The sequence below is a fragment of the Sphingomonas sp. BE138 genome, assembly GCF_031456125.1.
GTDB lineage: Bacteria > Pseudomonadota > Alphaproteobacteria > Sphingomonadales > Sphingomonadaceae > Sphingomonas.
On the sequence record NZ_JAVDUC010000014.1, the window covers coordinates 1 to 56,869 of the forward strand.

Consider the following 56,869-nt stretch of genomic DNA (forward strand, 5'->3'; position numbering starts at 1 on the left):
ATCGCGGCGGCGGTTTCCTCGAGCGACGCCGCCTGCTGCTCGGTGCGCTGCGACAGGTCGTCGGAGGCCTGGCGGATGTCGCTGGCGCCGTTGGTAATGCCGGTCGCGCTGACTGATACCGCCGTCATCGCCGAGGACACCGCCGCCATCGCGCTGTTGAAATCGGTCTTCAACTGCGCGAACGGCCCGGTCAGCTCGGCGTCGATCCGTGCGGTCAGGTCACCCTCGGCCAGGGCGTGAAGCCCGCGACCGACGCTGTCGACGATCAGCGCGGTCTGCTCCTGCTTGGCGCGCTCGGCGGCGGCCAGCTGATCGCGGAACTGCACCAGCGCATTGGCCAGCCTGCCGACTTCGTCGCGACGCTCGTCGACCTCGACGCGGGCCTGGAGGTCGCCTGCCGCCAGTCGGCTCATCGTCCCGGTCATCGCCGTGATCGGCGCGGCTATCCCGCGGATCAGCGCCACCAGAAGGAACGCGGTGAGCGCGAGCACCGCGACGACCAGCGCAATCGTCAGCATGCGCGAGGTCTGATAGGAGGCGGTCGCCGCCGTCATCTCCTTGTTCATCAAGGCGACCTGGACGTCCTTCAGCCGGACGGCATCGCTGTTCGCCGCGTCGAACGCGGCCTTGCTTTCGCGGAAGCGAAGCGTCGCCGCATCGTTGTCGTTCGCCGCGCCAAGCCGGCGCGTGAGGCGTGACATCTCCACATAGCGCGCCCAATCCCGGCGGAAATCGTTAAAGGCGACCCGCGCCGCCGGTGCCCGCAAATTTTTCTCGAGGAAATCGGAGGCGGTCGCGACGGTTTTCAGCCGCGTCTCGGCGTCCTGCTCGGTCCGCTGGATGTGCTCCGCTTCGACCGACAGGATCGTGGACGCTTCGGCGATACGATAATCGGCGGTCGCCGCGTTGATCTGGGCGATCGCGATCAGCTTGTCGCGCCGCTCGTGGCCGAGCACCTCGGTCGCCCGGTTCAGTCCGGCCTGCGTCCACATCGACATGCCTGCCATCGCCAGCAACCCTAGCGAGACAATCGCGAACGCCAGCAACAGCTTGCGACCGATCGCAAGATTCTTCATCACCGCGGCCTTCACATAGGAGAAATCACGATCCGGATCGTAGGCAAGATTGCTTTCGATCAAGTTAAGGCATATCGCTGCATTTCTACATGACGCGGTACGGTACGACACCGCGCACCTCCGCCTCGACCGCGATCGCGCGGTCGGTCGGCGGAAAAGCGCGCTGGTCGCAATCGTTGCGTGGGCACAGCCGGCAGCTGATGCCGATCGGGGTCGCGGTCCGCAGGTCGACCGCATCGGCATAGACGAACTCGGCGGCATGGATCGCCTCGCAGCCCAGCGCCACCGCATAGCGACGCGGGGCGCGCGCGAACCGCCCCGACGGCTTCACCAGACCCTTTGCCATCGAGACGTAGCGAACGCCGTCGGGTGTCTCGGCATGCTGGACGAGGATGCGGTCGGGGATCGCGACGGCCTCGTGCACATGCCACAGCGGACACGCCCCGCCGAAGCGCGCGAACTGGAGACGGGTGGCGGAATGGCGCTTGGTGATGTTGCCGGCCATGTCGACGCGGCAGAAGTAGAAGGGGATGCCCGCTGCGCCGGGGCGTTGCAGCGTCGACAGCCGGTGGCACGCCTGTTCGAAGCTGGTGCCGAAGCGGCGCGACAGCCGGTCGATGTCGTGACGCACCGCGCGCGCGGTGTCGCGGAACGCCCCGTACGGCATCAGCATCGCGCCTGCCGCATAATTGGCCAGCCCGATCGCCAGCAGCCGCCGTGCCTCGGGATGCGCCAACCCCGAGTCCGCGACGATCGCCGCGATCGGATCGGCAAAGGCGAGCGCGGCGGCGCGGTTGGCGATCAGGAAGCGGCGGCTCTCGGGCGGCAGCGCTGCGTTGAGCCGCAGCGCGCGCCCGTCGAAGCGTGCGAGCGGCGCATCCTCGCGCGTTTCGGCGACGATCGTCACGCCCCGCTCCGCGAGGGCCTCGGCCAGTCGCGCGTCGCTCGCGGCCGGTACGTCGTCGGGCGTGCCGGCCCAATCCTCGGCCGCGCGGTCGAGCGGGTCGAGGTAATTGCCCGCGTCGTGGAACCAGTCTCGCACCGCCTCCCACGGCAGCCGCGCGCCGACCCCGGCGGTCAGCGCTTCCTCGGCCAAAGCCACGCGCTCCTCCGCGGCACGCTTGGCCTGGTGCAGCGCGATCAGCCGGTCGGCGAGCGCCGGGCGTTCCTCGGCCAGCCGCGCGACCTCCTCGGGCGGCAGCGGTGCCACTGCCGGATCGGCGAACGCCTCGCCGAGCGCGACGAGGCGGCGCGCGGGCAAGGCACCCTCGATTTCGGCCAGCGCCGCCGGGAAATGCCGCGCCAGCGCGGCAGTAACCGCTCCGGTCAGCGGTCGTTCGTCACTTTCGAGTTGCGAGAGATAGCTGACCGACAGCCCCAGCCGCGCCGCCATGGCTCGCTGGTTGAGCTGCGCCGCGATGCGTAGCGCCCGCAGTTGCGCCCCGGCGTACAGGCGGGATTTCACGCGCGCCCGCACGGACGTGGGCAGACGTCCATACCGGTCGAGCGGGTGTAGGTGTCTGACACGATCGACTTCCTTCATGTGTCCGCCGGATGGCGCGCCGACACGGCCACCGGCCCCCGCCTTCGCGGGAGCGGCTATCGTTCGCAACCCTTTCCTTCGCAAGTTCGCAACTTCACATTTGCCCCGCCGCGTCCCGGCGGGCACAACGCCACCCGCGCCCGGGAGAGAAGCATGTCATCGACGATCGCCGAACTGGAAAGCCGCCGTGCCGCCGCCCGCGCCGGCGGCGGGCAGAAGCGGATCGACGCGCAGCACGCCAAAGGCAAGCTGACCGCCCGCGAACGGCTCGACGTGCTGCTCGACGAAGGCAGCTTCGAGGAGCTCGACATGTTCGTCGAGCACAATTGCACCGACTTCGGCATGGACGGGCAGGTCGTGCCCGGCGACGGCGTCGTCACCGGATCGGGGACGATCAACGGCCGGCTCGTCTTCGTCTTCAGCCAGGACTTCACCGTCTTCGGCGGGTCGCTTTCCGAACGCCATGCGCAGAAGATCTGCAAGATCATGGACATGGCGCTGAAGGTCGGCGCGCCCGTCGTCGGGCTCAACGATTCGGGCGGCGCGCGCATCCAGGAAGGGGTCGCGTCGCTCGGCGGCTATGCGGAGGTGTTCCAGCGCAACGTGCTGGCCTCCGGCGTCGTGCCGCAGCTCAGCCTCATCATGGGGCCGTGCGCGGGCGGGGCGGTCTATTCGCCGGCAATGACCGACTTCATCTTCATGGTGAAGGATTCCAGCTACATGTTCGTCACCGGACCCGACGTGGTCAAGACGGTGACCAACGAGGTCGTGACGCAGGAGGCGCTCGGCGGCGCGGTGACGCATACCACGAAGACCAGCGTCGCCGACGTCGCGTTCGACAACGACATCGAGGCGCTGCTCGCCGCGCGCGACTTCATCGACTTCCTGCCGTCGTCGAACCGGGAAGGCGTGCCGGAGCGTCCCACCGACGACCCGTGGGACCGCAGCGAGCCCAGCCTCGACACGCTGATCCCCGCCAACGCCAACCAGCCGTATGACATGCACGAGTTGCTCGCGAAGGTCGTCGACGAGGGCGACTTCTTCGAGATCCAGCCCGCGCACGGTGCGAACATCATCTGCGGCTTCGGGCGGATCGAGGGGCGCACGGTCGGCTTCGTGGCGAACCAGCCGATGGTCCTGGCCGGCGTTCTGGACATCAATTCGAGTCGGAAAGCGGCACGCTTCGTGCGATTCTGCGATGCCTTTGAGATACCGATCGTCACCTTCGTCGACGTTCCGGGCTTCCTTCCGGGCACCGCGCAGGAGCACAACGGCATCATCAAGCACGGCGCGAAGCTGCTGTTCGCCTATGCCGAGGCGACCGTGCCCAAGATCACCGTCATCACTCGCAAGGCTTACGGCGGGGCCTATGACGTCATGGCGTCCAAGCACTTGCGCGGCGACCTGAACTACGCGTGGCCGACCGCCGAGATCGCCGTCATGGGCGCGAAGGGCGCGGTCGAAATCATCTTTCGCGGCCGCACGCCCGAGGAAATCGCCGAACGCACCGCCGAATACGAGGCCCGCTTCGCCAACCCCTTCATCGCGGCGAGCAAGGGCTTCATCGACGAGGTGATCCAGCCCCACTCCACCCGCCGCCGCATCGCGCTGGGCTTGCGCAAGCTTCGCCACAAAGCGCTGGAGAACCCGTGGAAGAAGCATGACAATATCCCGCTGTAACGTCCTCCGCCGATGCTTCGCGTCGCTCGCGATGACGGGAGGAGCGTCGTGACGTTGGGGCGCCTCAACCACGTCGGCATCGCGACGCCCTCGATGGCGCGGTCGATCGAGACCTACCGTACCCTGCTCGGCGCCGGTGCGGTCGGCGAACCGTTCGACCTGCCTGCGCAGGGCGTGAAGGTGTGCTTCATCGATGTGCCCAACACGCAGATCGAGCTGATTGAGCCGTACGACGACACCTCGCCTATCGCCGGCTTTCTGAAGAAGAACCCGGCCGGTGGGCAGCATCACGTCTGTTTCGAGGTGTCCGACATCCACGCTGCGGTGGCCGACCTCAAGGACAAGGGCGCGACGATTCTCGGCGAACCGCGCATCGGCGCGCATGGGACCCCGATCGTTTTCGTTCACCCGCGCGACATGGGCGGGGTGCTGGTCGAGCTGATGGAAACGCCGCAGGAGGGCGCGCATTGACGTACGAGACGATCACCTTCGACCTTGTCGACCGCGTCGCGACGCTGGCGATCAACCGACCGACGCGGATGAACGCGCTGACCCCGCGGGTCTTCGCCGAGCTGACCGCCGCGATCGACGCCGCGCTCGAACAGGGCGCGCGCGCGATCGTGCTGACCGGCACCGGCGGCGCCTTCTGCTCGGGCGCCGATCTGGTGGGTGACGCCAAGGACTCCGGGGCAGCGCCGATGCCGCGCGACCTCGGCGAGTCGCTCGACACCAGCTACAACCCGTTCGTCCGCAAGGTCGCTGCGCTCGACGTGCCGTTCCTCACCGCGATCAACGGCCCGGCGGTCGGTGCGGGGCTGGGGCTGGCGCTGCTCGGCGACATCAGCGTGATGGCGCGCTCGGCCTATGTGCTGCTCGCCTTCGTCAACATCGGCCTGGTCCCCGATGCCGGCGCGACCTGGCTGGTCGCGAAGGCCGCGGGGCGCACCAAGGCGCTGGAGATGGCGCTGCTCGGCGAGCGCGTGTCCGCCGACGAGGCGCTGGCGGCCGGGTTGGTCACCCGCGTTGTCGACGATGCGCAGGTACTTGGCCAGACGCAGAAGCTCGCCGCGAAGCTTGCGGCCGGTCCATCGGTGGCGATCGGGATGATCCGCAAGCAGGTCGCCGCCGCGCTCTCGATGGATCTCGAGCAGTCGCTGGCGGTCGAGCGCGCCAACCAGACCCGCGCCGGCTACACGCGCGACTTCGCGGAGGCGGTGCAGGCGTTCGGCGAAAAGCGCAAGCCGGTGTTCGAAGGCCGCTGAGGATGGCCGAAGAGCGCAACCTCGGCGAGGACAGCGGCGCGGCGGCGGCGATCGGCACGCCCGCGCCGACCGGCACCGAAAGTTGGGCCGCCGCGGCTGCGAAGGAGGTGAAGGGCCGCGACCTGACGTGGCACACGCCGGAGGGGATCGCCGTCAAGCCGCTCTACACGCCCGAGGATGTCGAGGGTTGGGACCCCGGCCTTCCCGGTTTCGCGCCGTTCGCGCGCGGGGTGCGCGCCTCGATGTATGCCGGGCGCCCGTGGACAATCCGCCAATATGCCGGCTTCTCGACCGCCGAGGAATCGAACGCTTTCTACCACCGCAACCTCAAGGCGGGACAGAAGGGGCTGTCGGTCGCGTTCGATCTGGCGACGCACCGCGGCTACGACAGCGATCATCCGCGCGTGACCGGCGATGTCGGCAAGGCCGGCGTGGCGATCGACAGCGTCGAGGACATGAAGATCCTGTTCGACGGCATCCCGCTCGATCAGATGAGCGTCAGCATGACGATGAACGGCGCGGTGATTCCGATCCTCGCCTTTTTCATCGTCGCGGGCGAGGAGCAGGGGGTCGAGCGCAAGTTGCTCGACGGGACCATTCAGAACGACATCCTCAAGGAGTTCATGGTCCGCAACACCTATATCTACCCGCCCGAGCCGTCGATGCGGATCATCTCCGACATCTTCGCCTATACCTCGGCGGAAATGCCCAAGTTCAATTCCATCTCGATCTCCGGCTATCACATGCAGGAGGCCGGCGCGACGCAGGTGCAGGAACTGGCCTTCACCATCGCCGACGGCATGGAATACGTCAAATACGGGGTGGCCAGCGGTCTCGATATCGACAAGTTTGCGGGGCGCCTGAGCTTCTTCTTCGCGATCGGCATGAACTTCTTCATGGAGATCGCCAAGCTGCGGGCGGCACGCGTGCTGTGGCACCGCGTCATGACGCAGCTCGGCGCGAAGGACGAACGCAGCAAGATGCTGCGGACGCACTGCCAGACCAGCGGCGTGTCGCTGACCGAGCAGGACCCGTACAACAACGTCATGCGCACCACGATCGAGGCGATGGCGGCGATGCTGGGCGGCACGCAGTCGCTGCACACCAACGCGCTGGACGAGGCGATCGCGCTGCCGACCGACTTCTCCGCCCGGATCGCGCGCAACACGCAGCTGGTGATCCAGGAAGAAACCGGCATGACGAACGTCGTCGATCCGCTCGGCGGCAGTTACTATGTCGAGGCGCTGACGAAGCGGCTGGTCGACGACGCCTGGGCGATCATCGAACGCGTCGAGCGCGAGGGCGGGATGGCGAAGGCGGTCGCGGCGGGCTGGCCCAAGGCGATGATCGAGGAAGCGTCTGCCGCGCGTGCCGCGCGCGTCGATCGCGGCGAGGACGTGATCGTCGGGGTCAACAAATATCGAAAGGACAACGAGGACCCGATCGAGATCCTCGACGTCGACAATCATGCGGTACGCGAGGCGCAGATTCGACGCATCGACGAGGTGAAGGCGGAGCGCGACGCCGACGCCTGCCGCTCGGCGCTCGACGCGTTGCGCGAGGGTGCGCGGGGTGGTGGCAACCTGTTGGCGCTGGCGGTCGACTGCGCGCGCGCGCGGGCGACGCTGGGCGAGATTTCGTCGGCGATGGAGGATGTGTTCGGCCGGTACGGTACGCAACCGACGCCGGTAAAGGGCATCTACGGCGGCGCCTATACCGACGATGCGCGCTGGACGCGGCTGGAGGACGGCGTGGCGGCCACCGAGCGGCGGCTGGGGCGCAAACCGCGGATGCTGGTCGCGAAGATGGGACAGGACGGCCATGACCGCGGTGCCAATCTGGTCAGCAGCATGTTCGGCGACCTCGGCTTCGAGATCGTCGCCGGACCGCTGTTCCAGACTCCCGAGGAAGCCGCCAGGCTCGCGCTGGACCGGCAAGTGGATGTGGTCGGTGCCTCCAGTCTGGCGGCGGGCCACAAGACGCTGATCCCCGAGCTGATCGGTCACCTCCGCGACGCCGGCCGTGCCGACATCAAGGTGATCGCGGGCGGGGTGATCCCCGCGCAGGATTATCAGGCGCTGTTCGACGCCGGCGTGCAGGCGATCTTCGGCCCGGGCACGAACCTCATCACGGCGGCGGAGGAGGTGTTGCGGCTGCTCGGCCACAACATGCCCCCGCAGGGAGAGGCGGCGTGATTAGGTCGTCCGGCCTTCACCTTACCTCCTGGCGTCACCGTCTCTTTCCCCGTCACCCCGGCGAAGGCCGGGGTCCAGTTGCGGGCGGCGCGCGAGATGCCGAACGGTCTCCCTACTGGGCCCCGGCCGCTGCCGGGGCGACGATAATGTTGGGAATGATGGTTGGGCTGGCGTCGTCCATCCCCGCCGCCGCCCAGACGCAAGCCGATATGAACGCGCAGGCCGCCGCCAGCTACAGGACCGCCGACACGGCGATGAACGCGCAATGGCAGCGCACCTACGCCGCGATGAAGCGCCGCGACGTCACCGCCGGAGACGGCTTCGGCTATGCCGCCGCCACGCTCGCCAGCCAGCGCGCCTGGCTCGCGTTCCGCGACAAACAGTGCACGATCGAAGGCGGCGAGTTCGCCGGCGGCTCGCTCCAGCCGATGGCGCGCTTGCAGTGCATGGCGCGGCTGACCAAGGAGCGCACCACGCAATTGAAGGACCTGATGTGGCAACGCTGACCGAGACGACCCGCAACGACTGGACGCGCGAGGAGATCGCGGCGCTGTTCGACCTGTCGTTCGATGAACTGATGTATCGGGCGCAGACCGTCCACCGCGCGCACCATGCCCCGTCGGAGGTGCAGCTCTGCACGCTCCTGTCGATCAAGACCGGCGGCTGTCCGGAGGATTGCGGCTATTGCTCGCAATCCGTGGCGGCGGACAGCGGCGTCAAGGCAAGCAAGCTGATGGACGTGCAGGCCGTGCTGCAACGCGCCGCCGAGGCCAAGGACGCAGGGTCGCAGCGCTTCTGCATGGGCGCGGCATGGCGCAACCCCAAGGACCGCGACATGGACGCGATCGTCCAGATGATCGAGGGCGTGCGCGGGATGGGAATGGAAACCTGCATGACGCTGGGGATGCTGACGCCGCAGCAGGCGCAGCGGCTCGGCGAAGCCGGGCTCGATTACTACAATCACAATATCGACACCTCGCCCGAGCGGTACGGCGACGTCATCACCACGCGCACCTTCGGCGAGCGTCTCGATACGCTCGAGAACGTACGCTCGGCGGGGATCAACGTGTGCTGCGGCGGGATTGTCGGCATGGGGGAGACGCGCGCCGACCGCGTCGGCTTCGTCCATGCGCTGGCCACGCTGCCGCGCCATCCGGAGAGCGTCCCGGTCAATGCGCTGGTGCCGGTCAAGGGCACGGTGCTGGGCGACATGCTCGCCGACACGCCGCTCGCGAAGATCGACGACATCGAGTTCGTCCGCACCGTCGCGGTCGCGCGAATCACGATGCCGATGAGCATGGTGCGCCTGTCGGCCGGCCGCGAGAGCATGTCGGAGGCGACGCAGGCCTTGTGTTTCATGGCGGGCGCGAACTCGATCTTCACCGGCGACAAATTGCTGACCGCCGGCAATCGCGGCGACAGCGCCGATGCGGTGTTGTTCGCCAAGCTCGGCGTACGCCCGATGGAAGCGCCCGAGCCGATGCGGGTGTGCGAGGCGGCGGAGTGAACTGCCGTCGCCCCGGCGCAGGCAGGGGCCCATGTCTGCCCGGGTGAGGCGCGAGGTTTGGCACAGCAGCAACGTCCCTGTGTCAGCCGGTACCGAATGACGGCACAGACATAGGCCCCTGCGGGCGCAGGGGCGACGACGAACGAGAACAGGAGAGGCCGTTGTTCAAAAAGATCCTGGTCGCCAACCGCGGCGAGATCGCGTGCCGGGTGTTTCGCACCGCCAAGAAGATGGGGATCGCTACCGTCGCGGTCTATTCGGACGCCGACGCGCGCAGCCCGCACGTCCTGATGGCGGACGAGGCGGTGCGGCTCGGGCCGGCGCCGGCGGCAGAGAGCTATCTGAAGGCGGAGTTGATCCTGCTCGCCGCGAAGGAAACCGGCGCGGACTGTATCCACCCCGGCTACGGCTTCCTCTCCGAACGTGAGAGTTTCGCGCGCGCATGCGCGGAGGCCGGAATCGCCTTCGTCGGCCCGCCGCCGAACGCGATCGCGGCGATGGGCGACAAGATCGAATCGAAGAAGCTCGCCAAGGCGGCGGGGGTCAATGTCGTCCCCGGCTATCTGGGCGAAATCGCCGACACCGACGAGGCGGTGCGGATCGCCGCCGACATCGGCTTCCCCGTCATGATGAAGGCCAGCGCCGGCGGCGGCGGCAAGGGGATGCGCCTCGCCTGGTCCGAACAGGACGTGCGCGACGGCTTCGAGGCGACCAGGCGCGAGGGGCTGGCGTCGTTCGGCGACGATCGCGTGTTCATCGAAAAATTCATCGAGAGCCCGCGTCATATCGAGATACAGCTGCTCGGCGACCAGCACGGCAACATCGTTTATCTCAACGAGCGCGAATGCTCGATCCAGCGTCGCCACCAGAAGGTGGTCGAGGAAGCGCCGTCGCCGTTCGTGACCCCGCAGATGCGCCGCGCGATGGGCGAGCAGGCGGTCGCGCTCGCCCGCGCGGTCGGCTACTACAGCGCGGGCACGGTCGAATTGATCGTGTCGGGCGCGGACCCGACCGGCGAGAGCTTCTATTTTCTGGAGATGAACACGCGACTGCAGGTCGAGCATCCGGTGACCGAGGAGATCACCGGGCTCGATCTGGTCGAGCAGATGATTCGCATCGCGGCGGGCGAGGCGCTGTCGTTCGGGCAGGACGACGTGCGGCTGGACGGCTGGTCGGTCGAGAACCGCGTCTATGCCGAGGATCCGTATCGCGGCTTCCTGCCGAGCATCGGGCGGCTGGTGCGGTACGCGCCACCGGAAACCACCGACTCGTCACCCCTGCAAGGGCGGGTATCCATAACCCATGTCGTGGATGGAGCCGAAACGCCGGCGGATCTGGATGCTCGCCTTCGCGGGAATGACGGCGCTGGAGAAGGGCAGATCCGCATCCGTGTCGACGACGGCGTCGCCGAGGGCGGCGAGGTCAGCATGTTCTACGACCCCATGATCGCCAAGCTGGTCACCTGGGCGCCGACACGCGAAGCCGCGATCGATGCGCAGGTCGCCGCACTCGACCGCTTCACGATCGAGGGTCCGGGCACCAACCTGCACTTCCTCTCCGCGCTGATGCAGCACCCGCGCTTCCGCTCGGGCCATATCACCACCGGCTTCATCGCCGAGGAATATCCGGACGGGTTCCACGGCGCGCCCGCCACGCCCGATCTGCTGGCAAAGTTGGCCGCGATCGCGGCGGTCGCCGCGCACACGCAGGTCGCCCGCGCGCGGCAGGTGGACGGACAGCTCGGCCACACGCTCTCTGCCCCCGCCGACTGGGTCGCGCGCGTCGATGGGCACGATCATGCCGTGACGATCCGCGATGGAGCCATCACCGTCGACGGCATGGAACTGGCTGGCGCGATCACCTACCCGCCCGGCGCACGCACCGCATATGTCGCCGGCGACGATCCGCTCGCCGTCGCGGTCGCCAAGGGCCGCGACGGCTTCACGCTCGCGGCGCGCGGTGCCTCGCACAAGGTCCGCGTCCTGCCCGCGCACGTCGCGCCGCTGGCCGCGCATCTGATCGAGAAGGTGCCGCCCGACTTGTCGAAGTTCCTGATCGCGCCGATGCCCGGGCTGCTCGTGCGGCTCGACGTCGCAGCGGGCGACCGCGTCGAGGCAGGGCAGGCGCTGGCGATGGTCGAGGCGATGAAGATGGAGAACATCCTGCGCGCCGAAAAGGCCGGCACCGTCGCGTCGGTGCAGGCGAAGGCCGGCGACAGCCTCGCGGTCGATCAGGTCATCCTCGAACTCGAGTAACCCACTCGCGACAGATCGCGACATATTAGCGCTGGACGCGCGCTGCCCGCCTGTTTCATGCAAGCGGCCTATGAGGCGCGTCCTTTCCAGCGCGACGCTCGCGCTCGCGATCGCGGGTTGCACCGTCGGCCCCGATTATCGCCCGCCGGCCCCCGCGGCGCTGGCGGTGCCCGCCGGCTATTCGGTGCCCGGCGCGCCAACCGCCACCGACCTGACGCAATGGTGGCGGCGCTTCGACGATCCGGTGCTCGGGCAATTGGTCGAGCAGGCATCGGCCGCCAACACCGATGTCGCGCAGGCGATCGCACGGCTGCGGCAGGCGCGCGAGGCCCTGGTGCAGAGCCGCGCCGACCTGCTCCCTTCAGTCACCGCCAGTACCGGCTACAGCCGCTCCGAGACGCTGCGCGGCGGCGGGCAGACGATCACGCTTCCCGACGGCACCGTCCAGAACATCGGCGGCGGCGGCGGCGCCAACAACTTCTCGATCGGCGGCAGCGCCTCCTACCAGCTCGGCCTGTTCGGGGAGGTGCGCCGCACCATCGAGGCGAGCCGCGCGCAATATGAGGCGTCGGGCTTCGACTATGCCGCCGCGCTGCTGACCGTGCAGCAGGAGGTCGCGCGCAACTATGTGCTCGCGCGGCTCTACCAGGCGCAACTCGCCAATGCGCGCGCGAGTCTGGCGCTCCAGGAGGACAATCTCGAGATCGCCGGCTTCCGCCTGCAAGCCGGGTTAGTGTCGTCGCTCGACCAGGAACAGGCGCGGCAGCAGCGCGCGCAGACCGCCGCGACGATCCCGACGCTGGAGCAGCAATACAACGCCGCGGTGTCGCGGATCGGCGTGCTGACCGCGCAGGCGCCCGGAGCGCTTAAGCCGCTGCTCGCCCCGCCGCGCCCGATCCCGACCGGCGCGCCCCCGCCCGGCATCGGCATCCCCGCCGACGTGCTGCGCCAGCGACCCGACGTCCGTGCCGCCGAACGCGCGCTGGCCGCGGCAACCGCGCAGATCGGCGTCGCACAGGCCGCACTCTATCCCAATTTCACGTTCAGCGGGAACATCGACGCGCGCGCCAATGCGGTCGGCTCGCTGCTCGACACCGTCACCGGCGGCTTGTTCGCGGGGCTGACGCAGGCGATCTTCAACGGTGGACGGCTGCGCAGCCAGGTGCGCGGGCAGGAAGCCGCCGCCGACGCCGCACTCGCCGCCTACAAGGGCACGGTGCTGACCGCGCTCGAGGATGTCGAGAATGCCGTCGTCGCGCTCGACACCGCGCAGCGGCGCGAGCGCGAACTGACGATCGCCTACGAGGCGGCCGGCAACGCCGCGCTGCTGTCGCGCGAGCAGTATCGCACCGGCCTGTCCGACTTCACGACGCTCAGCCAGCAGGAGGCCGCGCTGCTCACCTCCCGCAACAGTGCGGCGCAGGCGCGCGCCGACGAAGCGACCGCGCTAGTGCAGCTCTTCGCGGCGCTCGGCGGCGGCTGGGACAGCACGACCGTGCCGACCGCCCCGCCGCGCGCCGCCGCCGCCCCGACGCTCGTCCAGCCCGCTCCCACCCCCAGCCCGCTCCCCGAGGTAAATCCCTAATGGCCGATACCCACCTCGACGATTTCCTCGGCGTAAAGCCGCAGCCGGCGTGGCGGCGCTGGGGCAAGTGGGTGCTGGTGCTGGGCGCGGTGGTGCTGGTCGCGCTGTTGCTGTCGCGCTGCGTGTTCGGTGATCCCGACAAGGTCAGCTATGCGACCTCCGCGGTCACGCGCGGGCGGCTCACCGTGTCGGTTTCCGCGACCGGCAAGCTGGCGCCGACCAACCAGGTGACGGTCGGCTCGCAGTTGTCGGGACTGGTGACCAGGGTGGTCGTCGACGTCAACGACCGCGTCACCGCCGGGCAGCCACTGGCGCTGATCGACCCCGAACAGATCGACGACCAGATCAACGCCGCCAAGGCGACGCTCGCCGCCAACGAGGCGCAGGTGGCGCAGGCGCGCGCGACGCTCGCCGAAGCGCAGGCGCAGCTTGCGCGCCTCAACGAAGTCTACCGTTTGTCGAACGGCCGCGTACCGTCGAAGACCGAGCTTCAGACCGGGCAGGCCGACGCGCAGCGCGCCAGGGCGGCGCTCGGCGTCGCGCAGGCGAACGTTACCGCCGCACGCGCGCAATTGTCGCAGCAGCAGACGCAGCGCGCGCGCGCGATCATCCGCTCGCCCGTCAACGGCGTGGTGCTCGCGCGGCAGGTCGATCCCGGACAGACCGTCGCGGCATCGTTCAACACGCCGACGCTGTTCGTGATCGCCGAGGACCTGACGCGCATGAAGCTGGAGGTCGCGATCGACGAGGCCGATGTGGGCGAGGTTCAGGTGGGACAGAAGGCGACCTTCACGGTCGACGCATTCCCCGGCAAGACCTTCCCCGCGACGATCACGCGCGTCGACCTCGGCTCCAACCTGACGGTCAGCAACGCGACCAGCGCGTCGTCGGGGAGCACCAGTACGACCAGCACAACCGGGCAGGTCGTATCCTATGCCGCCGACCTGACCGTCGCCAACCCGACGCTCCAGTTGCGCCCGGGCATGACAGCCACCGCCGATATCGTGACCGCCGACAAGCAGAACGTGCTGCTCGTTCCCAATGCCGCCTTCCGGTTCAAGCCGGCGGCGGGCGGCGACACGCGCGGCGGGATCGCCGGCACGATCCTCGCGGGACCGCCGCGCCGCGGGCGCACCGAACGCAGCGCGACGGTCGGGCGCGGCGCGACCCAGACGCTCTACATCAAGGGCGCGGACGGCACGCCGCAGCCGGTGCAGGTGACCACCGGCGATACCAACGGCACGCTGACCGAAGTGACCGGCGGCGCGCTCCAGCCCGGCCAGCAGGTCATTACCGGGCAATTGGCCGGAGGCGAAACGGCAAGCAGCGGCGGCCGGCCGAAGGGCGGATCGCGTGGCCAGTGACGCGCTCATTTCGCTGCGCAACGTCACCAAGGTCTATGGCCAGGGCGCGACGCAGTTCCAGGCGCTGAAGGGCGTAGACCTCGATATCGCAGGCGGCGATTTCGTCGCGGTAATGGGGCCGTCGGGGTCGGGCAAGTCGACGACGATGAACATCCTCGGCTGTCTCGACGTGCCGTCCGGCGGCACGTTCCTGTTCCGCGGCCACCATGTCGAGATGCTCGATCGCGACCAGCGCGCGCTACTGCGCCGCCGCTACCTCGGCTTCGTCTTCCAGGGGTTCAACCTGCTCAGCCGCACCAGCGCGCTCGAGAATGTCGAACTGCCGCTCCTCTACCGCGGCGACGACAAGCGCGCGCGCCGCGCGACGGCGATGGCGGCGCTGGAGAAGGTCGGGCTAGACCGCTGGTGGGATCATACGCCTGCCGAACTGTCCGGGGGGCAGCAGCAGCGCGTGGCGATCGCTCGCGCGATCGTCACGCGCCCCGACGTGCTGCTCGCCGACGAGCCTACCGGCAACCTCGACTCCGAACGATCGGTGGAGATCATGGAATTGCTCACCGACCTCAATCGCGAGAGCGGGATCACGGTGCTGATGGTCACCCACGAGCCGGATATGGCGGCGTTCGCGCGCACCGTCGTGCACTTCAAGGACGGGCTGGTCGAACGTATCGAGACCCACCACCGGCAAGGGGAGGCGGTGGCGTGAGCCTGGTCGATATCACGACTGCATCTTCCGCTCCGTTCGCCCTGAACCTGTCGAAGGGCGTGTTCCGGGGCACGTGCTTCGACAAGCTCAGCACGAACGGCAAAATGGGCGCGCTTCCGCTGGCAGCGGAGCGCCACTGATGTTCGGCACCACGCTCCTCCTCGCGCTGCGGTCGATCCGGCGCCACCTCCTGCGCTCGTTCCTCACCATTCTGGGCATCGTCATTGGCGTTGGCGCGGTCGTCACGATGGTGACGCTCGGCAAGGCGACCACCGCCGCGGTGCAGTCGCAGATCGCCGCGCTGGGCACCAACATCCTCCAGATCCGCCCCGGCCAGGGCTTCGGTCGCGGCGGGGGCGGTCCGCGCCCTCCCGACTTCACGCCCGAGGACGTGAGCGCGATCGCGACGCAGATCGCCGGCGTCACCGCGGTCGCGCCGCAGGCGCAGGCGAGCGCCACCGCGATCTACGAGGGCGCGAACTGGTCGACGACGATCAACGGCACCACCGCCGCCTATTTTCAGGTCCAGCCATGGCCGCTGGTCGCAGGGCGCTCGTGGACGCCTGCCGAGGAGCAGGCGGGCAAGGCGGTGTGCATCATCGGCAATACCGTGCGCCAGAACCTGTTTCGGGGCGGCGAGGCGGTCGGCCTGCGCTTCCGGCTCGGCGACGTCAGCTGCGACGTCATCGGCGTGCTCAGCACGCGCGGGCAGGCCGGGTTCGGCGGTGACCAGGACGATGTGGTCATCATGCCGATCAAGGCGGTGCAGCGCCGCTTCACCGGCAACCGCGACATCCGCCTGATGCTGGTAGGCGTCGACCAGCGCTACCAGACAGCGGGCGTGCAATCCGCGATCACCGACCTGCTGCGCGAACGCCGCACCATCACCGACGGGCGCGAAGACAATTTCAACATCTTCGACACCAAGCAGATCAGCGACACGCTGACCGGCACCACCACGGCGCTGACGCGAATTGTCGCGGCCGTCGCGGCGATCAGCCTGGTCGTCGGCGGGATCGGCATCATGAACATCATGCTGGTCAGCGTGACCGAGCGCACGCGCGAGATCGGCATCCGACTGGCGATCGGCGCGGTCGCGCACGAGGTGCTGTTGCAGTTCCTGGTCGAGGCGGTGGCGCTGTCATGCCTCGGTGGGCTGATCGGGCTGCTGCTGGCGCAAGGCGTGATCGCCGGGCTGACCCCCCTGCTCGACGTGCCGTGGACCTTCGATCCGCAGATCAACCTCGTCGCCTTCGCGATCTCGGCGGTCATCGGTGTCGTCTTCGGCTATTTCCCCGCACGCCGCGCGGCCGCGCTCAACCCGATCGACGCACTACGGCACGAATAACGCGAGGTGTGGTCAGCGGACGCCGGTGGGCCACGCCGACAACTCCGGCGGATGCACTGCCGCGCGGACCCGCTCCAAATCCTCGCGCGTGTCGACGTCGATCAGTTCGGCGGCATCGACGATCACATGCCGGCCGGCACCGATCAGGTCGCGTGCGCCCCGGTCGCCGCGGATCGCCAGTACATCGGCGAACCGCTCGCGTCCGAGCAGCACCGGCGGGCATGGCGCCACGCCGTCGCTGGATGCGACCACCGCCGCGTCGTCCAGATCGGCGGCGGCATCGAACAGCCGGTAAATGTGCGCGGCGGTGATGCGCGGCATGTCGGCCAGCGCGATCAGGACCGCCGCCGCCCCGCGTGCGCGCGCGCACTCGACCCCTATCCGCACCGACGACGCCATGTCGCGGTCGGAGGCAGCGTTGTGCAGCACGCGGAATCCATGCGCGGCATAATCGACCGCGCCGTCGGCGACGATCGCGATCCGCGCGAGAAACGGCATGTCCTCCAACGTCAGCGCGACGTGCAGCCCCAGCGCGCGCCCCAGGACGGACTGTTCCAGCTTGTTACCCGACCCGAACCGCTCGGACTTGCCCGCCGCGAGCAGGACGAGGACAGTGGTCTCAACCGCGATCATGGAATGCGCGCACCATCGCCGCGGCGATCGACAGCGCGATTTCCGCGGGGCCGATCGCGCCGATGTCGATCCCGACCGGCCCATCGATGCGGTCGAGCAGCGCCGCATCGATCCCTGCCGTGCCCAGCCGTTCGCGCCGTGCGGCATGGCTGCGGCGGCTGCCGAGCGCGCCGACATAGGCCGCCTCGGTATCTAGCGCGGCGATCAACGCCGGGTCGTCGATCTTGATATCATGGCTCAGGGTCACGACCGCCGTCGATCGTCCCGGCTTCCACGCCGCCACCGCTTCGTCGGGCCAGCGGTCGTCGAGCGTCACGCCCGGAAAGCGCTCCTCGGTCAGGAACCGCCCGCGCGGGTCGATCACCACCACCGCGATCCCCAGCGTGGCGGCGAGCGCGGCGAGGCTCTGCGCGATCTGCACCGCGCCGACGATCAGCAGGCGGCGCGGCGGATCGTAGCGGTTGACGAACACCTCGCCGGTTTCCGCCGGGCGCAGATCGGCATGGCCGGTCTCAAGGTCGGTCGTGACGGTCAGCGACCTTCCCGCCGCACGCGCTTCGGCGATGCGATCGAACAATTCGGGATCGAACCCTTCGGCACTGACCGGCTGCACCATCACCGAAATCTCGCCGCCGCACGGCAGCCCGACCTGCCACGCGCTGTCGTCGGCGACGCCATAGGTCTTTACAGCGAACGGCGCGCCCGCAATCACCTGTGCCGCGGTGTCGAGGATGTCGCCCTCGACGCAACCGCCCGACACCGAGCCCTCGAACCGCCCGTCGGCGTGCACCAGCATATGGCTGCCACGTGGTCGCGGCGCCGATCCCCAGGTCGACACGACGGTGGCGAGCGCGAGCGGCTCACCCTTCCAGGCGGCCGCCGCGGCAAGGACGGAATCGTTATCGGCCATGATTGTCTCTACTGTTCGTCACTTCAAGCCAAGCAATCCAGGGCAGCACGCGGCGCCCTGGATTGCTTCGCTCGGTTCGCGATGACGGTTATACCGCCGGCAATTCCGCCAGCAACTTGTCGCAGGTGATCGGATAGTCGCGCACGCGCACGCCGGTCGCATGGTAGATCGCGTTGGCGATTGCCGCCCCCGCGCCGGAGATGCCCAGCTCGCCGATCCCCTTGGCGTGGATCGGATTGGCGTGGACGTCGCGCTCGTCGAGGAACTCGACCTCGATCTGCGGAATGTCGGCGTTCACCGGCACGTGATACTCGGCCAGATCGCGGTTCACGACCTTGCCGTTGCGCGGGTCGTGGACCAATTCCTCGGTCAGCGCGGCACCGATCCCGAACGTCATCCCGCCCAGGCATTGCGAGCGCGCCGTCTTGGCGTTCAGGATCCGCCCGGCCGAGAACACGCCCAGCATCCGCTCGACCCGCACCTCGCCGGTGGTCGCATTCACCTTCACCTCGGCGAAGTGCGCGCCGTAGCTGGCCTGACGATGCAGCTTCTCCTGCTTGCCGGGCGCGATCGTGCCGGTCACGCTGATGCCGTCGCCGACCAGTTCGGTGATCTCGACCGCGCGGTTCTCGGCGATCGCGCGCCCGTCCTTCAGCGTCATCGCGTGCGCGTCGACGCCCATCGCCTTAGCCAGCTTCTCCCGCAGCCCTTCGCAGGCAAGATACACCGACGATCCCGACGATCCTGCGCCCCACGACCCGCCCGATCCGGCCGCGGGGGGCGCCTCGCCGTCGCCCAGATGGACGATCACGCGGTCGAGCGGCAGGCCCAGCGTCTCCGCGGCGATCTGCGCCAGGATCGTATAGGTGCCGGTGCCGATGTCGGTCATGTCGGTCGACACGATCGCGCGCCCGTCCTTCGTCAGCTCGACGCTCGCCGACGACTTCTGAAGCATGTTCGAACGCACAGCGGCAGCGACGCCGACACCGTGCAGCCACTCGCCACGCCGGTCGCTCGCCGGCTCGGGGCTGCGCTCGCTCCATCCGAACAGCTCGGCACCCTTGTCGAAGCACGGGATCAGCAACCGCGTCGAGAAGGGAACGTCGTTTGTCGGGTCGATCGCCGGCTCGTTGCGGCGGCGCAATTCGATGGGATCGATCCCGATCGTATAGGCGAGCTCGTCCATCGCCGCTTCCAGCGCCAGCATGCCGACCGCCTCACCCGGCGCGCGCATCGACCCGGCGAGCAGCCAGTTCATTTCCACTAGCTTATGGTCGATCAGCCGGTTGTCGGCGGCATAGGCGAATTGCGTGCCGATGCCGGCAGGCTCGAAGAACTTCTCACCCGGCAGGTTGCTCGCCAGCGTCTCGTGCCCGAGCCCGGTCAATTTGCCGTGCGCGTCAGCCGCCAGCCGGATGCGCTGTTCCGTGTTCGACCGGCGGACGGTTGCGTCGAACACCTGCTGGCGCGCCATCGCAACCTTCACGGGGCGGCCGATCCGCTTTGCCGCGATCGCGGCCGCCACGCTCTCGGGTGCGATGCCCAGCTTGGAGCCAAACCCACCGCCGACATAGCGGGAGATGATTCGCACCTGATCCTTGCCGACGCCCAGCGCCTGCGCCAGTTGCATCTGGTCGGAGGCGACCATCTGATAGCTGCCGTGCAGCACCAGCGATCCGTCCTTCCACTCGGCGATCGACGCATGCGGCTCCATCGCCGCGGAGTTCTGGCTGGGCGTGGTATAGGTCGCGTCGACCGTGAACGCCGCCTCCGCCATCGCCTTGTCGAGATCGCCCTTGCTCATATGCGGCGGGATCTGGTCGGGCGGCGGGCGGGTCGCCTGGTCGCGGTGCGCGGCGAAGACATAGGCGCCCTCGGCCGGCGTATAGTTGACGGTCACTTGCGCGGCGGCGTCGCGCGCCGCCTCGAACGTCTCGGCGACGACGATCGCGACGATCTCGCCGTGATAGTCGACCTTCTGCACGCCCTGCGTCGGCGCCTTCTTCTCGCCGCCCTGCTGCGGGTTGCGGATGAAGCTGGGATAATCGGTGATGACGTCGATCACGCCCGGCAGCACGCGCGCTCGGTCGGCGACCACGTCGCTGATCTTCCCCGACCCGAACGGCGCGCGCACCAGCACGCCATACGTCAGCCGCTCGGCGGGGTATTCGGCGGCATAGGTCGCCTTGCCCGATACCTTCAACGGTCCCTCGACCCGGTCGAGTGGCTTGCCGATCACCCCTTGCGCGCCTGCATCCAGCCAGCTGTGCGGATGCGGATCGTTCATCGTCAGGCTGCGCGTGTCCTCGCGTCCCAGCACCTTGTCGATCAGCGTCATTGCGTCACCTCTCGGAGGGCAGCGATCAACGTGCGTCGCGCCAGGGGGATCTTGAAATCGTTGGTGCCGAAGCCCCTGGCGCCATCCAGCAGCGCATCGGCGGCGGCGCTGAACGCCTCGTCGGACGGCGCCTTGCCGACCAGCGCCTGCTCGACGGCCGCGTTGCGCCACGGCATGTGCGCGACCCCGCCGAAGGCGAGCGCGGCGGACGCGATCGTCCCGCCGTCGACCTTCACCACCGCCGCGACCGAGAAGAGCGCGAATGCATAGGATGCCCGGTCACGCACCTTGCGATACAGCTGCCGGCCCTCCGGCGGCGCGGGCAACTCGACATGCGTGATCAGTTCGCCGGCCTCCAACACGTTCTCGATCTGCGGCGTATCGCCCGGCAGCCGGTAGAAATCCGCGATCGGGATGCGGCGCTTGTCCCCGTCGGCTCTCGTGGTGACGATCACCGCGTCCAGCGCCCGCATCGCCACCGGCATGTCGCCGGGGTGCGTCGCGATGCACTGCTCGCTCGTGCCCAGGATCGCGTGGATGCGGTTGAACCCGCCGATGGCCTCGCATCCGCTGCCCGGCTCGCGCTTGTTGCAGCCCGCGGCGGTGTCGTAGAAATAATAGCAGCGCGTCCGCTGGAGCAGGTTTCCGCCGGTCGTGGCCTTGTTGCGCAACTGCCCCGACGCACCCGCCAACAGCGCGCGGCTCAGCACCTCGTACTTCGCAATCACGCGCGGATCGGCAGCCAGGTCGCTGTTCGGCACCAGCGCGCCGATCGTCAGCCCGCCGTCGTCGCGCTCCTCGATCGTATTCAGATCGAGCTTGCTGATATCGACCAGTTTCTCGGGCGTCTCGACCTGTAATTTCATCAGGTCGAGCAGGTTGGTGCCCCCGGCGATGAAGCGCCCGCCGGCGCGGGTCGCCTCCGCGACACTGCCGACGCGCGCATAATCGAACGTCTTCATGCGTCCACCTTCGCTTGTCCGTCGGCGACCTCGCGGATCGCGTCGACGATGTTGGGATAGGCGGCGCAGCGGCAGAGGTTGCCGCTCATCCGCTCGCTGATCTCGGCGTCGCTCAACTCGGTCGCGGTCAGGTCAGCGGAGGCATGGCTCGGCCACCCCTTTTTCACCTCGTCCAGCATGCCCACCGCAGAGCAGATCTGCCCGGGCGTGCAGTAACCGCATTGATAGCCGTCGTGCCGCACGAACGCGGATTGCAGCGGGTGGAGGTCCTCGGGCGTGCCCAGCCCCTCGATCGTCACGATCTCGTCGTCCTGGTGCATCACTGCCAGCGTCAGGCAGGAATTGATCCGCCGCCCGTTCACCAGCATCGTGCACGCGCCGCACTGTCCGTGGTCGCAGCCCTTCTTCGAGCCGGTCAGCCCCAGATGCTCGCGGCACAGGTCGAGCAGCGAGGTGCGCACGTCCACCTCCGCCTCGTGCGATTGTCCGTTGATCGTGAAGTGCATGGCGTTCCGCCTATCCGCTGGTGACCGAACAACGTCGGCCGGCGTAGCGGGGTCCGTGCGAACGATTCTCATGGCCTGCATTCACGCTTACGCTGCTATGGCGCGCGCCTCGGGTGGAGTGAACGATATGGGCAAGACGATGGTGGCGGTGCTGGCCTTGCTGGCGACCGGCGGATGCGTGCGCACCGCGTGGAACGTCGCGACACTACCGGTGAAGGCGGTCGGCAAGGGTGCCGACCTGATGACGACCAGCGCCAAGGAGCGCGACGAGAAATACGTTCGCAAGATGCGCAAGGAGCAGGAACGGCGTGACAAGGAATGCCGCAAGAATCCCGAGACGTGCGAGTCGGCGGGGTATCTGGAAGATCCTCGCAATCAACGGTAACAACTTCGGAGGCGTGACTTCGCCTACCCCACACCGTTCGCCCTGAGCCTGTCGAAGGGCGCGTTCTGGGACACGTGCTTCGACAGGCTCAGCACGAACGGGCGCGACGTATCGGGGAGGGTATTCGGCGCCACTATCGTCGCCACCCTCCGACCGTCACTCCGTCGACGGCGCGTTCGGCTGTTCGCCGTCCTTCTCCGCGCCCGCCTGCTTGCCGCCGTGGTAGGCGCGTTCGCTCTGGCCGCCGTCGAAATGACCGCCTTCCTTGCCGGTGTGCGGGTTTGGATAGGCGCCGCCCTGGCTCTCGCCCGAACTGTCGCGGCGGCTCGCCACTTCGCCCGTGCCATCGGGATCGTGCGGCGTGGTGTCGCCGCCATCGGACTGCATCGGTTGCTTGTCGGTCATGGATCCTCCTGCCCGTATCTACGCACCGCCGCGCCAAAAGGCTGCGCGTCAGGCCAGCTTCAGCCCCTCGCGGTGCATCGCGGCGGTGACGTGGCGGTTCTGTGCGTCGGACAATGCCCCACGCAGCTGCGGGAACAGCGTGTCCTCCTCCTCGCGCATATGTTCCTCGATCATCGCGCGGAACGCCTTCACCTTGGGAAGCCATTCGGGGCTGTCCGCCGGCATCTCGCCCAGATCGAAGAAATATTGCTTCACATAGCCGTGGTCGTGGTTGAGGTGATCCGCCGCGGCGGTCAGGTCGTGGTCGCGCATCATCGCATAGACGACGTTCTCTTCCTGGAACGCGTGCTTGGAAATCGCATGTTTCAGCATCGCGAGCAGCGTCTTGCGACGCAGGACGTCGTCCTGCCCGGTGCGCTCGATGCGGTCGAATACCCGCAAGGCGGCGGCATGCTCAGCCGCCAGAACGCTGTCCCATCGGCCCGCCAGCAGGCTGGGGCCTTGCACGGCCGCCTTGCGCAGCCAATGCGCGGCCAGCCCCAGCGCGACCCCCGCCGCCGCAGCGGTCGCGACGCGGGGACCGCGCATCCCGGTTCCGTCAGACCTTGGCATGGCCGCTGCCGCCGGCGGCGTACAGTTCGGCATAGCGCCGCGTGACGACCGGCAGGTGCTCGTCCAGCCAGCGCGCCATCGACTGTTCCTCGTCCAGCGTCTGACGCAGCGGCGTCACCGCCTGCGTGAAACCGCCGTCCTCGGCCAGCACCAGCAGCGATTTGTACGCCGCGATCTCGAAATGTTCGAACGCGAAGTTCGCGAAGCTGTTCTTGACGATCTCGTCGCCGGCAAAGGTGTGCGTGATCGCGGCCATCCCGCCGGTCATGCTCAACGCGGCGTCCTTCAGTACCGACCCGCTGGTCTCGAACGACGCCAGCAACTCGTCGAGCCGCTCGACTTGCCCGTTCGTCTCGTCGATGTGCAACTGCAGACGGTCCGCGACCTCGGGATAATGTTCCAGTCGCGCGACCTGCGGCGACATGATCGACAGCGCCTGCTTCTCGACGGCGTGCGCGTTGCGCAGGCCCGTGACGAACAGCTCGCGCAGCGTGTCCTGGTCGGTCGGCATAATGCGTTCAACTCCCATCGTGGATGCGAAGTGAACCCGTGCCGCGTCGGCGCTGTTCCAAAATTCAGAGTGAAAACAAGCTGATCCAGATCGTGCCCCGCCCCGCGAGCGCCCGGGGGGCGGGGCAGGGGATCACACCAGTTCGGCCAGCGCGCTCGCCTCGAAGCCCTTCAGTTCCGCGGCATCGCCTGCGCGCACCTTGGCCACCCAATCGGCGTCGCTGATCAGCGCGCGCCCGACGGCGATCAGGTCGAACTCGTCGCGCTCCATCCGCGTCACCAGCCGGTCGAGATCGGTGCTGGTCGAACCTTCGCCGCCGAACGCCGCCAGGAATTCGCCCGACAGCCCAACCGATCCCACGCTGATCGTCGCCGCGCCGGTCAGCTTCTTGGCCCAGCCCGCGAAGTTCAGTCCCTCCGCGCCGTCGATCTCCGGGAACTCGGGTTCCCAGAAGCGCCGCTGCGAACAGTGCAGCACGTTCGCGCCCGCCTCGACCAGCGGCAGCAGCCAGTCGGTCATCGCCTCCGGCGTTTCCGCCAGCCGCGCCTTGTAATCCTGCTGCTTCCACTGGCTGACGCGCAGGATGACAGGCATATCGGGGCCGACCGCCGCGCGCACCGCCTTCACCACCTCGCCTGCGAAGCGCGACCGCTCGCGGATCGTCGCGCCACCATAGCGATCGTCGCGCTGGTTGGTGCCGCCCCAGAAGAACTGGTCGATCAGATAGCCGTGCGCGCCATGGATCTCGACCGTGTCGAAACCGAGCGCCTTCGCCTCGGCGGCGGCGCGCGCGAACGCGGCGATCGTGTCGGCGACATCCTCGTCGCTCATCGCCTGCCCGCGCGCCTCGGCCGGCGCGTTATAGCCCGACGGACTCTCGACCGGCTGTGGCGGCGCCCAGTCGCCGGCGGGCGGGCCGTTGGTGGCGCCGGTGTGCCAGATCTGCGGCCCCATCTTGCCGCCTGCGGCGTGCACGGCGTCGATCACGCCCTTCCAGCCCTCCAGCGCCTTGTCGCCGTGGAAGAACGGAATGCCGGGATGGTTGCGCGACGACGGCCGGTCGATCACCGTGCCTTCGGACAGGATCAGCCCCACGCCGCCCTCGGCGCGCCGCCGGTAATAGGCGGCATTCGCCTCGCCCACGACGCCACCGGGCGCCATCGTGCGCGTCATCGGCGCCATGACGATGCGGTTGGGCAGCTCCAGCGAGCCGAGCGAGAACGGACGGAACAGGGTATCGACCGAGGCGGAGGACATGCACGGGCCTTTTCTTGTGATTGCGGCCCTTCAGGTATATATCGGAAACCTGACGTCAATAACGCACCTGCGATCGACTAGGTATATCAATGGAAACCGCCCCCCGCTGTCAGCATTTCTCGGTCGGGTGTCCCAGCCGGACGCTCTTGGACCAGATCGCCGACAAATGGTCGATGATGGTGCTGACCGTGCTCGATGCCGGCCCGATGCGCTTCAACGCCATCCGCCGTCATCTGGAGGGTGTGACGCAGAAGGCGCTGACGCAATGCCTTCGCCGGCTGGAGCGCAACGGGCTGGTCTCGCGCCGCGTGATCCCGGCCTCGCCGGTCGCGGTCGAATATGCCATCACTCCGCTCGGCCGCTCGCTGCACCAGCCGTTCAAGGCGCTGTACCGCTGGACGATCGACAACATGCCGCATGTCGAGGAAGCGCGACGCAGCTTCGACGAGCGCGCGGCGGCATAACTTCCTCTCCCGTCATTGCTTTGCTCCGCTCGCGATGACGATCATCCGGACTAGGTATATGAAAAAGATCGGGTTCCTCTCCTTCGGTCACTGGTCCGACGCGCACGGTTCCGCCACGCGCTCGGCCAGCGACGTGCTGCTCCAGTCGATCGACCTCGCGGTCGCCGCCGAGGAACTCGGGGCGGACGGCGCGTATTTCCGCGTCCACCATTTCGCGCAGCAGCTCGCCTCGCCCTTCCCGCTGCTCGCCGCGGTCGGCGCCAGGACGCGGACGATCGAGATCGGCACCGGCGTCATCGACATGCGCTACGAGAATCCCTTCTACATGACCGAGAATGCGGGTGCGGCGGACCTGATCGCCGGCGGCCGGCTGCAACTCGGGATCAGCCGCGGCTCCCCCGAGCAGGTGATCGAGGGCTGGCGCTATTTCGGCTATGCACCCAAGCCCGGCGAGAGCGACGCCGACATGGGTCGTCGCCACAGCGAACTCTTCCTGCGGCTGCTGAACGGTGACGGGTTCGCCAAGCCGAACCCGCAGCCGATGTTCCCCAACCCGCCCGGCTTGCTCCGGCTGGAGCCGCATGCGGCGGGGCTGCGCGAGCGCATCTGGTGGGGCTCGGCGTCGAACGCCACGGCGGTCTGGGCGGCGCAGCAGGGCATGAACCTGCAAAGCTCGACGCTGAAGGCCGACGAGACCGGTGAGCCCTTCCACGTCCAGCAGGCGCGGCAGATCCGCGCCTACCGCGACGCATGGACGGCGTCGGGGCACACGCGCACCCCGCGCGTGTCGGTCTCGCGCTCGATCTTCGCGCTGACCGATGATCGCGACCGCGCGTATTTCGGGCGCGACGGCGGTGGCGACCAGATCGGCGTCATCGACAACATGCGCGCGGTCTTCGGGCGTTCCTACGCCGCCGAGCCCGACCGCCTGATCGAACAGCTTCGCGCCGACGAGGCGATTGCCGAGGCCGATACGTTGCTGCTGACCGTCCCCAACCAGCTCGGCGTCGATTACAACGCGCACGTCCTCGACAACATCCTGCGCCACGTCGCGCCCGCATTGGGTTGGCGATAAGGCGCACGTTCGTCTCTGCGTCTCACCGTTATACCGGCGCAGGCCGGGATCCAGCCGTGCCGCATGCGCCGAAGTGGCTGTTCTTGCGGCGACATGGACCCCGGCCTGAGCGGGGGGTGACGCAGGGAGTAGGCGCTGTCCTACATCACCGACCCTCGGTTATCAGACGCATATCGGCCCCCTCACATTCACTCCATGCCCCCGCCACTGTCTCAACATTCGCAACATTCGCCCCGCCCGACGAACCCCGCTAAAGCCCCGCCGCCATGATCCGCATCACCGACCTGAAACTGCCTCTCCACCACGCAGACGAGGCGCTTCCCGCCGCCATCGTCCGGCGGCTGCGCATCACCCCGCGCGACCTGATCCGCTTCACGGTGGCGCGCCGCGGCAACGACGCGCGCGAACATGGCAACATCCAGCTGGTCTATACCGTCGATGCCGCGGTGAAGAACGAGGGCACAGTGCTCGCGCGCAACCGCCGCGACCGCGACGTGTCGCTCACCCCCGACACCCGGTACCGCGCGCCGAGCCCCGCCAACATCGGCGCCCCCCGCCCGGTGGTGATCGGTGCCGGCCCATGCGGGCTCTTCGCCGCGCTGATCCTCGCTCAGGCCGGCTACCGCCCGATCATCCTGGAGCGCGGCAAGGTGGTCCGCGAGCGCACCAAGGACACCTGGGGCCTGTGGCGGCGCAGTGTCCTCAACCCCGAGTCCAATGTTCAGTACGGGGAGGGCGGGGCCGGCACCTTTTCGGACGGCAAGCTCTACAGCCGCATCAAGGATCCGCGGCACCTCAACCGCAAGGTATTGACGGAGTTCGTCAAAGCCGGCGCACCCGAGGATATCCTGACCGAGGCGCACCCGCATATCGGCACCTTCCGGCTGGTGACCATGGTCGAGAGCATGCGCGCCACGATCGAGGAACTCGGCGGCGAATACCGCTTCTCGACCCGGGTCAATGATTTCGACATCGAAACGACCGGAGGCCGGCGCCGCATCCGCGGGCTGCACCTGAACGACGGCGGCTATCTCGCCGCCGAGCACGTTGTGATGGCGATCGGACACAGCGCGCGCGACACCTTCGCCAACTTGGTCGCGGCGGGGGTCCATGCCGAGGCCAAGCCCTTCTCGATCGGCGTCCGCATCGAGCATCCGCAAAGCTGGATCGACCGTGCGCGCTTCGGCCCCGACGCGGGTCATCCCATTCTGGGAGCGGCGGAATATCACATCTCGCACCATTGTTCGAACGGGCGGACGGTTTACAGCTTCTGCATGTGCCCGGGCGGCACGGTGGTCGCCGCGACCAGCGAGGAAGGCCGCGTCGCCACCAACGGCATGAGCCAATATTCGCGCAACGAGCGCAACGCCAACTCCGGCTTCGTCGTCGCGATCGACCCCGACCGCGACTTCCCCGGCGACCCGCTCGCCGGTCTCGCCTTGCAACGCCATTGGGAAGCCAAGGCGTTCGTCGCCGGTGGATCGAACTATCACGCTCCGGCGCAGCGCGTCGGTGACTTCCTCGCCGGCCGCCCCTCGACCACCCTCGGCAGCGTCATCCCGTCCTATCGCCCCGGCGTGACCCCGACCGACCTGTCGGAATGCCTGCCCGACTTCGCGATTGAGGCGATGCGGGAGGCGATCCCGGTGTTCGGCCGCCAGATCAAGGGCTACGACCATCCCGACGTCGTGATGACCGGGGTCGAGACGCGCACTTCCTCGCCGGTGCGCTTCACCCGCGGCGACGACATGCAGAGCCTCAATACCCGCGGCCTGTACCCGGCCGGGGAGGGGGCCGGCTATGCCGGCGGCATCCTGTCGGCCGCGGTCGACGGCATCCGCGTCGCGGAAGCGGTGGCGCAGCAGATCGCGCGCGCATGACGCTGATCCTGTTCAACAAGCCCTATGACGTGCTGAGCCAGTTCACGGATCGCGGCGCGCCCACGACCCGCGCGACGCTATCGGATTACATCGACGTGCCCGGCGTCTACCCTGCCGGTCGTCTCGACCGCGACAGCGAGGGGCTGTTGCTGCTCACCGACGACGGCCGGCTACAGGCCCGCATCGCCGATCCGAAGTTCAAGCTGCCCAAGACCTATTGGGTGCAGGTGGAGGGCGTGCCCGACGATGCCGCGCTCGCGGCGCTGCGCACCGGCGTGTTGCTCAAGGACGGCCCGACCCGCCCCGCCGAGGTCGAGCGCCTCGATGCTCCTGCCATCTGGCCGCGCACGCCCCCGATCCGCTACCGCGCCAGCATCCCCGACACGTGGATCGCACTCACGATCCGCGAGGGGCGGAACCGCCAGGTCCGCCGCATGACGGCCGCGGTCGGTCACCCGACGCTGCGGCTGATCCGCCGACGGATCGGCGGCTGGATGCTCGACGACCTCGCACCCGGAGCGTGGCGGCGCGCATGAAGATCTTCTTCGACGGCGGCTATTCGCCGGCGGGCATGGAATATGCGCTGGTCGCCGGCGGCCGCACCTATATGCGCCGCGATCTGGGTGAGGGCACCAGCATGGCGGCGGAGTGGCACGCCCTGATCGCCGCGCTGACGCTCGCCAACGACCTGGGGCTGGCGGAGGCGCTGCTGCTCGGCGATGCCGCGGCGGTGATCGCGCAGGCGCATGGCGCGATCCGCTGCCCGCCGGCTTGCCGCGACCTTTCGGCGCGTTTCCACGCGCTGCCCCGTCCGCCGCAGCTGCGCATCCGCTATATCAAGCGCACGCAGAACCTCGCCGGCATCGCACTGGAAGCGATCCGGCGCTAGCCTACTCCCCGACCGCGCGATCGCGCGTCAGGAACGCGACGAACTGGTTCGTCGACGCGCGCAACGTGCGTGCGCTCGTCGCCAGGTCGCCCGCGCTGGTCCGCACCGTCGCCGACAGAGTCGATGCCTTCCCGATCGTATCGACCAGCGTGCCGACGCCGTCGCCGATCACCTCGGCCATGCGCGTCGCATGGGTTGCGCCGCCATCGACCTCCAGCGCGGTCGCGCGCTGCTCTTCGACCGCGCCGGCGATCCCGCGCGCCGCGCCCGACACTTCCTCGATGGCGTCCGTCACGTTGCGCAACTTGTCGCCGGTGTCCGCTACGCCCTCGCGGATCGCCACGACCAGCGCGCTGATCCGGTCGCTGGCGCGCGTCGTGTCCTGCGACAACGCCTTCACCTCGCCCGCGACCACCGCAAACCCCCGCCCCGCCTCGCCCGAGCGTGCCGCCTCGATCGCGGCGTTTAGCGCGAGCAGGTTGGTCTGCGCGGCGATCCGGCGGATCTCGTCGAGGAAGCCGTCGATCTGCAGGGCTTGCTCCTCCAGCATCGCCGCGGTCTGCACGCTGCGCTGGGCGGCGATGGTGGCATCGTCGCTCAGCGTCGACTGGCGCGCCGCCGCCACCGCGATCGTCTGGATCGATCGCGACAGGTCGCGGATCGAAGCGGCCACCTGCGCGACTCCCGCCGCCGCGTCGCTGGCCCCGCTCGCGGTCGACTGCACCTCGGTCCGCGCGCGGGCGGTACCGTCCTCCAGCGTGATCGCGGCCTGTTCCAGTCGTTCGCTCGCCTGCGCGATCCCGCCGACGATCGACGTGACCGATCGCTCGAACTCGTGCGCCAGCATCGTCAACTCGCCGCGCCGTTCGCGCGCCGCCTTGTCGGCCTGCTCCTGCCGTCGCCGCCGTTCGAGCGCGGCCTCCTGTTCCGCGACATGCGCCTGCTCCAGCGCGCGCTGCGTGCTGCGACGTTCGTCCTCGGCGATCGCGGTCAGATCGTGTGCACGCGCAAGCGCCGCCGCTTGCGCCGCGAACAGCCGCTCCAGCATGATCGTCACGACGGTCAGCACGCCGAACTGCAATCCCACCGCCACCACATGAAAGCCGACGCGCCCCAGATTGCCGTTGCCGGTGAACACCCATTCCGGCACGAACCACTGCAGCAGCAGGTGATGGACCGCGGTCAGCGCCGTTGCCAGCGCGATCGGTCGCCAGTCGGCGAGCACCAGCAGTGCGGCCATCGCGACGAAGAAATACATATGCGCGTCCATCTGCCACGCATGGCCGTGCAGCAGGAAGACGAGCAGCGCCGGGACCACCGTGGCAGGTACGCCCATCAGCGTGCGTGCGGTGGCGTCGTAGCGCCCGGCCAGCGCGACGACGGTCGGGCCGAGGTTGCCGATGATGCCGATCACCAGCAGCACCGGCGCGGCCCCGCGACCGAGCAGCAGGTCGCCGATCAGCAGCACCGCGAGCGAAATCCACCCGCCCCATGCCCAGCTGCGTACGCCGTTGCGGCGCATCCGGTCGAGCGGTGCGATCGGCGCGCTCATGCCGCCACCGCGCCGGCATCGCCGCTGCACCCCGCCGGCGGCGCAGCGACCAGCAGCATGTCCCAGCCGTCGACCCGCGCAGCGATGCGGGCGCGCTCGCCGACGACCACCCACGATCCGGGGAACGGTCCACGCCCCAGCAGCGCGGCACCGGCAGACAGGGCCACGCGCGCGGCCGCATCGGCGTGCCGATCGGCAAGCGGGACGAGCAGAATGCGTCCTTGCGCCGGTGGATACATCCCCATCGCCGCCAGCGCGGCAAAGCCCAACGCGACCTGCGCGGTCAGCAGCATGCGGTTGGAAAGGTTCGCCATTCCGAACGCTTGTAAGAAGCGGTACTTAAGGCTTCGTAACAAGCGTCCGGGATGATCGCCGCGATCAGCCGCTCGGCGAGTCGCTCGACAGCCGCGCGAAGGCGCGCGCATGGCGCGCCGCCCCGCGCGCGCCGCACGGCATCAACCCACCTTGCAACGGCAATGCCATCAGCTGGTCGCCGGCATAAGGTGAGGCGAACTGCCGGGCGTAATCGGCATGGAACCCGAACCGGGTGTAATAGGCCGGCTCGCCGAGCACGAAGCACAGCACCACCCGCTCGGCCTCCAGCCGTTCGATCCCGGCCTGGATCAACGCCTCGGCGACGCCCTGCCGACGATAGCGCAACGCGACCGCGACCGGCGCCAGCGCGACCGACACGATCGACCTGGCGGCGATATCGACCTCCATCCGGCTGAACGCGACCATCCCGGCCAGCGCGCCGCTGTCCTCATCGACCGCAACCATCACCAGCACCATGTCGCCATCGACGCACAGGAGGCGGACCAGATCGGCCTCGTCGGCGCGCGGGAACACGTCGCGCAGCAAGCCGTCGATCGCCGCCACATCCTGCCCCTGCGCCGGCCGGATCGCGATCGTCATGCGGCCGTCCTCTCCGCTCGTCGTGCCGACGCCGCTCACGCCAAGGCGATGTCCGGCGCGTCCTCGGCCTTCATGCCGATCACGTTATAGCCTGCGTCGACATGGTGGATCTCGCCGGTCACCCCGCTCGCCAGGTCGGACAGCATGTACAGCCCGGCGCCTCCGACATCCTCGATCGTGACTGTGCGGCGCAGCGGCGCGTTCAGCTCGTTCCACTTCAGGATGTAGTTGAAGTCGCCGATGCCCCGCGCCGCCAGCGTCTGGATCGGCCCGGCCGAGATCGCATTGATGCGGATGTTGTCGGGGCCGAGATCGACCGCGAGATACTTCACGCTCGTCTCCAGCGCCGCCTTCGCCACGCCCATCACGTTGTAGTGCGGGATGACCTTTTCCGCACCGTAATACGTCAGCGTCAGGATCGCGCCGCCGTCCGGCATCATCGCGCGCGCGCGCTGCGCCACCGCCACCAGCGAATAGGCGGAGATGTTCATCGTCATCAGGAAATTGTCGAGCGTGGTGTCGTAATAGCGCCCGCGCAGCTGCGACTTGTCGGAAAAGCCGATCGCATGGACGACGAAGTCGATCGTCGGCCATTCCTGCGCCAGCGCCGCGAAGGTCGCGTCGAGTGCCGCCATGTCGGACACGTCGCAGTCGAACAGCCGCGCGACGCCGAGTTGCTCGGCCAGCGGGCGCACGCGCTTCTCCATCGCCGCGCCCTGGTAGGAGAAGGCCAGCTCCGCGCCCGCCTCGCTCAGCTTCTTGGCGATGCCCCAGGCCAGCGACTTGTCGTTGGCCAGCCCCATGATGAGCCCGCGCTTGCCCGCCATCAGTTCGTTCACGCGATGTCCTGTTCTCTTCTATTCGGTCGATCCGGTCCCCTCTACAACCGCTTCGGGCGGCTCCGCCAGTGCTGCGTTGAGATGGGCGCCGAAGACGAGCCCCAGCCCGATGAGATAGAAGAAAAGCAGCATCACGACCACACCCGCCAGGCTTCCGTAGGTCAGGTCGTAACCGCCGAGCTGCGACAGCGCCCAGGGCAGCCCCGCCGTCATCCCCACCCACCAGCAGGTTGTGAACAGCGCGCCGGGCCATTTGCGCGCGTCGCTGCGCCGGTACTTCCCCGGCGTCACCGAGTAAAAGAGCATGTACAGCGCGCCGAACATGATCGCCGCCGGCACCAGCCGCGCGATGTTCAGCCATTCCGCGACATGCTGCGCGACGGGCAGTAGCCGATAGATGAACTGCTCCGCCGCGATCAGGATGCCTTGTACCAGGAACGCGAGCAGCGCGATCACGACCGATGCGATGATCGCCAGGCTAAGCCCCAGGCGCGCCCGCCACAGCGACTGGGACGAGCGCGTGCCATAGGCGCGCCGGAAGATGTCGCGGATCGTCTCGGCGAAGCTGCCGACCGTCCACAATCCGACCAGCGCCCCGAACCACAGCAGCGGCCCCGTGCGCGCCTCCAAAACGTTGCCGATCGGGGTGCGCAGTACCTCCGCCACGTCGCGCGGCAGCACCGACAGGAACCCGGCCAGCCCGTGCTGCACCTCGTCGCTCTGTCCGAAGATCGAGGCGACCGCCGCGGCGACGATGAAGAAGGGAAACACCGTCATCAGCGCGAGATAGGCGAGGTTCCCGGCGTGGATGAATCCGTCGGTCCACACACCCAGCGCCGCACGCTTGAACACTTCCCAGCCATAAGCGAGCGGGCGATGGCGGGCGAGCTGGCGATCGAAGCGCCGGCGTGCGGCGCCGTGGTGACGACCGCGATCTTCAGGTGTCAGCGATAGCGGCGCGTCGGTCACGCACGATCAGACGCCCATCGCCGCGCGCGGGTTCCCGCCGCCGTTCCAGTCGGCGACGAACGCCTTCAGCGCCGCGTCGTCGGCGGGAACGTCGACCACCAGCGTCACCAACTGGTCGCCACGCTCGCCGCCTTTGCGGTGGAAGCCTTTTCCCTTCAAACGCAATGTCTTGCCGGAAGTTGCGCCGGCCGGCACCGCGATCATCACCGGCTTGTCGACGGTCGGGCACTTCACCTTCCCGCCTTCGACCGCTTCCTTGAGCGTGATCGGCAGGTCGAGCCGCACGTCGTCGCCGTCGCGCGTGAAGAAGCGGTGCGGCTGCACCTCGATCGTCACGATGGCGTCGCCAGGACCGCCGGGACCGTCATCGCCCTTGCCCGCCAGCCGCATCTGGGTGCCGGTCTCGACGCCGGCCGGCAGCTTGAGGTCGAGCGTGCTGCCGCTCGCCAGCGTCACGCGCTGCGGCGCCAGAGTCGCGGCGTCGGTGAACGGCACGCGCAGCGCATAGGCGACGTTTCCGCCCTTGGGCGGGGGCTGCCGCCGCCCGAACCCGCTCGAAAAACCGCCCGCCGCGCCGCCGCCACCGCGCGTGCGCCCGCCGAATAGTCCCTCGAAGATGTCGCTCATGTCCGGGCCGCCGGCGCCGCCACCCATCCCGCCCATATCGAAGCCCTCGGAGCGGAACCCGCCGCTGCCGGCCTGTCCGCGCTGCCCGGCGCCGAACCCGAACGGTGCGGTCGGGTTGCCGTCGCCGTCGATCTCGCCGCGATCGAACCGCGCGCGCTTGTCCTTGTCGGTCAGGAGGTCGTATGCGCCCGTGACCTGTCCGAAGCGCTCGGCGGCCTTGGGATTGTCGCGGTTGCGGTCGGGATGCAGCTCCTTGGCGAGCTTGCGATACGCTTTCTTGATGTCCGCCTCGCTGGCGCCGCGCGCCACGCCCAGCGTCGCATATGGATCGGCCATGTGTTCCCCGGTTGGTGTGTTACTGGCCTATGTGGGGCAGGAGCCTTCGCAGCGCAATCGTCATGCGGGTTCCACGATCGGCGCCACGTCGACGCTGACCTCCATCGCCTGCGCGCCCGAGCCGAGCACCACGCCGTCGACCGGCGCGATCTCGGCATAGTCGCGCCCGACCGCGACGATGATGTGGTCCTCCGCCATCCAGATGCCGTTGGTGGGATCGACCCCCACCCAGCCGCGCGCCGGCCCGCACCAGATCAGCACCCAGGCATGGGTGGCGTCCGCACCCACCAGCCGCTCCTGCCCGGGCGGCGGGATCGTGCGGATATAGCCCGAGGCGTAGGCTGCGGGCAGCCCGGCGGCCCGCAGCCCCGTCAGCATGATCTGCGCGAAGTCCTGGCACACGCCGCGACGCTTGGCGAACGCCTCGTGCGGGGGTGTGTCGACCAGCGTCGCGGCCGGATCGAAAGCGAGGTCGCGCTGGATCCGCTGCGCCAGCGCGATCCCGGCCTCCAGCACATTGCGCCCTGGGGACAGGTCGGGCGCGCAATAGTCGGCGATCGCACGATCGAGCGGGATCAGCGGCGAGGGGTAGAGATACGCCGCCGGTCCCGCCGCCGACACGTCGTTCGACGCGCGCGCCAGTGCCGAAACCTCGGCGATCGTCGGATCGGCGGCGTCCGGCACCGGCACCAGCCGGTCGACCGTCAGCCGCGCGACGCTCTCGATCGTCAGCTTCCGCACCCGCTCGTCGACCACCAGCCGCGTGACGTGCGCCAGCCCCGCTTCGGCATGCGCCGGCGTCGTGCGCCCCGATGGGGCGACGTGCAGCGCATAGTCCTCCAGCCGCTGTCCCGGCCAGTCGATCGGTTTTAACCGTAGGTTACAGCGCGCGAACTTGACCGCATTGCCATAGTCGAAACGGGTGATGTGACGAATGTGATAGCGCATGGTTCAGGCCGTCCCGCTCACCGAAACCGCTCCTGCTGAGCTGGCGGCGAGCCTGTCGAAATGTCGTCTCGACGCACGGTGGAAACGAGCACCCCACGAGATGAGGCGTCGACGTGGCTCAGCCTTTCGGCAGGGCGAACGGAGGTGATATTACCGAAGGAAAAGCTCACGCCAGCGTCAACCCGCTCGCCCGCAACGGTTCGGCCCCTTGCAGGAAATACCGCCGCGCGACCGCCTCCGACAGGCGGAACAGCCGGTTCTCGACCTCCAGCAACGTCTCCGGATCGAGCAGCGCCGCCTGCGCTGGCGCGACCAGCGCGTACAACTCGGTCGCCTCGATCTGCTGCGGCTCGGCCATGCCGTCGTCGCCCAGCACGGGCAGCGCGGCGAGGTGCTCGCGGATCCGCTCGACCTGATAGGCGAGCGCGCGCGGATTGCCGGGGTCGAGTACCGTCAGGTCGACCACCGGCACGCGTGCGATGCCGGTCAGGTAGCGCTGGCGATAACTGATCTGGCTGTCGGCGAGGTCGAGCAGCGTCGACAGATCGGCGGTTGACGCGCCCGACATGCCGAACACCCGCGCTGCGCGCGTGATCGCCCGCGCACGTTCGACCCGTCGCCCCAGATCGTGGAAACGCCACGCCGCTGTCCGCCCCATATGCTCGGCGGACAGCCCCGCGATCGCGGCATAGCGACGCTGGAGCGAGCCCGCGCGGTCGAGCATCCCCCGGTGCGTGGGGAATGGCGCATCGAGCAGCCGCACCATATCCACCGACAGCCGGTCGCGCGATCCGCCCGCGATCCGTTGCGCCTGCGCGTTGATCGCGGCGACCGATTGCCAGCCGCCCTGCGTCTCCATCGCCGCGCGGGCGAACGCGGTCAGGTCGGCGCGGCGCAGGCTGGCGGGGGCGGGCGCCGCACCGGCGTCGACGATCTCGCCGACCAGCCGCGCGATCGTCGCCTCGTCCGGCGCGGCTCCGGTGTCGGCGTCGATCGAATGGCCGAGCATGACCCGGATCGATGCCAGCAACGCCTCGCCCCGCTCCAGATAGCGGCCGAGCCAGAAGAAATTGTCCGCCACGCGGCTCGGAAGGGTGCCGGGATTGCGCCGGATGTGCAGCGAATCGGGGGCGGGGAGCAGCGACATGGGGGCGACCGGCTCCGCACCATGCACGCACACGTCCGCCGACCACGTACCCTCGCCCAACACCGCGGCCCGCGGGTCGGCATGTTCGCCGATCCGCGCGAACCCGCCGGGCAGTACCTGCCAGTGGCCGTGCGCATCGCGCGCCGCGAACACGCGCAGCGTGAACGGGCGCGGCTCCATCCGGTCGCCGATCACGACCGGCATCGTCGACAGACGGACGACCTCCTGCCCGACATAATCCTGCGGGCGGCGCGCCAAATCGTCGACGAACGCGTCGCGCTGCGCGGGCGTTAGGTCGGCGCCCGCGATGTTGCCCTCTCCCGGCAGCCCCAGAGTCCGCGCGCCGAAGGCGGAGCATAGCAGCATCGAATCGAGCTCGGCCGCGACATGTGCTGCCTCGCGCGGCTGCCCGCACCACCAGGTCGCGATATTGGGGAGGATCAGGTCGGCGCCGGTCAGCCGCGTGGCGAGTTGCGGCAGGAAGGCGCCGAACGCCGTGCTCTCCAGCACGCCCGCGCCCGGCGCATTGGCGAGCACGACGTTCCCCTGCGCCCAGACGTCGATCAGCCCCGGGACCCCGATCCGCGAGTGCGAATCGAAGGCGAGCGGATCGAGCAGCCGCGGATCGAGCCGCCGCCACAGCGCGTCGATGCGCTTCAGCCCGCCGATCGTGCGGACGTACAGCCGATCCTCGAGCGCGGCGAGATCGTCGCCCTCGACCAGCAGCAGCCCCAGGTAACGCGCCAGATGCGCCTGTTCGGGGTAGCTCGGATTGTAGCGGCCGGGCGTCAGCAGCCCGATCCGCGGATCGCTGCGCCGACAGGCGGCAGCCAGCCCCTCGCGGAACGCCGCGAAGAACGGCGCATGGCGGCGGACGTTCAGCCGCGCCTGCAACCCGCCCAGCGTGCGGCTGACCGCCAGCCGGTTCTCCAGCGCATAGCCCGCCCCGGTCGGCGCGCGCAGGTGATCGGCGAGCACCCGCCACTCGCCCGACGGGCTGCGGCCAAGGTCTACCGCGACGAAATGAAGGTGGTGCCCGCCCGGCGGTTCTAGTCCGACCAGCGGGCGCAGGAAGAAGGGGCTGCCGGTGACCAGCGCGGCGGGGAAATGCCCGCGTTCCGCCAGCTTCGACGCGCCGTACAGGTCCTTCAGGATCGTCTCGAACAGGTCGGCGCGCTGGACGATGCCGCGCTCGATCGTCGCCCATTCTTCGGCCTCGATCAGCAGCGGGACCGGGCTGACCGGCCACGGCCGCTCGGAGTCCTCGCCGATGATGCGGAAGCCGGTGCCGATGTCGACGGCATGGCGCTGCACGCGCTCGCGCGCATGGCCCAGGTCGTCGCCGGCGACCGCTGACAATTCCTCCAGTACCGCGATCCACGCGTCTGCGGCACCGGCCCGCATCGTGTCCGACGGAGCGCCCGTGTAGTCGTCGAAGCGGCGGCGCGCGTGCGGGCGCGTGTCAAAGGCGGGCTGCGTGGCCAGTTGCTTTCCCTCGTCGCAAGGCTCGCAGACCGTAGTGGACCACCTGCGGTAAGGAAACGGAATTGTGGCGGTGCCGTTCCGTCATTCCCGTCCGTGCGGAGACGGCGTTTCTGGATGCGGCCGAACCTCAGAAATCCGGCAACACCTGCTCCGCCACGCCCCAGCCCGCCAGTGCCCGCCCGTTCGCGCGTGCGATCAGCTCCTCGGCATCGCCGACATGCCAGCGCGCGGCCGTTTCCAGGTCACGCAACTCGGTCCACGACACCGGCGCCGCGACCGGCGCGCCGGCGCGGGCTCGCGCCGAATAAGGCATGATCGCAGTCGCACCGCGCTGGTTGCGCAGATAGTCGATGAAGATCCGCCCCTTTCGCTTGGCCTTGCTCATCACCGCCACGAAGCGATCCGGATCGGCCTGCGCCAGCGCGCGCGCGAAGCGGTCGGCGAAGTCCTTCACCTGCGGCCATGCCGCCTGCGGGGTCAGCGGCACGACCACGTGCACGCCCTTGCCGCCCGACAGCAGCGGGAAGCTCGCCAGTCCCAGTTCGGCCAGCTGCTCCTTCAGGTGCACCGCGGCGCGTTTCGTTTCCTCGAACCCGAGTCCTTCGTCGGGGTCGAGGTCGAACACCAGCCGGTCGGGCGTTTCCAGCGCATCGACCCGCGCGCCCCAGCCGTGGAACTCGATCGTTCCCATCTGCACGCACGCCACCAACCCGTCGGCATCGTCGACCCACAGGTAATCCTCGGTGGTGCCGTCCTTCTCGCGGATCGGCACCTGATGCACCGCGTCCCCGAACGACCCGGCGTCATGCTTCTGGAAGAAGCACGCGCGCGCGCGCCCTTGCGGGCAGCGCACCAGACTGACCGGGCGGTGCCCGGCCCAGGGCAGCATGATCCCCGCGACCGCCGCATAATGATCGGCGAGATCGCCCTTCGTGACCGCGCTTTCGGGGAAGATCACCCGGTCGCGGTTGCTGATCTTGATGCGGCTCTTGGCGGGCGGCGGCGGGGGAGCGGGACGCTCCGCGACCACCTCCTGCGCGGGCTTGTCGCCGCGCAGCCCGATGAAGCTCGAATGGCGAAGCACCCCGTCCGGCGTCGTCTCGGCAAAGGCGACCTCCGCGACCAATTCGGGCTTCACCCAATGCGCGCCCTTCACCGCCGTGCGCGGCGCCTCGACCGTCGCGGTCTTGCGCGCCAGCGTCTCCAGCCGTGTCCGCAGGTCATCCATGGTCGCGGCATCGAACCCGGTCCCGACCTTGCCGGCATAGCGCAGCGTGTCCCCGTCGTGCACGCCCAGCAGCAGCGAGCGCAGCCCGCGCGTCTTGGTCGACGGCAGCCAGCCGACGATCAAGAATTCCTGCCGCTGGATGCACTTGGTCTTCAGCCACGCCTGCGTCCGCCGCCCGCGATAGGGCGCATCGGCCTTCTTCGAGACGACGCCCTCGTATTTCTCGCGGCACATCGCCTCGAACAGCTGCTCGCCCGCGCCGTGGACATGCTCGGCGAAGCGCAGCCGCTCCTCGCCCTCACCGACCAGCGCGCGCAGCCGCTCCTTGCGCGCGACATTCGGCCGGTCGCGCAGATCCTCGCCGTCGATCTCCAGCAGGTCGAACGCGAACAAGGTCATCGCCCCGCCCGCGCCGATCGCTTCCTTCAGCGTCGAGAAGTCGGGCCGCCCGTCCTTGAACGCGACGATCTCGCCGTCGATCAGCGCGGTGGTGCAGGGCAGCGCCGCTGCCGCCTCCGCGACTCCCGCGAACTTGTCGGTCCAGTCGAGTCCGCTGCGCGTGTAGACCGTCGCCGACCCACCCCCGACCGCGACCAGCGCGCGGTAGCCGTCGTACTTGACCTCATGGATCCAGTCGCTGCCGGTCGGGACATGATCGACCAGCGTGCAAAGCTGCGGCGGCTCGAACGCGGGCGGGGGAACCTTCTTCCCGCGCTTCTTCCTGCTCGTCGGCGCGGCAGCCCGCTTCCCCTCGGCGATCTCCTGCATCGTGCGCCCCGTCGCGACGCTCGTCAGCGCGGTTTCGACCAGCGTGTCGGTTCCGCCCGCCTCCGCGTCGTCGATCTTGCGCAGCAGCCAGTTCTCGCGCTTCTCCTTGCCGCGCGGCCGCAACCGGATCAGCAGCCACTCGCCCTTCATCCGCTCGCCGTCGAGCACGAAGTGCAGGTGTCCCTTTTCGATATCGGCCGCGCTCTTGCCCTTCACCGGCGACCAGGTGCCGCGGTCCCACAGCATCACCGTGCCGCCGCCATATTCGCCGGCCGGGATCGTCCCCTCGAACGTCGCATAGGACAAGGGATGGTCCTCGGTGCGCACCGCCAGCCGCTTCTCGTCCGGATCGAGGCTGGGGCCCCGCGTCACCGCCCAGCTTTTCAGGACGCCGTCCACCTCCAGCCGGAAGTCCCAGTGTAGCCGTGTCGCATCGTGCTTCTGGACGATAAAACCGTTGCCGTTGCCCGGCGCAAGCGTCCCCGCCGGCTCGGCGGTTTTCGAGAAGTCGCGCTTTGCGTTATAGGCGCCGAGCGGATCAGGCACGTTTCTTCGCCGCCGTCGTCTTGGTCGTCGATGCCTTCGCCGGCGCGGCCTTGGCAGGCGTCGCCTTGGCCGCGGGCTTACGCGTCTTGCGCTCGGGCGTCTTCGCCGCCGGTGCCGCGCCGCCTTTGCCCTCCATCGATTTCTTCAGCGCCGCCATCAGGTCGACGACGTTCGATCCCGATCGCGCGCCGTCATCGCCCTTGTCCTCGATGATCTTGCGCCCCTTCGCCTTCTTCTTCCGCTCGATCAGGTCCTTCAGCGCATCGACGTAGCGGTCGTGGAATTCGGCCGGATCGAACTTCGCCGCCTTCTTCTCGATCAACGCCTCCGCCAGGTCGAGCAGCTCGGCATCGGGCTGGTCGTCGGGGATGTCGCGAAAATAGCCCTGCGCGCGGTGCACCTCGTCGGCATAGCGCAGCGTCTCCAGGATCAGCCCGCGCCCGCACGGCTTCAGGCTGACGACATATTCGCGCCCGCGCATCGCCAGTTGCCCCAGCCCGACCTTGCGCGTCCGGCGCAGCGCCTCGCGCAGCACGATGAACGCTTCCTCCGCCAGGTCGTCGGCGGGGACGACGAAATACGGCTTCTCGTAATACAGCACGTCGATCTCGTGCGCGTCGACGAACTGCGTCAGCTCCAGGGTCTTCTTCGATTCGAGCTTCACCGCGTCGATCTCGTCCTGTTCGAGCAGCACATATTCGCCCTTCTCGATCTCGAACCCCTTCATGATCTCGTCGGGATCGACCGGGCCGACGCCGGGCGCGACCTTTTCGTACTTGATCCGCTGCCCGCTCGGTTCGTGGATCTGATGGAAGCTGATCTGCGCGCCGGACTTGGTCGCGGAATAGATTTCGACCGGGATCGACACCAGCGCTAGCCGGATCTGCCCCTGCCAATATGCGCGCGCCGCCATCGGAATCGAACCTCTCGTTGCGAGGGCGATTCAATCGCTGGGCGGTGACGGGAGTTCCCGGAGACTAACGCGCGTCTAGCATGGAAGCAGATCACGTGCGCCGAGGCCCACGACAATGATGACGAACCGGCCTGATCGCGGTAAGGACGCGGGCATGTCCGACGACCCCTTCGCCCTGTTCGACCGCTGGTTCGCGGAAGCGCGTGACAGCGAGCCGAACGATCCGAACGCGATGGCGCTCGCCACCGCCGATGCCGCCGGTCGGCCGTCGGTTCGGATGGTGCTGCTCAAGGGCCACGGGCCGGAGGGCTTCGTCTTCTATACCAACCGCGGCAGTCGCAAGGCGCGGGATCTCGCTGTCAATGCGCAGGCAGGGCTGCTCTTCCACTGGAAGTCGCTTCGCCGCCAGATCCGGATCGAGGGGGCGGTCACCCATGCCGGCGATGCGGAAAGCGACGCCTATTTCGCGACGCGCGGCCGCGATTCGCAACTCGGCGCCTGGGCGTCGGACCAGTCGCAGCCGCTGGACGAACGCGCCACCTTCGAGGCACGCTTCGAGGAGATGAAGGCGCGCTTCGACGGGCAGGACGTGCCGCGCCCACCGAATTGGGGCGGCTACCGCGTCACGCCCGACCAATTCGAATTCTGGCACGACCGTGCGCACCGCCTGCACGAACGCCGCGTCTTCACGCGTGGTGACGACGGCGATTGGCGCGAAGGATTGCTGTTCCCATGACCCGCGACGAACGCCGCCGCGTCGTTCCGTTGGCGATGCGCGCCGCGCTTGCCAGCGTGGCGATGGCGTGCACGCTGCTGCTCGTGAAGGGCTATGCCGCCTGGCACACCGGCTCGGTCGCGATGCTCGGCAGCCTCGCCGATACCGGGCTCGACCTGCTCGCCAGCCTCGTCACCCTCTACGGCGTGAAGCTCGCCGCGGAGCCCGCCGATCACGATCACCGCTTCGGTCACGGCAAGGCGGAGGCGCTGGCGGCGCTGTTTCAGGTCGTGCTCATCACCGCCTCGGCGATCGGTATCGCGGTGCAGGCGATCCGGCGCTTCTCCGACCCGGTCGCCAACGAGGATGCGGGGCTGGGCATCGGCGTGTCGATCGCGGCGATCGTCGCCACCTTTGCGCTGCTCGCCTACCAGCGCAGCATCATCCGCCAGACCGGCTCGGTCGCGATCATGGCCGACAACGTCCACTATCAATCGGACATGCTGCTCAACGTCGCGGTCATCGCCGCCCTGGTGCTCGACCAGTATGTCGGCATTTCGGGCGCGGACCCGGTGTTCGGCATCGCGATCGCGGCCTGGCTGGCATTCGGCGCCTTCCAGGCGTCCAGCCAGGCGATCGACATGCTGATGGACAAGGAATGGCCGGAAGCGCAGCGTGGCGCCTTCATGGAGGTCGCCGCGCGCCAGCCCGGGATCCGCGGCATCCACGATTTCCGCACCCGCCGCGCCGGCAGCCACGATTTCGCGCAATTCCATATGGAGGTCGATCCAGACCTGTCGGTGCGCGACGCCCACGACATCGTCGAGCGTGTCGAGCGTGCGTTGCGCGACACGTTCCCGCGCGTCGAGACGCTGATCCACCTCGATCCCGAAGGCCATGTCGACACCGACAATCCGCTGGTCGAGGCCGACGTGACGCCGCACTGGTTCTCGAAGCGGCTGTAAGGACCGGCCGGCATGCGCATCCCGTTCACCCAGGTCGATGCCTTTGCCGACCACACGTTCGCCGGCAATCCGGCGGCGGTCATGCCGCTGGCGGCGTGGCTCGACGATGCGGTGCTGCTGAGCATCGCGCAGGAGAACAACCTGTCCGAAACCGCCTTTCTGGTCCCTGATGGCAGCGGCGCGGCGGACTACGAATTGCGGTGGTTCACCCCCGCTTCGGAGATCGCGCTCTGCGGCCATGCGACGCTCGCCAGCGGCCATGTCGTGCTCGCCTCCGATCCCGACCGCGCGCGCGTCCGCTTCGCCACCCGTCAGGCGGGCGTGCTCGAGGTGGCGCGCGATGGTGCGGGCTATGCGCTGGCGCTCCCCGCGCTTGCGCCGGAACCGCGCAATCTGCCCGGCATCGTCGCGGCGCTCGGGGTCGAGCCGGTCGAGACGCTGTGGCACGACGGCGGCTATGCGGTCGCGGTGCTCGCCGGCGAAGCCGCGGTTCGCGCCTGCACCCCCGACCAGCGCGCGCTGGCGCAGGAGGGTCGGCTGCTCGTGATCGTCACCGCTCCCGGCGACCGGACGGACATCGTCAGCCGCGCCTTCACCCCCGCCTTCGGCATCCCGGAAGATCCGGTCACCGGCAGCGCGCATGCGGTGATTGCGCCTTATTGGGCGAAACGGCTCGGGCGCGACAGCTTTTCCGCCTGGCAGGCCAGCGCGCGCGGCGGCCGGCTCGGCTGCCGGCTCGACGGCGACCGCGTCGTGTTGCGCGGCACGTGCGTCACCACGATCGAGGGCACGTTCCTGCTGCCCTGAGCAAATATTCCCCTACCGCCCGTGCGGAGCGTGTCGAAGGACGTCCGCCTTGGCGCGCCACTCCGATTACCGCCTTACATCAACCCCTTGGCGCGCAGGCTCACCTGCCCGTTCAGCCCGACGATCAGGTGATCGTGGACCGCGATGTTCAGCGGCTTGCCCGCCGCGACGATCGCGCGCGTGATGTCGATGTCGGCGCGGCTAAGCGAGGGGTCGCCGGACGGATGGTTGTGGACCAGGATCAACGCCGCCGATCCCAGGTCGAGCGCGCGCTTGATGACCTCGCGGACGTGCACCGCCGCCTCGTCGATCGTGCCGCGCGCCATCACTTCGTCGCGCACCAGCATGTTGCGGGTATTCAGGTGCAGGACGCGGAACCGTTCGACCATGTCATGCGCCATGTCGGCATGAAGGTAATCGGCCGGCGCCTGCCAGTTCGACAGCACCGGTGCCTCGCGCGTGCGGGTGCGGACCAGCCGGATCGCGGCGGCATGCACGATCCGGATCGCCGCTGCGCTCGTCTCCCCCATCCCGGGCACCCGCGCCAGCGTGGCGGGATCGGCGGCGAGCAATCCCGGCAGCCCGCCGAACTCGCGCAGCAGCGCCTTGGCGAGCGGCTTGGTATCCTGTCGCGGGATTGCGAGCGCGAGCAGATATTCGACCAGTTCGTGGTCGAGCAGTCCCTCGGGATCGGCCAGCAACCGCGCCCGCAGCCGCGCGCGGTGCCCCTTTGCATCCAGCGCGCGCGTTTCGTCGTCGGCCATGCGTGCCGGGGTAGGTCGGTTCGGGTCCCGGCGCAATTGCGCGGGCGCGTCGCGCTGCCCTATGGTCGTCCGCGCATGAGCGCCACGGCACAGCAGCGGACTCGATGGCGTTGAGCAACGCCGGGCGGCGCATCGTCGTGGCGGTGTCGGTTCTGGCGCTGGCTGCGGGCGGCGGGCTGTGGCTGTCGCGCGTGCCGATCTCGACCGGCGTGATCGACCGCGAACTCGCCGCGAAGGGCGTCACCGCCCGTTATCGGATCGCCGACCTGGGGCTTGGGCGGCAACGGCTCACGAACGTCGTCATCGGCGACCCCGCGCGTCCCGATCTTGTCGCGGATTGGGTCGAAACGCGCACCGACGTTGGTATTTTCGGGGCGAAGCTGGTCTCCGTGCGCGCCGGGCACGTGCGGATCGCGGCACGGTTGCGCGACGGACGCGTGTCGCTGGGTGCGATCGACCGGCTGTTGCCACCCCCGTCCGGCGCCCCGTTCGCACTGCCCGCGCTCGACGTGGACGTCGCCGATGCCCGCATCGCGCTCGACACGCCTTATGGCCCGGTCGCGCTCCGCGTCAGCGGGCGCGGGCAACTCGACGACGGCTTCCGCGGGCAGCTGGCGGCACGGGCTCCCAGCCTATCGATAAAAGGTTGCGATATAAGGGACTTGCGGGGCAGCGTCGCCCTGCGCGTCACCGCCACCGCCCCGCGTGTCGACGGCCCGGTGCGGGCAGCGGCGCTGGCCTGCAACGGCGTCGTGGCGCAGGGTGTGGTCGCCGACCTCGACCTCGGTCTCTCGCCTGCGCTCGACCGCTGGTTCGGCCGAACGCAGGTCGCCGCGAACCGCATCGCCACGCGCGCCGCACGGCTCGACAACGTTCGCGTAACTAGCGGATTTCGCGGCGATATCGACCGCACCACCGGTATGGCGACGGCGACCGTCACGCGCGCGCAGGCAGCGGCAGGGCGCAGCGGGGCCGCTGTTTGGGAAGGGCAATGGCGGGTCGGAACGGCAGGCGCGACGCTGGCGGGACGCCTCGATGCACAGCACGTCGCCGTGGCACTCCCGCTCCGTAACCGCCTAAAACAGCTGGGTAATTCCGCGGACGGGTCGCCGCTGGGCCCGCTCGTCGCCGGTGCGGCGCGCGATGTGGGGCGGGCGGTGGGGGATGTGCGGGTCGATGCCGATGTGGCGGTGGCGACCGGAGACCCGACGTTGGTGACGGTCGAGCGTGCGGTGGTGACCGCGGCGACCGGCGCGCGCGCCACGCTGGCGAGCGGGGCGATCACCGTCGGGCACCCGGCGGGCGTTCAGATCGCGGGGCGCATGACCCTGGGCGGTGGTGGGCTGCCGAGCGCGATTGTGCAATTGAATCAAGCCGCTCCAGGCGCCCCGCTGTCGGGCGTGGCGGTCGTCCGGCCGTATGCGCGCGATGGCGCGGCGCTGGCGTTGACGCCGGTGCGGTTCACGACGGGAGGCGGGGGCGAGACGCGGATCGCGACCGTCGCGACGGTGACCGGGCCGCTACCCGGCGGGCGGGTCGAGGCGCTGCGGGTGCCGATCGGTGCGCTGTGGGGGCGGGGCGGTGCGCTGACCATCAATCCCGGGTGCACGTCCATCACCTATAATAGCATCGTGTTTTCAAGTTTGTCGCTGACCGGGAACGCGGTGCGGCTGTGTGCGACCGGCGCGGCGCTCGTCGGTGTCGCAAACCGGAGGATCACCGGCGGCGCGCGGCTGGGAACGACGCGGCTGGCCGGCACGCTCGGCGGATCGCCGTTCGCGCTGACCACCGCCGGCGCGACGATCGGGCTGGCCGGGCGCGACATCGCGCTGACCGATGTTGCCACGCGGATCGGCACGACGCGGATCGATGCGACGCGGCTGGCGGGGCGGGTGACCGCGCGCGGGGCGGAAGGAACGTTCGCGGGCGGCGGCGGGCAGGTCGGCACGGTACCGCTGGTGATGAGCGCGGGCGAGGGCGGGTGGACGTTCGACGGGCGGCGGCTGGCGCTGACCGGCCAGTTGCGCGTCGCCGACGCCGCCGCCAGCCCGCGCTTCCAGCCGATGACCGCGCGCGACGTCACCTTCGCGCTGGAAGGCGATCGGATCCGCGCGAGCGGGCAACTGGCCGAGCCGACCACCGGCACCAAGGTCGCCGACGTGACGATCGCCCACGGACTGGCGAGCGGCGCGGGCACGGCGCGGCTGGACGTGCCGGGCATCACCTTCACCAAGGACTTCCAGCCCGAGTTGTTGACGCGGCTGACCTTCGGGGTGATCGCCGACGTGCAGGGCACGATGCGCGGCAGCGGCGACATCCGCTGGGACGCGACGGGCGTCGCGAGCACCGGCACCTTCGCGACCGACACGATGGACCTGGCGGCCGCGTTCGGCCCGGTGCAGGGGCTGGCGGGCACGATCCGCTTCACCGACCTGCTCGGGCTGGTGAGCGCGCCCGACCAGATCGCGACCGTCGCGTCCATCAACCCCGGCATCGCGGTGACCGACGGGCGGATCGTCTATCGACTGCTTCCCGACCTGAAGGTGCAGGTCGACACGGCGCGCTGGCCGTTCGCGGGCGGCACGCTGACGCTCGACCCGACCACGCTGGATTTCGACTCGGCCGCCGCGCGGCGCATGACCTTCCGGGTCGAGGCGATGGACGCGGGCAAGTTCCTGCAACAGTTCGACTTCGAGAATCTGAACGCGACCGGCACGTTCGACGGCGTGCTGCCGATGATCTTCGACCAGAGCGGCGGGCGGATCGCGGGCGGGCGGCTGGTGGCGCGCCCCGGCGGCGGGTCGATCGCGTATCTGGGCGAGCTGACCGAGCGCGACCTGGGCTTCTGGGGCAATCTGGCGTTCCAGTCGCTGCGCTCGCTGACCTATCGCAGCCTGGACGTGCAGATGGACGGGCCGTTGGCGGGCGAGATGGTGACGGGGGTGCGCTTCACCGGCATCAAGCAGGGCGAGGGCGCGCAGAGCAACTTCCTGCTGCGCCGGCTGACGCGGCTGCCGATCCAGTTCAACATCACCATTCGCGCGCCGTTCCGCGGGCTGATCGATTCGGCGGCCAGCTTCTACGATCCGCAGCGGCTGGTGAAGCGCAACCTGCAAGCCTTGATCGACGAGCAGAACCGGAAGACGGGCGTTCAGCCGCCCGCAAGCGAGAAGAAGCCATGATGCCGACAGGATTGACGAACGCGATGCGCCCCACGACCTATAGGATGATGGCGATACTGACTCCGATCGGGCTGTTGGGAGCCGGCGGACTTGGCGGGTGCGTGAACATTTCCGCCCTCGACAAGCCGATCCAGATCAACCTCAACATCAACGTGACGCAGGAAGTGGTGTATCGCCTCGACAACGAGGCCAAGTCGCTGATCCAGCAGAATCCGGGGATTTTCTAAGCCATGCGTATGAAGAGCCTTGCCGTGATCGCCGCGATCGCCGTTGTCGCGATCCCCGTGGCCGCCTGGGCGCAGCGCGACCCGGCCTATGCCGCCGCGCGCGCCGCGGGGGAGGTCGGCGAGCAGCCCGACGGCTATCTGGGCGTGGTGGGGAGCGGATCGGCGTCGCTGCGCGCGCTGGTGAGCAACATCAACATCCAGCGCAAGGCGGCCTATACGCAAAAGGCGCAGGCGTCGGGCGCGACCGTCGAGCAGCTGGCGTTCACCAGCGGGTGCAACCTGATCGCGCAGACGAAGCCGGGCGAGAAGTATCGCGCGCCCGACGGGTCGTGGGAGACGCGCGGGAGCGGCGCGCCGCAGCGCGATCCGCGGTGTGTGTGAGGATCGAAGCCCTCGCTCCGGCGAAAGCCGGAGCCTCTGCGGGTTCGAGCGCGATGTTTGCTGCGGCGGTGCGGGCCATCGCTTGAGACCCCGGCGTTCGCCGGGGTGACGTGAGTGGATAGGGGGCGCCGCGCCCCCCGTATCGCTCGCAACGGTTGACACCCCCCGACCCCCCGTCTAACCGGACCGGGCCTTGGCGGGGCTGCTCGCCGACCGCGCGCGTCCTTTCCCTGGCGGCAACGACAACAGGGTGAGGGTGGCTGCGTGGCGGAGAACGGTTCCGGACGGGATTTCCACGACGCGGACGACCCGCGCCTGACCCAGCTCGATCGTCGACTGGAACAGGCGCGCCGGGACGAAGCGATTCGGCAGGGAACGGTACGCCCCGATGCGGATGCAGGGTATTCGCTCGGCAATCGCGTGCTCGCCGCCCTGATCGGAAGTCTCGTCGGATCGGCGCTGATCGGCTGGCTCTTCGACCGCTGGTTCGGCACCGCGCCCTGGGGGCTGATCGTCATGCTGTTCCTGGGGATCGGCGTGGCCTTCAGGCAGATCATTCGGTTGACGAGCAAGCGTCCGGACGAGCCGGACGTTTGACGTATGTGAGAAGCGGGAACCCGGCAGTGGCGGCAGAAGGCGGCAAGATCGATCCGATGCACCAGTTCCTGATCGAGCCCGTGCTCGGTCGGCCCTGGATCGTGGGCGGTTACGACCTGTCGTTCACCAATTCGGCGCTGTGGATGGTCATCACGCTGGTGACCCTGTGGCTGTTCATGCTGGGCGGGATGAAGCGCGAGCTGGTTCCCGGCCGCTGGCAGGCGGCGGTGGAGGGCTTCACCGGCTTCGTCCAGAACATGCTGACCTTGAACGTCGGGCCGGAGGGCAAGCGCTTCGTCCCGTACGTCTTCTCGCTGTTCATGTTCATCCTGTTCGCCAACGTCCTGGGGCTGATGCCGGTCGGCATCGTGCCGGGCTGGCACCCGTTCACGATCACCAGCCACCTGACCGTCACCGGCGTGCTGGCGATCATCAGCTTCTCGATCGTGCTGATCGTCGGGTTCGGCAAGCACGGCTTCCACTTCTTCAGCCTGTTCGTGCCGCACGGCACGCCGCTGCCGATGATCCCGCTGATCTTCGTCGTCGAGCTGCTGAGCTTCCTGGTGCGCCCGTTCTCGCTGGGGCTGCGACTGTTCGTCGCGATGACCGCGGGGCACATCCTGCTGAAGGTGCTGGCGGCGTTCGTCATCAACGGCATCAACATGGGGCCGGGCTATATCGCGATCGTGTCGCTGCCCAGCTTCGTGCTGATGATCGGCATCACGCTGCTGGAGCTGCTGGTCGCGGCGATCCAGGCGTACGTCTTCGCGCTCCTGACCAGCGTCTACCTGAACGACGCGGTCAACCTGCACTGAGTTTCCTTTTCCACCACTGATTACTGAACGGGAGTTATTACCATGGACGCAAACGCCGCCAAGCTGCTCGGCGCCGGTCTCGCCGCGATCGGCATGGGCATCGCCGCGCTGGGCGTGGGCAACGTGTTCGCCGCCTTCCTCGAAGGCGCGCTGCGCAACCCGGGTGCCGCCGACGGCCAGCAGGGCCGCCTCTTCATCGGCTTCGCCGGTGCCGAGCTTCTGGGCCTGCTCGCCTTCGTGACGATGATCATCCTGGTGTTCGTCGCGTAACATTCACCGTGCCCGGCGCGTGTCCGCACGCGCCGGGTCAGTGATACGACGACCAGCCAAGGGACCGGCATGCCGCAAATCAGTCAGATCGCCGCCACCTACGCCTCGCAGCTCTTCTGGCTGCTCATCACCTTCGGCATCCTGTATTTCGGGATCGGCAAGATGATGGTGCCCAGGGTGCAGGGCGTGATGGAGCTGCGCGAGTCCAGGATCGCGCAGGACCTCGCCACCGCCGAGGCGGCGCGGGTCGAGGCCGACCGGACCGAGGCGGCCTGGAATGCCGAGATGGACGCGGCACGTGCGACGGCGCAGGCCGAGGTCGCCGCGGCGAAGTCGCGTGCGGCCGCCGCGACCGAAGCGCAGCTGCGCAGCGCCGACGCCGATCTGGCGGAGCGTATCGCGCATCACGACGTCGCCATCGGCAATGCCAAGGCCGCGGCGATGGTGAACGTACAGACGATCGCGGCGGACGCGGCGCAGGAGCTGGTGCAGCGCCTGTCCGGAGTCGCGATTCCCCCCGAGGCCGCCAACGAGGCGGTCAGCAGGCAGCTGAACCATGGCTAACGCCACCCCCACGCTGGCGCAGGATATCGAGGCGCAGCCGCTCGAGCACCAGGACATGGCGAACGGCAGCGGCATCCACGCCGGCACCAGCGCCGGCGACGGCGAGTCGCATGCCGCGCCGACCGCGCTCGGCTTCAACGACACCGGCTGGGTCGGCATCGCGGCACTGGTCGTGCTGGTCGGCATGGTCGTGTGGAAGGTGCCGGCGGCGATCGGCGCGATGCTCGACAAGCGCATCGCCGAGATCCGGCACCAGCTGGACGAGGCCGCCGCGCTCCGCAAGGAAGCCGAGGCGCTGCGCGACGAATATGCCGCGCGCGCGCGTGGGGCAGAGGCGGACGCCGCCAAGATGCGCGACCTGGCGAGCCATGAGGCGGCCGAGATCGTCGCCAAGGCCAAGCGCGATACCGAGGTACTGATGGAGCGCCGGACGCGCATGGCCGAGGACAAGATCGCCGCCGCCGAACGCGCGGCGATCGCGGAGGTGCGCGCGCGCACTGCGCAGGCGGCGACTGCCGCCGCCGCGACGCTGATCGCCGAGCGCCACGGTGCCGATGCCGACCGCGCGCTGATCGACCGCGCGATCGCGGGCGTGGGGCGCCTCAACTGACCTGAACCGCGCTGGCCGGGGCGGGCGCGACCGGCGCCTGTCGCCGTGCCGCCCGACCTCCGTTCACCGGCCGTCGGCACCGTGCTTCCCCGCTGCCGGCCAGCAAGGAAGCCCGACCATGCGTTTCTCGATCACCGCCGCCGTGCTGCTCGCCTCCGTCGCGGCATCGACGCTGGCGCAGGCCCCCGCCGCCCCGGTCAGCACCGCGCCGAGCGCCGATGTGCGGCTGCGGCAGCTGTTCCACGACAGCGACGAGGGCAGTCTGCGTCGCAATCCGGTGCAGGCGCTGTTCCGCGGCGACATGCGCTATGCCGACCAGCTCGGCGACTTCTTCTCCGACGCGCATCTCGCCGCCGAGCGCGCGGCGACGGAACGCGACCTGGCGACGCTGGCGACGATCGATCGCGCGGCGCTGACCCCGGTCGTTCGGATCGCCTATGACGTCTTCAAGCAGCAGGCCGAGGTCAATCTGCGCGGCTTCGCGCCCGACCTGCTGGCGCTGCAGATCGTCCGCCCGCTCGACCATTTCTTCGGGCTGCACACCTTCTACCCCGAGCTGGCGTCGGGACAGGGCGCGGCGCCGTTCAAGACGGTCGCGGATTACGACAATAATTTGAAGCGCAACGCGCAATATGCGGTGCAGCTGGACGCGGCGATCGCGCGCTTCCGCGAAGGCATGAAGAGCGGCGTCGTCCAGCCCAAGCTGGTGGTGCGCAACATGATCGCGCAGCTCGACAATCTGCTGGCCGGCGGGGTCGAGGCGTCGCCGTTCTACGGGCCGGTCAAGACCTTCCCGGCGGCGGTGCCGGCCGCCGAGCAGGCGCGGTTGCGCGCCGCCTATGCGCGGCAGATCGCCGAGGTGCTGAACCCGGCGCAGACGCGACTGCGCGACTTCCTGAAGAACGATTACCTGCCGGTCGCGCGCGACAGCGTCGGGCTGTCGGCGATGCCGGGCGGGGCCAGGCTCTACGATTACCTGATCGAGTCGAACACCACGCTGCCGCTGAAGGCCGACGCGGTGCATCAGCTCGGGCTGTCGGAGGTCGCGCGGATCACGCGGGCGATGGAGGCGCAGAAGGCCAAGGTCGGGTTCCAGGGGACGTTGCCTGCGTTCTTCGAATTCCTGCGCACCGACAAAAGGTTCCAGCCGGCCTCGGCGGCGCAGCTGCGCGAAGGATATGAGGCGATCGGGCGGCGCGTCGACGCGCGGGTACGCGAGCAATTCTCGCTGACCCCGAAGACGCGGCTGGAGATCCGCCCGGTGCCGGCGTTCAAGGAGAAGACCGACGCCGGCGGCTCCTACCAGTCGGGCACCCCCGACGGGTCGCGGCCGGGCGTGTTCTATTACAACACCTACGACCTGCCGACGCGCTACATGTGGGAGATGGAGACGCTGTACCTGCACGAAGCGGTGCCGGGGCATCATTTCCAGATCAGCCTGGCGCAGGAGAATGCGGCGCTGCCGGCGTTCATGCGCTTCGGCGGGAACACCGCCTATGTCGAGGGCTGGGCGCTGTACGCCGAAACCTTGTGGCCGCAGCTGGGCATGGAGACCGATCCGTATCAGCGGATGGGCGGGCTGAACGACGAGATGCTGCGCGCGATGCGGCTGGTGGTCGACACCGGCATCCATGCCAAGGGTTGGACGCGCGACCAGGCGATCGACTACATGCTCGCCAACTCGCCGATGTCGCGGACGGACGCGACCGCCGAGGTCGAGCGCTATATCGCGATCCCGGGGCAGGCGCTGGCGTACAAGATCGGGCAGCTGACGATCTCGCGCGTGAAGGCGGATGCGGAGAAGACGCTGGGCGCGCGCTTCGATCCGCGCACGTTCCACGCGCAGGTGCTGGATACCGGCGCGCTGCCGATGCCGGTGCTGGAGACGAAGATCGCCGATTGGGTGAAGGGCGGGGGGCGGTAAGGACCGGTCGCCCCTGCGGAGGCAGGGGTCTATCGCTGCATCGTGCTTTGGGGCGCCTGACACATCAGCGTTGCTCCTTGTGTCAGATCGTTGGATCCATTCGACAGACATGGGCCCCTGCCTCCGCCGGGGCGACGGCTGGTTGCCCCACCCCCGCGCACTTCCTAGATCGCGGGGGATGACAGGCAGCTACGGTCCCCCCGACCGCTTCAACGAGGAAAAGGCCACCTACGCGATCCGCGGAGCCGACGCGCCCGATCTGGAGGCCGGGGTGGCGGCGATCCGCAACGTGTTGAAGACGCTGCCGCTGAAGCCCGGCGTGTACCGGATGCACGACGCCAAGGGCGACGTGCTGTACGTCGGCAAGGCGCGCGCGCTGAAGAACCGCGTCGGCAATTACGTGCAGGTCGAGCGGCTGTCGAAGCGGCTCCAGCGGATGGTGGCGCAGACGCGGTCGATGACGATCGTGACCACCAACAACGAGGCCGAGGCGCTGCTGCTCGAGGCGCAGCTGATCAAGCGCTATCGGCCGGCGTACAACGTGCTGCTGCGCGACGACAAGAGCTTCCCGTTCATCCTGCTGCGCGCCGACCACGACTTTCCGCGCATCCAGAAGCACCGCGGCGCTAGGCGCGCGAAGGGCGATTACTACGGGCCGTTCGCCAGCGCCGGAAGCGTCAACAACACGCTGAACGCGCTCCAGAAGCTGTTCCTGCTGCGCAGCTGTACCGACGGCTTCTTCAAGACCCGCGACCGGCCGTGCCTGCTCTATCAGATCAAGCGCTGCTCCGCGCCGTGCGTCGGGCGGATCGACGAGGCCGGCTATGCCGAGCTGGTCGGGGACGCGAAGAAGTTCCTCGCCGGCAAGGCGACCGACGTGCAGGCCAAGCTGGGCGCGCAGATGCAGGCGGCGGCCGAGAACATGGATTTCGAGCTGGCCGCGATCCTGCGCGACCGGCTGAAGGCGCTGACCTTCATCCAGGGCACGCAGTTCATCAATGCCGAAGGGGTGGGCGACGCCGACATCTTCGCACTGGCGTGCCACGAGGGGCTGATCGGGATCGAGGCGTTCTTCATCCGCGGCGGGCAGAATTGGGGGCACCGCAGCTTCTTCCCCGCGCACACCGCCGACGTGCCCGAGGACGAGGTGCTGACGCAGTTCATGGCGCAATTCTACGAGGAGGTGCCGCCCGCGCGCACGATCCTGATCGACCGCGTGCTGCCCGAGGCGGAGGTGCTGGTGCAGGCGCTGTCCGAACAGGCCGGGCGCAAGGTGGAGATGACGGTGCCGCAGCGCGGGGTGCGCAAGCGGCTGCTCGATCAGGCGACGCGTAATGCCAAGGAAGCGCTGGAACGGCGGCTGGCGGAAAGCACGACGCAGGCGCGGCTGCACCGCGAACTGGCCGATCTGTTCGAACTGGGCGAGCCACCCGACCGCATCGAGGTGTACGACAACAGCCATATCCAGGGCACCAACGCGCTGGGCGCGATGGTCGTCGCCGGGCCGGAAGGGTTCCGCAAGGGCCAGTATCGCAAGTTCAACATCAAGCAGGCTGCGACCGACGACGATTATGCGATGATGCGCGAGGTGCTGACGCGCCGCTTCTCGCGCGCGCTGGAGGAGGACCCGGATCGCGACGGCGAGACGTGGCCCGACCTGGTGCTGCTGGACGGCGGGCGCGGGCAGCTGAACGCGGCGAAAGCCGTGCTGGAAGACCTCGGCATCGAGGACGTCTGTCTGGTCGGGGTCGCGAAGGGACCGCACCACGGGCGCGAGGGGCGCGAGGTGTTCCACTTGATGGACGGGCGCGAACTGACGCTGCCGGTGAATGCGCCGCTGCTGTTCTACTTGCAGCGGCTGCGCGACGAGGTGCACCGGTTTGCGATCGGCGCGCACCGTGCGAAGCGCGCGAAGGCGATCGGCGCGAGCCCGCTGGACGAGGTGCCGGGGATCGGGCCGGCGCGGAAGAAGGCGCTGTTGATGCATTTCGGCACGGGCCGTGCGGTGCGCAATGCGTCGCTGGAGGATCTGCGCAAGGCGCCCGGGGTGAGCGCGGCCGTCGCGCAGCAGGTGTACGATTTCTATCATGCGCGGTGAGGGGTGAGGCTTGCGGCTACCGTCGCCGGTAACGCAGGCGCCTTTGCCGATGCGTGTGCGGAATGGTGGAGCCCGGCCTCTGCACCCACCTCGTCATTCCCGCGTAGGCGGGAATCCAGACGCGCAGGACTGGCGATAGAGCCGCCGCTTCAGAGGTTCTGGATTCCCGCCTTCGCGGGAATGACGGAAGGGCGCGGGAATGACGGGATAGGCGCGGGATGCACCTGACCGCTGACGCGATCCTGCTCTCCGTGCGCGCGCATGGCGAGCATGGGGCGGTGGCGCGGGCGTTGACGCGGGTCGATGGCGTGCGGCCGGGCTATGTGCGGGGCGGTCATTCGCGCGGGTTGCGGCCGGTGTTGCAGCCGGGAAACGTCATCCGCGGCGAATGGCGCGCGCGGACCGCGGAGCAATTGGCGGCGTTGACCGTCGAACTCGTGCACAGCCGCGCCGCGCTCCATGCCGCGCCGTTGCCCGCCGCGGCGCTGGAATGGCTGACCGCGCTGACCGCCGCCGCCTTGCCGGAGGCACAGCCGTATCCGCACCTGCATGACGCCTTGTCGGGCGTGCTCGACGCGATCGAAGCGGCGCCGAGTGCGCGCGGTTGGGCGGCGGCGATGGCGCGATACGAATTGCTGGTGCTGGCGGAGCTGGGGTTCGGGCTCGACCTGTCCGCGTGCGTCGCGACCGGGGCGACCGACGATCTCGCGTTCGTCAGCCCGAAGAGCGGCGGAGCCGTGAGCCGGGCCGCTGCCGCGGGTTACGAGGCGCGGCTGTTCGCCTTGCCGCGATTCCTGAGCGCGGGCGGGGCGGCGGACTGGGACGAGGTGCTGGCGGCGTTGGCGATCACCGGGCATTTCCTGGCGCGCGACGTGCTGGTCGACCGGCGGCGCGACCCGCTGGCGGCGCGGGCGCGGCTGCTCGAGCGATTGCAGAGGGCGGTTGCGTGACGCGCCGGCCCGCGCCATGCGGTGCGGCCATGACATACGGCAAGCTCATCGCGATTCTGCCCGGCGACGGGATCGGCCCCGAAGTGACCGCGGAGGCGCGACGCGTGCTCGACGCGCTCGACCTGGGGCTGGCGTTCGAGGAAGCGCCGGTCGGCGGCGCGGGCTATCGCGCGAGCGGGCATCCGCTGCCCGAGGCGACGATGGCGCTGGCGAAGCGCGCGGATGCGGTGCTGTTCGGTGCGGTCGGGGATCCCGAGTTCGATTCGCTGGAGCGGGCGCTGCGCCCCGAGCAGGCGATTTTGGGCCTGCGCAAGCATCTGACGACCTTCGCCAACCTGCGGCCGGCGAAGATGTTCGCGGGGCTGGAGGATGCCTCGAC

55 protein-coding genes (1 of these 55 cut by a window edge) are annotated in these 56,869 nt (G+C 68.9%); 33 read left to right on the plus strand and 22 right to left on the minus strand.

Translation table 11 applies throughout. From position 1 onward, the window contains the following. Together J2Y58_RS15515 and J2Y58_RS15520 are read right to left on the minus strand one after the other, a co-directional pair. Positions 1-1,076, minus strand: a 1,076-nt coding sequence (locus J2Y58_RS15515) for a HAMP domain-containing protein (protein WP_310104913.1), incomplete at its 3' end; no start/stop codon positions are given. An 85-nt stretch (positions 1,077-1,161) separates the two neighbouring features. After that, on the minus strand, positions 1,162-2,541 hold the full coding sequence (locus J2Y58_RS15520) for a short-chain fatty acyl-CoA regulator family protein (protein ID WP_310104916.1): 1,380 nt from the start codon (positions 2,539-2,541) through the stop codon (positions 1,162-1,164). Positions 2,542-2,772: 231 nt separating this feature from the next. On the opposite strand from J2Y58_RS15520, the gene J2Y58_RS15525 reads away from it, so the two are divergent. The 12 genes from J2Y58_RS15525 (at position 2,773) to J2Y58_RS15580 (ending at position 16,521) form a co-directional block, all read left to right on the plus strand. Further along, entirely contained in the window at positions 2,773-4,299 is a 1,527-nt protein-coding gene (locus J2Y58_RS15525) for an acyl-CoA carboxylase subunit beta (RefSeq protein ID WP_310104919.1), read from the plus strand. Between the two features lie 48 nt (positions 4,300-4,347). Further along, the gene (gene mce / locus J2Y58_RS15530; protein ID WP_310104922.1) at positions 4,348-4,770 is read left to right on the plus strand and encodes a methylmalonyl-CoA epimerase; all 423 of its coding nucleotides are present in this window, start codon (positions 4,348-4,350) and stop codon (positions 4,768-4,770) included. Beyond that, complete coding sequence (locus J2Y58_RS15535; RefSeq protein ID WP_310104926.1) at positions 4,767-5,561, plus strand: enoyl-CoA hydratase-related protein; 795 nt, start codon at positions 4,767-4,769, stop codon at positions 5,559-5,561. The genes mce and J2Y58_RS15535 overlap by 4 nt, the downstream gene beginning before the upstream one ends. Before the next feature lie 2 nt (positions 5,562-5,563). Continuing rightward, complete coding sequence (scpA, locus tag J2Y58_RS15540) at positions 5,564-7,756, plus strand: methylmalonyl-CoA mutase (RefSeq protein WP_310104929.1); 2,193 nt, start codon at positions 5,564-5,566, stop codon at positions 7,754-7,756. A gap of 146 nt (positions 7,757-7,902) precedes the next feature. After that, entirely contained in the window at positions 7,903-8,262 is a 360-nt protein-coding gene (locus J2Y58_RS15545) for a lysozyme inhibitor LprI family protein (RefSeq protein WP_310104931.1), read from the plus strand. Then, positions 8,259-9,263, plus strand: coding sequence for a biotin synthase BioB (gene bioB, locus J2Y58_RS15550; protein ID WP_310105080.1), 1,005 nt, complete (start codon positions 8,259-8,261; stop codon positions 9,261-9,263). The genes J2Y58_RS15545 and bioB overlap by 4 nt, the downstream gene beginning before the upstream one ends. Before the next feature lie 161 nt (positions 9,264-9,424). Next, the gene (locus tag J2Y58_RS15555; protein ID WP_310104933.1) at positions 9,425-11,518 is read left to right on the plus strand and encodes an acetyl/propionyl/methylcrotonyl-CoA carboxylase subunit alpha; all 2,094 of its coding nucleotides are present in this window, start codon (positions 9,425-9,427) and stop codon (positions 11,516-11,518) included. Positions 11,519-11,588: 70 nt separating this feature from the next. After that, complete coding sequence (locus J2Y58_RS15560) at positions 11,589-13,103, plus strand: efflux transporter outer membrane subunit (protein WP_310104936.1); 1,515 nt, start codon at positions 11,589-11,591, stop codon at positions 13,101-13,103. Beyond that, on the plus strand, positions 13,103-14,467 hold the full coding sequence (locus J2Y58_RS15565; protein ID WP_310104939.1) for an efflux RND transporter periplasmic adaptor subunit: 1,365 nt from the start codon (positions 13,103-13,105) through the stop codon (positions 14,465-14,467). The genes J2Y58_RS15560 and J2Y58_RS15565 overlap by 1 nt, the downstream gene beginning before the upstream one ends. Next, positions 14,457-15,173: an ABC transporter ATP-binding protein gene (locus J2Y58_RS15570; RefSeq protein ID WP_310104943.1), complete on the plus strand. Its 717-nt coding sequence runs from the start codon at positions 14,457-14,459 to the stop codon at positions 15,171-15,173. Before J2Y58_RS15565 ends, J2Y58_RS15570 begins: the two co-directional genes overlap by 11 nt. Then, complete coding sequence (locus tag J2Y58_RS15575) at positions 15,170-15,313, plus strand: hypothetical protein (protein WP_310104946.1); 144 nt, start codon at positions 15,170-15,172, stop codon at positions 15,311-15,313. Before J2Y58_RS15570 ends, J2Y58_RS15575 begins: the two co-directional genes overlap by 4 nt. Next, positions 15,313-16,521 (plus strand): ABC transporter permease, encoded by a 1,209-nt coding sequence (locus J2Y58_RS15580; protein WP_310104949.1) that lies wholly within the window; start codon positions 15,313-15,315, stop codon positions 16,519-16,521. The genes J2Y58_RS15575 and J2Y58_RS15580 overlap by 1 nt, the downstream gene beginning before the upstream one ends. A 12-nt stretch (positions 16,522-16,533) precedes the next feature. On the opposite strand, the gene J2Y58_RS15585 is transcribed toward J2Y58_RS15580, so the two are convergent. The 5 genes from J2Y58_RS15585 to J2Y58_RS15605 all read right to left on the minus strand — a co-directional run bounded on the left by J2Y58_RS15585 (position 16,534) and on the right by J2Y58_RS15605 (position 21,870). After that, complete coding sequence (locus tag J2Y58_RS15585) at positions 16,534-17,154, minus strand: NTP transferase domain-containing protein (RefSeq protein ID WP_310104951.1); 621 nt, start codon at positions 17,152-17,154, stop codon at positions 16,534-16,536. After that, on the minus strand, positions 17,141-18,064 hold the full coding sequence (locus J2Y58_RS15590) for an XdhC family protein (RefSeq protein WP_310104953.1): 924 nt from the start codon (positions 18,062-18,064) through the stop codon (positions 17,141-17,143). The genes J2Y58_RS15585 and J2Y58_RS15590 overlap by 14 nt, the downstream gene beginning before the upstream one ends. A gap of 88 nt (positions 18,065-18,152) precedes the next feature. After that, positions 18,153-20,402, minus strand: a complete 2,250-nt coding sequence (locus J2Y58_RS15595) for a xanthine dehydrogenase family protein molybdopterin-binding subunit (RefSeq protein ID WP_310104955.1) — start codon at positions 20,400-20,402, stop codon at positions 18,153-18,155. Next, positions 20,399-21,364 (minus strand): xanthine dehydrogenase family protein subunit M, encoded by a 966-nt coding sequence (locus tag J2Y58_RS15600; protein ID WP_310104958.1) that lies wholly within the window; start codon positions 21,362-21,364, stop codon positions 20,399-20,401. The genes J2Y58_RS15595 and J2Y58_RS15600 overlap by 4 nt, the downstream gene beginning before the upstream one ends. Beyond that, on the minus strand, positions 21,361-21,870 hold the full coding sequence (locus J2Y58_RS15605; protein WP_310104960.1) for a 2Fe-2S iron-sulfur cluster-binding protein: 510 nt from the start codon (positions 21,868-21,870) through the stop codon (positions 21,361-21,363). Before J2Y58_RS15605 ends, J2Y58_RS15600 begins: the two co-directional genes overlap by 4 nt. 127 nt (positions 21,871-21,997) lie before the next feature. Between J2Y58_RS15605 and J2Y58_RS15610 the strand changes: the two genes are divergently transcribed. Next, positions 21,998-22,255, plus strand: a complete 258-nt coding sequence (locus J2Y58_RS15610) for a hypothetical protein (RefSeq protein ID WP_310104961.1) — start codon at positions 21,998-22,000, stop codon at positions 22,253-22,255. Positions 22,256-22,411: 156 nt separating this feature from the next. Here the strand turns inward: J2Y58_RS15610 and J2Y58_RS15615 are convergent, their stop codons facing one another. From J2Y58_RS15615 to J2Y58_RS15630, 4 genes are all read right to left on the minus strand, one after another. Beyond that, positions 22,412-22,660: a hypothetical protein gene (locus tag J2Y58_RS15615; RefSeq protein WP_310104963.1), complete on the minus strand. Its 249-nt coding sequence runs from the start codon at positions 22,658-22,660 to the stop codon at positions 22,412-22,414. A 48-nt stretch (positions 22,661-22,708) separates the two neighbouring features. Next, positions 22,709-23,248 (minus strand): hemerythrin domain-containing protein, encoded by a 540-nt coding sequence (locus tag J2Y58_RS15620; RefSeq protein WP_310104966.1) that lies wholly within the window; start codon positions 23,246-23,248, stop codon positions 22,709-22,711. Positions 23,249-23,258: 10 nt separating this feature from the next. Next, positions 23,259-23,783: a ferritin-like domain-containing protein gene (locus J2Y58_RS15625; protein WP_310104971.1), complete on the minus strand. Its 525-nt coding sequence runs from the start codon at positions 23,781-23,783 to the stop codon at positions 23,259-23,261. Positions 23,784-23,915: 132 nt separating this feature from the next. Continuing rightward, positions 23,916-25,040, minus strand: a complete 1,125-nt coding sequence (locus J2Y58_RS15630; RefSeq protein ID WP_310104973.1) for an NADH:flavin oxidoreductase — start codon at positions 25,038-25,040, stop codon at positions 23,916-23,918. An 89-nt stretch (positions 25,041-25,129) separates the two neighbouring features. Between J2Y58_RS15630 and J2Y58_RS15635 the strand changes: the two genes are divergently transcribed. From J2Y58_RS15635 to J2Y58_RS15655, 5 genes are all read left to right on the plus strand, one after another. Next, positions 25,130-25,504: a winged helix-turn-helix transcriptional regulator gene (locus J2Y58_RS15635; RefSeq protein WP_405053115.1), complete on the plus strand. Its 375-nt coding sequence runs from the start codon at positions 25,130-25,132 to the stop codon at positions 25,502-25,504. Positions 25,505-25,562: 58 nt separating this feature from the next. Beyond that, positions 25,563-26,579: an LLM class flavin-dependent oxidoreductase gene (locus J2Y58_RS15640; RefSeq protein WP_310104977.1), complete on the plus strand. Its 1,017-nt coding sequence runs from the start codon at positions 25,563-25,565 to the stop codon at positions 26,577-26,579. A gap of 266 nt (positions 26,580-26,845) precedes the next feature. Then, a complete protein-coding gene (locus J2Y58_RS15645) occupies positions 26,846-28,459 on the plus strand; it encodes an NAD(P)/FAD-dependent oxidoreductase (protein ID WP_310104981.1) in 1,614 nt (537 codons plus the stop codon). Beyond that, entirely contained in the window at positions 28,456-28,995 is a 540-nt protein-coding gene (locus J2Y58_RS15650) for a pseudouridine synthase (protein ID WP_310104984.1), read from the plus strand. Before J2Y58_RS15645 ends, J2Y58_RS15650 begins: the two co-directional genes overlap by 4 nt. After that, positions 28,992-29,348: a reverse transcriptase-like protein gene (locus J2Y58_RS15655; RefSeq protein ID WP_310104985.1), complete on the plus strand. Its 357-nt coding sequence runs from the start codon at positions 28,992-28,994 to the stop codon at positions 29,346-29,348. Before J2Y58_RS15650 ends, J2Y58_RS15655 begins: the two co-directional genes overlap by 4 nt. A gap of 1 nt (position 29,349) precedes the next feature. On the opposite strand, the gene J2Y58_RS15660 is transcribed toward J2Y58_RS15655, so the two are convergent. The 10 genes from J2Y58_RS15660 to J2Y58_RS15705 form a co-directional block, all read right to left on the minus strand. Next, positions 29,350-30,900: a methyl-accepting chemotaxis protein gene (locus J2Y58_RS15660; protein ID WP_310104988.1), complete on the minus strand. Its 1,551-nt coding sequence runs from the start codon at positions 30,898-30,900 to the stop codon at positions 29,350-29,352. Next, positions 30,897-31,214, minus strand: coding sequence for a hypothetical protein (locus tag J2Y58_RS15665; RefSeq protein WP_310104991.1), 318 nt, complete (start codon positions 31,212-31,214; stop codon positions 30,897-30,899). The genes J2Y58_RS15660 and J2Y58_RS15665 overlap by 4 nt, the downstream gene beginning before the upstream one ends. Before the next feature lie 64 nt (positions 31,215-31,278). Then, complete coding sequence (locus J2Y58_RS15670; protein ID WP_310104993.1) at positions 31,279-31,815, minus strand: N-acetyltransferase; 537 nt, start codon at positions 31,813-31,815, stop codon at positions 31,279-31,281. A gap of 35 nt (positions 31,816-31,850) precedes the next feature. Further along, a complete protein-coding gene (fabI, locus tag J2Y58_RS15675) occupies positions 31,851-32,642 on the minus strand; it encodes an enoyl-ACP reductase FabI (protein ID WP_310105082.1) in 792 nt (263 codons plus the stop codon). A gap of 30 nt (positions 32,643-32,672) precedes the next feature. Beyond that, positions 32,673-33,623, minus strand: a complete 951-nt coding sequence (locus J2Y58_RS15680) for a YihY/virulence factor BrkB family protein (RefSeq protein ID WP_310104995.1) — start codon at positions 33,621-33,623, stop codon at positions 32,673-32,675. A 6-nt stretch (positions 33,624-33,629) separates the two neighbouring features. Beyond that, positions 33,630-34,586: a DnaJ C-terminal domain-containing protein gene (locus tag J2Y58_RS15685; RefSeq protein WP_310104998.1), complete on the minus strand. Its 957-nt coding sequence runs from the start codon at positions 34,584-34,586 to the stop codon at positions 33,630-33,632. Positions 34,587-34,646: 60 nt separating this feature from the next. Continuing rightward, complete coding sequence (locus tag J2Y58_RS15690) at positions 34,647-35,534, minus strand: transglutaminase family protein (RefSeq protein WP_310105002.1); 888 nt, start codon at positions 35,532-35,534, stop codon at positions 34,647-34,649. 166 nt (positions 35,535-35,700) lie between these two features. Further along, entirely contained in the window at positions 35,701-38,085 is a 2,385-nt protein-coding gene (locus J2Y58_RS15695) for a circularly permuted type 2 ATP-grasp protein (RefSeq protein WP_310105004.1), read from the minus strand. A gap of 208 nt (positions 38,086-38,293) precedes the next feature. Further along, positions 38,294-40,708 (minus strand): DNA ligase D, encoded by a 2,415-nt coding sequence (gene ligD / locus J2Y58_RS15700; RefSeq protein ID WP_310105006.1) that lies wholly within the window; start codon positions 40,706-40,708, stop codon positions 38,294-38,296. Continuing rightward, positions 40,701-41,621, minus strand: coding sequence for a Ku protein (locus tag J2Y58_RS15705; RefSeq protein WP_310105008.1), 921 nt, complete (start codon positions 41,619-41,621; stop codon positions 40,701-40,703). Before J2Y58_RS15705 ends, ligD begins: the two co-directional genes overlap by 8 nt. Before the next feature lie 154 nt (positions 41,622-41,775). On the opposite strand from J2Y58_RS15705, the gene pdxH reads away from it, so the two are divergent. The 3 genes from pdxH to J2Y58_RS15720 are packed head-to-tail and all read left to right on the plus strand — an operon-like array spanning position 41,776 to position 44,108. After that, complete coding sequence (gene pdxH / locus J2Y58_RS15710; protein WP_310105011.1) at positions 41,776-42,357, plus strand: pyridoxamine 5'-phosphate oxidase; 582 nt, start codon at positions 41,776-41,778, stop codon at positions 42,355-42,357. Next, positions 42,354-43,301, plus strand: coding sequence for a cation diffusion facilitator family transporter (locus J2Y58_RS15715; protein ID WP_310105015.1), 948 nt, complete (start codon positions 42,354-42,356; stop codon positions 43,299-43,301). The genes pdxH and J2Y58_RS15715 overlap by 4 nt, the downstream gene beginning before the upstream one ends. Before the next feature lie 12 nt (positions 43,302-43,313). Beyond that, a complete protein-coding gene (locus tag J2Y58_RS15720) occupies positions 43,314-44,108 on the plus strand; it encodes a PhzF family phenazine biosynthesis protein (RefSeq protein WP_310105018.1) in 795 nt (264 codons plus the stop codon). 74 nt (positions 44,109-44,182) lie between these two features. Here J2Y58_RS15720 and radC read toward each other — a convergent pair whose 3' ends face one another. Continuing rightward, positions 44,183-44,872, minus strand: a complete 690-nt coding sequence (gene radC / locus J2Y58_RS15725) for a DNA repair protein RadC (RefSeq protein WP_310105021.1) — start codon at positions 44,870-44,872, stop codon at positions 44,183-44,185. 104 nt (positions 44,873-44,976) lie between these two features. On the opposite strand from radC, the gene J2Y58_RS15730 reads away from it, so the two are divergent. The 12 genes from J2Y58_RS15730 to leuB form a co-directional block, all read left to right on the plus strand. Then, the gene (locus tag J2Y58_RS15730; RefSeq protein WP_310105024.1) at positions 44,977-48,054 is read left to right on the plus strand and encodes a YdbH domain-containing protein; all 3,078 of its coding nucleotides are present in this window, start codon (positions 44,977-44,979) and stop codon (positions 48,052-48,054) included. 47 nt (positions 48,055-48,101) lie between these two features. Further along, complete coding sequence (locus tag J2Y58_RS15735; RefSeq protein ID WP_310105026.1) at positions 48,102-48,281, plus strand: YnbE family lipoprotein; 180 nt, start codon at positions 48,102-48,104, stop codon at positions 48,279-48,281. 3 nt (positions 48,282-48,284) lie between these two features. Next, positions 48,285-48,662, plus strand: coding sequence for a YdbL family protein (locus J2Y58_RS15740; protein ID WP_310105030.1), 378 nt, complete (start codon positions 48,285-48,287; stop codon positions 48,660-48,662). A gap of 264 nt (positions 48,663-48,926) precedes the next feature. Beyond that, entirely contained in the window at positions 48,927-49,259 is a 333-nt protein-coding gene (locus tag J2Y58_RS15745; protein ID WP_310105033.1) for an AtpZ/AtpI family protein, read from the plus strand. A gap of 26 nt (positions 49,260-49,285) precedes the next feature. Further along, on the plus strand, positions 49,286-50,074 hold the full coding sequence (locus J2Y58_RS15750; RefSeq protein WP_310105036.1) for a F0F1 ATP synthase subunit A: 789 nt from the start codon (positions 49,286-49,288) through the stop codon (positions 50,072-50,074). A 42-nt stretch (positions 50,075-50,116) separates the two neighbouring features. Beyond that, positions 50,117-50,344, plus strand: a complete 228-nt coding sequence (locus J2Y58_RS15755) for a F0F1 ATP synthase subunit C (RefSeq protein ID WP_019515901.1) — start codon at positions 50,117-50,119, stop codon at positions 50,342-50,344. Between the two features lie 69 nt (positions 50,345-50,413). Next, the gene (locus tag J2Y58_RS15760) at positions 50,414-50,908 is read left to right on the plus strand and encodes an ATPase (protein WP_310105042.1); all 495 of its coding nucleotides are present in this window, start codon (positions 50,414-50,416) and stop codon (positions 50,906-50,908) included. Beyond that, on the plus strand, positions 50,901-51,518 hold the full coding sequence (locus J2Y58_RS15765; RefSeq protein ID WP_310105044.1) for a hypothetical protein: 618 nt from the start codon (positions 50,901-50,903) through the stop codon (positions 51,516-51,518). The genes J2Y58_RS15760 and J2Y58_RS15765 overlap by 8 nt, the downstream gene beginning before the upstream one ends. A 118-nt stretch (positions 51,519-51,636) precedes the next feature. Continuing rightward, a complete protein-coding gene (locus J2Y58_RS15770) occupies positions 51,637-53,442 on the plus strand; it encodes a DUF885 domain-containing protein (RefSeq protein ID WP_310105046.1) in 1,806 nt (601 codons plus the stop codon). Positions 53,443-53,620: 178 nt separating this feature from the next. Beyond that, the gene (uvrC, locus tag J2Y58_RS15775; protein ID WP_310105049.1) at positions 53,621-55,540 is read left to right on the plus strand and encodes an excinuclease ABC subunit UvrC; all 1,920 of its coding nucleotides are present in this window, start codon (positions 53,621-53,623) and stop codon (positions 55,538-55,540) included. A gap of 218 nt (positions 55,541-55,758) precedes the next feature. Then, complete coding sequence (recO, locus tag J2Y58_RS15780; RefSeq protein ID WP_310105052.1) at positions 55,759-56,490, plus strand: DNA repair protein RecO; 732 nt, start codon at positions 55,759-55,761, stop codon at positions 56,488-56,490. Positions 56,491-56,519: 29 nt separating this feature from the next. After that, positions 56,520-56,869, plus strand: the 5' end (the start) of a protein-coding gene (gene leuB, locus J2Y58_RS15785; RefSeq protein WP_310105054.1) for a 3-isopropylmalate dehydrogenase. Its footprint extends 703 nt past the window's final position; 350 of the gene's 1,053 nt are visible here — the first part of the coding sequence; it begins with the start codon at positions 56,520-56,522; its stop codon lies off the right edge, out of view.

Coding starts and splice junctions, on each gene's coding strand:
- J2Y58_RS15760 (WP_310105042.1), top strand. CDS start 50,414: ATGCCGCAAATCAGTCAGATCGCCGCCACCTACGCCTCGCAGCTCTTC.
- uvrC (WP_310105049.1), top strand. CDS start 53,621: ATGACAGGCAGCTACGGTCCCCCCGACCGCTTCAACGAGGAAAAGGCC.
- J2Y58_RS15580 (WP_310104949.1), top strand. CDS start 15,313: ATGTTCGGCACCACGCTCCTCCTCGCGCTGCGGTCGATCCGGCGCCAC.
- J2Y58_RS15770 (WP_310105046.1), top strand. CDS start 51,637: ATGCGTTTCTCGATCACCGCCGCCGTGCTGCTCGCCTCCGTCGCGGCA.
- J2Y58_RS15615 (WP_310104963.1), bottom strand. CDS start 22,660: ATGACCGACAAGCAACCGATGCAGTCCGATGGCGGCGACACCACGCCG.
- J2Y58_RS15585 (WP_310104951.1), bottom strand. CDS start 17,154: ATGATCGCGGTTGAGACCACTGTCCTCGTCCTGCTCGCGGCGGGCAAG.
- J2Y58_RS15560 (WP_310104936.1), top strand. CDS start 11,589: ATGAGGCGCGTCCTTTCCAGCGCGACGCTCGCGCTCGCGATCGCGGGT.
- J2Y58_RS15670 (WP_310104993.1), bottom strand. CDS start 31,815: ATGACGATCGCGATCCGGCCGGCGCAGGGGCAGGATGTGGCGGCGATC.
- recO (WP_310105052.1), top strand. CDS start 55,759: ATGCACCTGACCGCTGACGCGATCCTGCTCTCCGTGCGCGCGCATGGC.
- J2Y58_RS15525 (WP_310104919.1), top strand. CDS start 2,773: ATGTCATCGACGATCGCCGAACTGGAAAGCCGCCGTGCCGCCGCCCGC.
- J2Y58_RS15715 (WP_310105015.1), top strand. CDS start 42,354: ATGACCCGCGACGAACGCCGCCGCGTCGTTCCGTTGGCGATGCGCGCC.
- scpA (WP_310104929.1), top strand. CDS start 5,564: ATGGCCGAAGAGCGCAACCTCGGCGAGGACAGCGGCGCGGCGGCGGCG.
- J2Y58_RS15705 (WP_310105008.1), bottom strand. CDS start 41,621: ATGGCGGCGCGCGCATATTGGCAGGGGCAGATCCGGCTAGCGCTGGTG.
- J2Y58_RS15755 (WP_019515901.1), top strand. CDS start 50,117: ATGGACGCAAACGCCGCCAAGCTGCTCGGCGCCGGTCTCGCCGCGATC.
- J2Y58_RS15545 (WP_310104931.1), top strand. CDS start 7,903: ATGTTGGGAATGATGGTTGGGCTGGCGTCGTCCATCCCCGCCGCCGCC.
- J2Y58_RS15740 (WP_310105030.1), top strand. CDS start 48,285: ATGCGTATGAAGAGCCTTGCCGTGATCGCCGCGATCGCCGTTGTCGCG.
- fabI (WP_310105082.1), bottom strand. CDS start 32,642: ATGGCGGGCAAGCGCGGGCTCATCATGGGGCTGGCCAACGACAAGTCG.
- J2Y58_RS15565 (WP_310104939.1), top strand. CDS start 13,103: ATGGCCGATACCCACCTCGACGATTTCCTCGGCGTAAAGCCGCAGCCG.
- J2Y58_RS15635 (WP_405053115.1), top strand. CDS start 25,130: ATGGAAACCGCCCCCCGCTGTCAGCATTTCTCGGTCGGGTGTCCCAGC.
- J2Y58_RS15655 (WP_310104985.1), top strand. CDS start 28,992: ATGAAGATCTTCTTCGACGGCGGCTATTCGCCGGCGGGCATGGAATAT.
- J2Y58_RS15630 (WP_310104973.1), bottom strand. CDS start 25,040: ATGTCCTCCGCCTCGGTCGATACCCTGTTCCGTCCGTTCTCGCTCGGC.
- J2Y58_RS15735 (WP_310105026.1), top strand. CDS start 48,102: ATGGCGATACTGACTCCGATCGGGCTGTTGGGAGCCGGCGGACTTGGC.
- radC (WP_310105021.1), bottom strand. CDS start 44,872: ATGGCCGACGACGAAACGCGCGCGCTGGATGCAAAGGGGCACCGCGCG.
- J2Y58_RS15720 (WP_310105018.1), top strand. CDS start 43,314: ATGCGCATCCCGTTCACCCAGGTCGATGCCTTTGCCGACCACACGTTC.
- J2Y58_RS15660 (WP_310104988.1), bottom strand. CDS start 30,900: ATGAGCGCGCCGATCGCACCGCTCGACCGGATGCGCCGCAACGGCGTA.
- J2Y58_RS15650 (WP_310104984.1), top strand. CDS start 28,456: ATGACGCTGATCCTGTTCAACAAGCCCTATGACGTGCTGAGCCAGTTC.
- pdxH (WP_310105011.1), top strand. CDS start 41,776: ATGTCCGACGACCCCTTCGCCCTGTTCGACCGCTGGTTCGCGGAAGCG.
- J2Y58_RS15620 (WP_310104966.1), bottom strand. CDS start 23,248: ATGCGCGGTCCCCGCGTCGCGACCGCTGCGGCGGCGGGGGTCGCGCTG.
- J2Y58_RS15640 (WP_310104977.1), top strand. CDS start 25,563: ATGAAAAAGATCGGGTTCCTCTCCTTCGGTCACTGGTCCGACGCGCAC.
- J2Y58_RS15690 (WP_310105002.1), bottom strand. CDS start 35,534: ATGCGCTATCACATTCGTCACATCACCCGTTTCGACTATGGCAATGCG.
- J2Y58_RS15600 (WP_310104958.1), bottom strand. CDS start 21,364: ATGAAGACGTTCGATTATGCGCGCGTCGGCAGTGTCGCGGAGGCGACC.
- J2Y58_RS15685 (WP_310104998.1), bottom strand. CDS start 34,586: ATGGCCGATCCATATGCGACGCTGGGCGTGGCGCGCGGCGCCAGCGAG.
- J2Y58_RS15590 (WP_310104953.1), bottom strand. CDS start 18,064: ATGGCCGATAACGATTCCGTCCTTGCCGCGGCGGCCGCCTGGAAGGGT.
- J2Y58_RS15645 (WP_310104981.1), top strand. CDS start 26,846: ATGATCCGCATCACCGACCTGAAACTGCCTCTCCACCACGCAGACGAG.
- J2Y58_RS15730 (WP_310105024.1), top strand. CDS start 44,977: ATGGCGTTGAGCAACGCCGGGCGGCGCATCGTCGTGGCGGTGTCGGTT.
- J2Y58_RS15665 (WP_310104991.1), bottom strand. CDS start 31,214: ATGGCGAACCTTTCCAACCGCATGCTGCTGACCGCGCAGGTCGCGTTG.
- J2Y58_RS15625 (WP_310104971.1), bottom strand. CDS start 23,783: ATGCCGACCGACCAGGACACGCTGCGCGAGCTGTTCGTCACGGGCCTG.
- J2Y58_RS15605 (WP_310104960.1), bottom strand. CDS start 21,870: ATGCACTTCACGATCAACGGACAATCGCACGAGGCGGAGGTGGACGTG.
- J2Y58_RS15610 (WP_310104961.1), top strand. CDS start 21,998: ATGGGCAAGACGATGGTGGCGGTGCTGGCCTTGCTGGCGACCGGCGGA.
- J2Y58_RS15595 (WP_310104955.1), bottom strand. CDS start 20,402: ATGACGCTGATCGACAAGGTGCTGGGACGCGAGGACACGCGCAGCCTG.
- J2Y58_RS15765 (WP_310105044.1), top strand. CDS start 50,901: ATGGCTAACGCCACCCCCACGCTGGCGCAGGATATCGAGGCGCAGCCG.
- J2Y58_RS15695 (WP_310105004.1), bottom strand. CDS start 38,085: ATGCGGGCCGGTGCCGCAGACGCGTGGATCGCGGTACTGGAGGAATTG.